This window comes from Streptomyces sp. NPDC056480 (assembly GCF_042795405.1).
In the GTDB taxonomy this organism is placed as follows: Bacteria; Actinomycetota; Actinomycetes; order Streptomycetales; family Streptomycetaceae; genus Streptomyces.
The window spans coordinates 113,541-169,508 of the sequence record NZ_JBHTSA010000004.1 but is presented as its reverse complement, the minus strand read 5'-3'; the positions used below and the strand labels follow the sequence as shown (position 1 = coordinate 169,508).

The window sequence follows — 55,968 nt, the reverse complement described above, 5'->3', positions numbered from 1 at the left end:
AAGACCCTGGTCAGGCGGGTCTTGGACAATGCGGCGCGCACGCGTTCGCCGGTGACGACCAGCGAGAGCGTTCCCCCTTCGAAGTGCACCCGCTTCAGGCCACCGACCAGCACGCCCAGGCCGCTGGCGTCGACGGCGTCCACCCCGCTGAGGTCGACGACCACGATCAGCCGCCCCTCGTCGGCCAACCGTGCCAGCAGCGGCCTCAGTTCACTTGCAGTGCCGGAGTCGAGCGCGCCTCCCCGGCCGTCGTCGGCGACCCGCACGACAGTGATGCCGTCGGGCTGGTCCTCGTACGACAACTCCAGCTGCACCAGGCCCCCTTCGTCTCCGGCGCTTCGGATCTTATCGGCCCTGCGGGCTACTCAGGCGTGAGCGCGGTGCGGGCCGCGTCCAGGAACGCCTCCTGTGCCACGGGGTGTCGGGTTCCGGAGGCAGCGGCGGCGAGGGAGTTCCGCAGCGTCTCCGCCGCCGTCGTCACGGAGTTCGGGCCTTCCAGGCGTATGACGTTGAGGGCCTCCCCCACCGCGTCCAGGGCAGCGTCGTACTCCTGCCGCCGTGGCGACTCGTCCGCCGTTCCGATGGCGCTCTGCCAGGCGGTCGAGGCCAGTCGGGCGCTGTCGGCGCGGCTCAGGTACGTCACGTACGCCGCCCGTCGCACCGCCCGCTGGTTCGCCAGCGTCTGTTCGGTGAGCGTCCGGTGGGCCACGTCGAGCTGGGCGGTGGCCTGGAGTCGGCCCGCGTCCCAGGCGGCGGCCGCCTGTTGCCGGCCGGCCTCCCAGGCGGCGGCCGCCTGCCGCTCCCCCGCCGCCCAGGCGGCCGCGGCCTGGCGCTTGGCGGCGGCGAGGGTGAACACCCCCGTCAGCGCGCCTCCGGCGATCGCGGCCCCCGCGGCGACGAGAGCCGTCATCACTGCCTCGTCCATGTCAGGCGCCCAGCGCCGCAAGGACGACGGACCTGGCCTCCTCCTGGACCTGGCGCAGATGGTCCTGTCCGAGGAAGGACTCCCCGTAGATCTTGTAGACGTCCTCGGTGCCCGAAGGCCGGGCAGCGAACCAGGCGTTGGCGGTGGCGACCTTGATGCCGCCGAGCGCTGCGCCGTTGCCGGGCGCCTCGGTGAGGACCGTGGTGACCGGGTCGCCGGCGAGGGTGTCCGCGGTGACCTGGCCCGGGGACAGCTTGGCGAGCAGCGCCTTCTCCTCGCGGGAGGCGGGGGCGTCGACGCGTGCGTAGGCCGGGGCGCCGAAGCGGTCGGTGAGCCGGGCGTAGTGCTGTGACGGGGTCTTGCCCGTGACCGCCGTGATCTCCGAGGCGAGCAGGGCCAGGACGATGCCGTCCTTGTCGGTCGTCCACACCGAGCCGTCACGGCGCAGGAAGGATGCCCCCGCCGACTCCTCTCCGCCGAAGCCGAGCGTGCCGTCGGACAGTCCGTCCACGAACCACTTGAATCCGACGGGGACTTCGACCAGTCGACGGCCGACGTCCGCCGCGACCCGGTCGATCATGCTCGACGACACCAGGGTCTTGCCGATCCCGGCGCCCGCGGGCCACTGCTCCCGGTGTGAGAACAGGTACGAGATCGCCACGGCCAGATAGTGGTTGGGGTTCATCAGGCCCGCGTCCGGCGTGACGATGCCGTGCCGGTCGGCGTCCGCGTCGTTGCCGGTGGCGATGTCGTAGCGGTCGCGCTGCCCGATGAGCGAGGCCATGGCGTACGGCGAGGAGCAGTCCATGCGGATCCTGCCGTCCCAGTCGAGCGTCATGAAGCGCCAGGTGGGATCGGTCAGCGGGTTGACCACCGTCAGGTCGAGCGCGTGCTGCTCGGCGATGCGGCCCCAGTAGGCGACCGAGGCGCCGCCCAGCGGATCGGCGCCGATGCGCACCCCGGCGGCCCGGATCGCCTCCAGGTCCAGCACGTTCGGCAGGTCAGCGACGTAGGTTCCGAGGAAGTCGTGGCGGCCGGTGCCGGGTGCGGTCAGCGCGCGGCTGTACGGGATGCGCCGTACGTCCTTCAGGCCGCCGGCGATGATCTCGTTGGCCCGGTCCTGGATCCAGGAGGTCGCCTGGGAACCGGCCGGCCCGCCGCTCGGCGGGTTGTACTTGAAGCCGCCGTCGGCGGGCGGGTTGTGCGAGGGGGTGACCACGACGCCGTCGGCGAGACCCGAGGTGCGGTTCCGGTTGTGGGTGAGGATGGCGAGCGACACCGCCGGGGTGGGCGTGTAGCCGTCGGCCGCGTCGATGAGGACGTTCACGTCGTTGGCCGCGAACACCTCCAGCGCTGTGATCCGGGCGGGCTCGGACAGGGCGTGGGTGTCGGCGCCGAGGAAGAGGGGACCGTCGGTGCCCCGCGTGTCGCGGTACTCGCAGATGGCTTGGCTGGTGGCGGCGATGTGGTCCTCGTTGAACGCCGCGGCGAGGGATGAGCCGCGATGTCCCGAGGTGCCGAACGCCACCCGCTGCCCCGGTTCGGCCGGGTCGGGGCGCAGTGCGTAGTACGCCGTGACCAGGCGGGCCACGTCGATCAGGTCTTCGGGCCCGGCGACCTGCCCTGCTCGCTCGTGCTGCATCTCCCGCTCCTCCACAAGGGTAGACCGTTGTGCGCGGCCCTCATTCTCCCCTGCCGGCCCGCCGTGTCACACGATTCCCACCGACAGCGGCCTGCCGCTCGGACGTGGACGGCGGAACTCCGTCCCGCGACGCCAGCGGCTCGATCGGCCTGCCCGTCGACCTGGCATTCGAGCCGTGACGGCGCGGACGGGGTACCGCTTCCCTCGCTCGGACTGCGGAACCATACTGGTCGGGTCCTGATCGCCCACCGAACGGTTCCATGGCCAAGAACAGCACCTCATCGACCACTGTCCCCGACACCGCCTGGCTCGGGCGTGGGCGTCACCTCGGGCCCGAGCCCGAGCGGGACGTCCGGCGCAACCTGCTCGCTCTCAAGGCGGCCCGGGTGATCGACGACTTCCTGGACCTCGACCCCGTCGAGGCGGCGCGTTCCACCGATCTGTACCCGCGGGACGCGTCCGCCGACCCCGGCCCGTCCGCCCGCCGCCTCTTCGAGGCCCGCTGGCGCGTGGCCGACGGCCTCACGGTGCGCGCCCAGCTGACCACCTACGAGCCCGAGTCCCGCCGTGCGAAGAGCGAGGGTGTCCCCTGGGTCCTCGCCGCCGAGGCCGAGCGGGCGTGGGAGGCGAGCTGGCCCTCGCCGGCCACCGTGTTCTGGCCCGACAGCGACCATGTCGCCTGGGACCACGAGACGGTGCCGGACGTGCGCCTGCGGTCGGCGAACCGCCTGCCGAAGGACGACGACGAGTTGCGCCGCCTGCTGCGGGCCTGCACCCGGCAGAGCTGGTGCATCCATGTCGTGGTGCACGAGGCGATGACGCCGGACGCCCTGGGGCGCCGGCCGATCACGGCGTTCCTGCCGCCGAGCCTGCGGCACCGGGTGGTCGAGCACCGGGCCACGCCGGATCAGGCGCTGATCGCCGACTTCGTGATGAAGCGTGAGCTGGGGGTGGGGATACCGCGCGGCGGCGCCGTGATCCTGCCCCCGACACCGCAGGCCGTCGCCTACGACGCGGAGCGCTTCACCGTACCCAATGTCTTTCTGGACGGCACGGAACCCACCAGACTCCTGGACAAGATCAAGGAGTTCGCCTCTCTGCCCCAGCCGATGCCGGCCGAAGCCGAGCAGGTCCTGACCCGGCTGCGCGAAGGCTGGCACCTGCTCACCGCCGACGAGGAACTGGCCCACGCACGGGCCATGGTCACCCGGTACGCCAAGGCACTCGAAGCCATGACGGCGTCCTGCGACCTGTACCGGGAGGCCGCCGAGTCGGCGCTCGACGCCCTCGCCGAGGCGAACAGCGGCGACGGCACTCCTCGGGCGGCATCACCGACGACGGCCAAGGACGACGCCTCCCCCTGGAAGGCCCTGACGAAGACACTCGGCCGCTTCCGGGGCCCGAACCCCCAAGAGCCGGAGACGGAGGTCCAGCAGCGACCGCACGGGCCGTGAGACGTAGGCGACCGCACAGGCCGTGAGACGTACGAGGGAGGAGCGCCGCGGATCGGGCGGGGACGGCAGGCTCGTCTCCGGCGCGGTCAGGTCCGCGGTACGACGGCGGTCAGGTCCGCGGTACGACGGCGGTCAGGTCCGCGGTGCGACGGCGGTCAGGTCCGCAGGACGGCGGCGGTCAGGTCCGCGGTACGGCCGCGTTCGGGAGCGCTCGGGCGGCCGCGCCCGCGAGGGCGGCGCGGCCGCCCGGCCCGGACCCGGACGGACCCGACCAGCCCGGACCCAAACGGACCCGACCAGTCCACCGGGCGGACAGCGCCGTTCCCACGCAGGGGCGGCGCGTCAGGGCACCGGCGGCGGGGGCGGGGATCCTTCCAGGAAGCGGGTGACCTCCTGCCCGAGGGCGTACGGGGCGGTTCTCGCGGTGGTGTCGATCCCCAGGCAGTCCGCCACCTCGCGGAGGTGGAGCCGGCAGGTGGCCTCAAGCGCCCGTGCCCAGGCGTCCGAAGCAGCGCGGGTACGGCGCCGTGCGGTGATCGCGAGGCCCGCCGCGAGCGGCAGGGCGGGCCACCACCACACGAGGAGCGGCAGGTACAGCAGGGCCCAGCCGCCGAGCGTCGTGGCCCGGGCGAGATCGCTGCGTACGGTGGTGAGCTGGGCGCGTTCGCCGTCGGGGACCAGCAGCCACAGGTAGGGCCAGCACACGGCGATGTCGAGCCCCAGGTCGCGTTCCAGGCGGACGGCCGACGCGTTCAGCCGGTCGCCGCTCCAGGTGGGTCGGTCCGGATACTCCTCGGCGACGCCTCGCATGGACCGGAGCGCCTTCAGTCGGGGTTCGGGGTCGTGCGGCTGGCCGGCCACGGCGGCCGCTGCCGCCGCCTGCCGGAGGCGGTGCCATTCCCGGGCCGCGGTCTTCCACTCCTCCCTGCGGCCGTCGACGCGTCCGGTGACCCAGCGGCGCGGCCATGCGGGCAGTCTTCGCCACTCCGCCGCCAGTGCGAGGCGTTCGAGCACGGTGCCCAGTCCCTGGGCGGCCATGCCGGCCACGGCAGCGCCCGCGAGCAGACCGAGGACGAGCACGGTCGCCCCGCCGACGCCGTCCGCCGCCTTCGACTTGGCCAGGGAGTCGAGCCAGGACACCAGCCGGTGCAGGTCCAGGGCGTGACCGTGGCCCAGCTCTCGGGCCGCAGCGGCCACGGCCAGGTAGAGCGCGCCGGGCAGCACCAGGAGGGAGAACCAGCGTTCGGCCAGCTTCTTCCCCAGTTCCGACGCGAAGGCCGTCAGCATCGCTACAGCTTCCTGCGCCGTAGCGGCGCCTCGGAGAGGGCGCACTGCGGCGCCGGGCCCGGGCCGTCGGGGAGCCAGTAGCGGGAGCAGCGCTCCGTGGGGCAGAGATAGAGCGACTCCCCCGGCACCGAGGACTCGATCCCGGTCGCCGTGGAGGGATCGCGGACCCCACGCAGGGCGCCGTAGAGGCCCTGGGGGTCTCCTGATGCCTGGAGCGCGGCGTCCAGTTCGTCGAGCGCGGCCACCGGGTCCGCTCCGGTGCGCAGGGCGTCGAGCGCGCGGTCGAGCGGGTCCGCGTTGCCGACCCGGGAGACCAGGAACGGCCGGTAGCGCTCGCCCCGCTCGCACACGGCAGTTGTCGCGGCCTTGGTCATCGCATGGCGGACAGTGGCGGATTGCGGCACTTTACCCCCTGTGTACGGCACCTGTGTACGGCATTCGTTTTATGGTGAGATTATGGGGCAAGTCCATTGCTGTGTCTGTACGTTGTATCCATCAGGGCGGGGTGGCATGCACGGGGAATCGAAGGACGGGCTGCGGGAGGAACTCCTTTCCGCGGTGATGGGCGAACTGCGCGTGATCGAAGAGACCGACGATCTGTCGGGGCTGCTCCGACCGGAGACCGAAGAGAACGTGGCCAGGCTGGAGTCCTGGCTCGACGAGAACGACTACGCCGATCTGACCGTGGGCCTCGTCCTCGGGTGGATGACCTGGTACAGGTCGCACCTCGACCCGGCCGGGGCCCGCGAGCCCCGGATCCGTCGCGCCCTCGAACTCCTCATCAACTGCTACGAGAACGGCGTCACCCCGCTGCCCGGGCCTCTGCTCCCCTACCTCGCCAACGGCGCCGAGCCCGTGGCCGTCGACCAGCTGCGACGCGCCCTGGCCCTCGACGAGCCCGGACTGCTCGACCACACGGTGACGCTGTGGCAGCGCATCCTCGACGACACCCCGGCCGATTCCCCCGCCCGCGCCTGGCGGCTGTCCAACCTGGCGGGCGCGCTGAACACCCGCGCCGTGCGCGCCGGCTCCGGCGCCGACGTCACGGACCTGGACTCCGCGATCGAACTGCTCACGGCCGCTGTCGCGGCCCGCGACGGCGCGACCCCCGGACCGAGCGACCTCGCCAACCTGGGTCAGGTCCTGCTGACCCGGTACCGCCTCCGCGAGACGCGTAGCGACCTGGACGAGGCCATCGTGAAGACCCGCCGAGCGGCGGCCCTGTCACCCGACTCGCCCACGTTCCTGGTCCTGCTGGCCGGCGCGCTACGGGAACGGTTCGCCGCGGCCGCCGACCCCTCGGACCTCACCGATGCCCTGGCCTGCCTGCGCACCGCCGACCGGATCGCACCGCCGGACCACCCCGAACGGGGCAAGATCCACGCGGGCCTGGGTGCGGCGCTCCGTGACCTGGCCGCGCGGACGCACCGCACCGCCGACCTGGGCGAGGCCGTGGCTCAGTACGACCTGGCCATCGGCCACACCCCAGAAGGCCACGCGGACCGGGAGGGGTACGCCGCCCTGCGGGCCGAGGCCCAGGCAGAGCTGGACCGCGCGGACGACGCACGGGACATCCTGCGGCGCATGACCGAGAAGATGCCGCCCGTGCCCGGGCCTGTACCGGGGCAGGAGTCCGACGATCCTGCGAGCACCCTCATGGGGCTGGGCGGACTGTGCCGGCTGCGCAGCCAGGCCGACGACGGTCCGGAGGCGGCCCATTGGCTGGAGATGGCCATCTCCTACTACCGGGCCGCGCTGGCCACGGCGGAACCCGACCACCCGAAACGGGCCGACATGCTCTCGCTCCTCGGCACCGCCCTCGCCGCACGGGGTCTCTCCGGCGCTCCTGTGCCTCCGGAGGGCAACACGGAGACGAACGGGGTGTCGTGAGGGACGACCGCTCCCGGCAGAGCACGCCCGCGGACGACGACGCGCCGGACGGGCCCGGCAGGCCCGGCAGGCCCGGAGGAGCGAGGGGAGCCGACGCGCCGGACGCGCCCGGCGGACCCGGCGGACCCGGCGGACCCGGCGGACCCGGCGGACCCGGCGGACCGGCCCTGCCCGGCGCAACCCGACGGCCGGACGACTTCGACGAGGCCGTGGCCCTCCTGGAAGAGTCCGTCCGCCTCTCCGCCCCCGACGACCCCGGACTCGCCGGCCGCCTCACGCTCCTGAGTTCCGCCCTGCGCCGCCGCTACCAGGCCCACCGCGACCTGAGCGATCTGAACGACGCCATCGCACGCTGTGAGGAGGCACTGCTCCGCCCGGTGAAGGACGAGTCCGAACGCACCGAGCTGAAGATCTCACTCGGCAGCCTGCTGGAGTCGCGCGCCTTCAGGAGCGGCGACGCGGAGGACGCCGCGGCCTCCGTGGCCGCCTACGAATCGGCCTCGGCGCACTGCCCCGTCGGCAGCCCGGAGCACGGGCGGCTGCTCTTCGGCCTCGGCACCGCCCTGCTGACGCGCTACGAGTGCACGGGCAGCGTCCAGGACATGGACAGCGCCATCGAACGGCTCGCGCAGGCCGTGGGCCACCAACCGGGCGGCGGCGCCGAGCACGCGGAGCGTCTGGCGCGGCTCTCCTGGGCGCTGCGGCTGCGCTACGGCCGTACGGAGGAGCGAGCGGACCTGGAGGCCGCCCTCGGGTACGCGTACACCGCCTTCACGGTGACCCCGCCCGACCATCCCGACCGTCCCGATCGCGCGAGCGATCTGGGCGGAGCCATGTGCGACTTCCACCAGCGCACCGGGCAGCCGGACTTCCTCGAGACCGGCATCGGCCTGCTGGAGCAGGCCGCGGCGGCCGGAGCGGACCGGACCGTCTCCCTCCACCGCCTCGGAGCCGCCCTGCACCGCCGCTACGACACCCAGGGCCTGCCGGCCGATCTGGACCGGGCGGTCGCCGCGCTGACCGCGGCCGTCCAGGCGGCGGACCCGGGCAGCATGAGCCTGCTCGCGTCGTTGTCCGGACTGGCAACCGCCCTCCACGCGCGGGCCCTACGCCCCGGGGCCGTGTCCGCGGCCGCCGACCTCGACCGGGCGGCCGGCTACCTGGAGACGGTCCTGGCCGCGATGCCCGCGGGCCGTCCCGCCACGGGCACCTCGGCGTCGAGCCTGGCCTCGGTCCTCAGCGACCGGCACGCCCGCGGCGGTGCGGCGGACGACAGGGCCAAGGCGATCCTCTGGGGCGTCAGGGCGTGGGAGGAGGAGGGAGCGGACGCGGACGTCCGGATCACCGCCGCGTTCGTCGTCGCCCGGATGCTGGCCGCCGAAGACCCCGACCGCGCGGCCGACCTGGCCGAGGCGGCCATCGGTCTGCTGCCGCAGCTCGCCTCCTTGTACGCGTACCGGGCGGACCGCCAGGCCATGGTGGCGCGCCTGGGCGGATCGACCGGCACGGCGGCGGCTCTCGTGCTCGGCGCCCGGCGCGGAACCGCCCGGCAGCGCGCGGAGCGCGCCTTCCTCGCACTGGAATCGGGACGGTCGGTGCTGCTCGGCCACGCCCTCGGCACCCGCGGCGACCTGGCGGAGCTCTCTCGGACCGAGTCGGACCTGGTCAGGCGTTTCAAGGAGGTGCGGGACCAGGTCGAGAACCCGGTGCCCGACGGGTTTCCTCCCGTGGGGGATTCGGAGATCGCGGCCGAGGCCGGCTGGAGGGCGCGCACCGCCGGGGAACAGCGACGCCGTGCCGCGGAGCTCGCCGATCTCACGCAGCAGGTCAAAGCCCGCCTGGGGGGCTTCGGGAAGCCGCCGACGCTCGACGAAGCGTGCGCCGAGGCCGCCGAGGGCGCCGTCGTGATGCTGAACGTGAGCGCGCTGCGCAGCGACGCGCTGCTGCTGACCCGGGAGGACATCACGTCCGTGCGACTCGCGGCCCTGACCCCGGAGTCCGTCACGGAACAGGTGTCCGCCTTCCGCGAGGCCGTGGACACGGTGGCCACGACCGAGGACTTCGAAGTGCTCGCGACGGCGCAGGACGTCATGGCCACGGTGCTGGAATGGCTGTGGGACGGTGTGGCCGAACCCGTGTTGACGGCGCTGGGGCACACGGAGCAGCCCGGTGACGACGAGCCGTGGCCGCGGCTGTGGTGGGCGCCGGGCGGAGTGCTGGGGATGCTGCCGCTGCACGCCGCCGGACACCGCACCGGTCCGGCGGGCCGTCGGGTGCTGGACCGTGTGATCAGCTCGTACACCCCCACGCTGCGCGCGCTGCGCCACGCCCGCGAGCAGGCCCGGCGGCAGGGGACCGGGCCCGTCGCGCACCATGCGCTGCTGGTGGCCATGCCCCTCACGCCCGGGCTGCCGGGGGACGGCCCGCTCTCCCAGGCTCTGGAGGAAGTCGCCCGGGTTCGGGACCATTTCAGCGAGGTCACCTTTCTGTGCACCCCGGAGGTCGGCACCGATCCGCCCGCGGACGGCGCGGCCGTCCGCTCCGAGGTGCTTTCCAGACTCCCCGGCATCACGGTCGCCCATTTCGCCTGCCACGGCACCACGGACACCACCGATCCCTCGCAGAGCAGGCTCCTCCTGCACGACCATCAGCACAGCCCCCTGACCGTCCAGGACCTGCTGCCCGCCGAGCTGAGCAGCGCCCGGCTGGCGTACCTGTCGGCGTGCGGCAGCGCTTCGGCGACGGTCGGCGGCGGTCTCAGGGACGAGGCCATCCACCTCGCGTCCGCCTTCCAGCTCGTCGGCTTTCCCCATGTGATCGGCTCGCTGTGGGACATCCACGACCCCACGGCCGCGACGGTCGCCGACGCCTTCTACGCGGCCCTGCGCAACGGCTCCGCTCCCCTCGACACGGACCGGGCCGCGTGGGCGCTGCACCGGGCGGTACGAGGCTTGCGGGACGGTACGGACCTCCCCGGCCCCTACGACCGCACCCGCAACCCGTACCTCTGGGCGTCGTACCTGCACACAGGTGCCTGAGGGGTCGTTCCTTGGGGGTCACCCCCAACGTGGCGGGGACGATCACGCCGGAGGAAGCATCGCCACGCGGACGATCACGCCGCAGGAAGCGTCGCCGCGCGGACGATCACGTCTCAGGACGCATCGCCTCACGGACGATCACGCCGCAGGAAGCGTCGCCTACGTTCGCGGTGTTCCCAGCAGCGGCGTGCGTACCGGTGCGGCCAGGCCGACGAAGACCACGAGCTCGTGTCCCCCGGGGTTGGTCTGCAGAGGAATCGTCTGCCAGTTGTTGGTGAGCCAGACGTTGCCCGAGGGGTCGATCTGCACGGCGGTGTTGCGGGCGAGCCCGTCGCTGGTGTAGCCGGTGGCGGCCGGGGAGATGGGGTCTCCGGTGCGGTGGCCGGACGGGCAGTTCTCCGGCCGGGCGCCGCACAGGTGGGCGACGCGCTGCCCGCCGAAGTTCGAGACCCAGACGTTGTCGTCGCCGTCGACGGCGATGCCCCACGGCAGGAACAGACCGCCGCGCTCGTACGGGCGGCGCGGCGTGGTGCCGTCGGGGCGAATCAGGGTCACAGAGGCTTCGGCGGCTCCGTCCCTCGGGTCGAGGGCGCCGCCTTCGGGGGGCAGGACTCCCGTGCCCCCGCAGGGGATGTCGACGAGTCCCGAGTTGGCCACCCACACGTTGCCCACGCTGTCCGAGGCCGTGCCCATGGGCGCGGAGATGCCGCCCCCGCTGACGTACCCGAGCGGGTCGCCCTGAGGTGAGAGCCGCAGCACGTTGTCGGAGCCGTTGCCGGTCACCGAGGCCCGGCCCCGGGTGTCGATCGCGACCGAGAAGGGCTTGACCAGACCACCGGACGGTGAGGCGATGTTGCGGGCGTGGTCGGGGCGTCCGTGCGGGACCCGGGTCACGCTGCGGTTGCCGCAGTTCGCGATCCAGATGGTGCCGCGCCGGTCCGACACCGTTCCCTGCGGCTGCATGATGTCTCCGTACCGCCACCCGGTGGGCGGCGACAGCGGCATTCCGTCGCGCCGGAACTGGGAGACGCTGCGGTACAGCGGGTCGGGGTCGAGCGGGCAGCCGGCGCCCTGGAAGCCGAAGTTGCCCACCCAGACGTTCCCCTTCGGGTCGAGGGTGATTCCGTAACCCGCCCCGTAGAGGCCGCCGCCCCGGTAGGGGGAGCCGGGTGCGTTCTCTCCGGTCGGCGTCAGCTTGACGACGTAGTCGCCGCCGCAGGTGGGCTCCGTGGGATCGGGGTCGTAGATGTAGTTGTTGGCGACCCAGGCGTTGCCGTGGGCGTCGAAGGCGATGTTGCCCGGACCGTCGAGGGTCCGGCCGTCGGCGTCGTACCGGAGGGCGAGCGTCCAAGCGTCGGGTGCGGCGGTCAGGGCGGGCGTGTACGGCCGTTCCCGAAGCGACAGACGGTACAGCCCGCCCACGTGGCGGCCGGGGTTGTGCGCGATGTCGAGCGCGGCCCGGAAGGTGTTGTCCGGCCGCTCCCCGCCGGCTGGGCGGGCCAGGTGGAAGAGTTCCTCGCACGTCTTGCCGGCCACGCATCCGGCGAGTGTGTTGGCCAGCGAGTTGAAGGCGCGCAGGGTCGAGGTCTCGCTGCCGTTGGGCGGCGAGGCGAGCACGGCAGCGACCTTGCCGGTCGTGACGTCGGCCAGATTCCGCGCGGTGGCGGCGGCGTTCTGCAGGCCGGGGTACGTGCCGGCGATGTCGCGGCCGTCGGTGAACTGCGCCATGGCGTACGCGGCCGCCACGGTGGTCCGCTCGTTGACCACGACCCGCTGCGGTGTCCGGCGGGTCCCGTCGAGGACGGCCGCCAACCGGACCGGCTTGTGGCGGCCGCCCGCGTCGGCCAGCAGATAGAGGACCGCCTTGCGCTCCCGGGGCTGCCGGTACGAGAGGGTGAACCGCCCCTCGGCGTCGCTCCTGGCCCGGCCGAGGACGGTGGCGGGCGCTCCCCGCTCCTGCCCTGCCTGGTAGAGGACGACCTCGGCCCGTGACACGGCCGAGTCGCCGCTGCGGACCGTGCCGTCCTGCCGCACGGTGCCGTCCTGCCGTACCTTGCCGTCCTGCCGTACCGCACCGGCCGGAGACGCCGTATCCGGCTCTGCGGCTCCGGCGGCGGGTACCGCGGCAAGCGCAGCGCTGATCAACAGCAGGACAGAGCGGTTCATGAGCATGCGCCGGATGCTGGCACACCGGGCGTGACGGGGCCGCGCAGGGCGAGGTCGAGATCACCGGAATGCTGCTGCGGCACCACTCGACCGGCCCCGTCCGTGACGGGCACGCATGGCCTGCCCGGCCTCACCGTCCCGAGCGGGCCGTGGTGTGCTGCCGGTCCGTCACGGCGCCGTCGTCGAGAACTGCGGGGATGCCTGCCGGTGGGCGGCTTCCAGGACGGCGAGGAGGACTTCCTTGCTTGACTCACGGAGGCGGACGTCGCACATCACCACCGGAACCGCAGGGTCCAGGTCGAGCGCGGAGCGCACCTCGTCCGTGGTCCAGGCCCGTTCTCCGTTGAAGCAGTTCACACCGATCGCGAAGGGGATGCCGCGTTCCTCGAAGAAGTCGATCGAGCCGAAGGAGGCTTCCAAGCGGCGGGTGTCGGCGAGGACGAGCGCGCCCAGGGTGCCGTGCGCGATCTCGTCCCACATGAACCAGAAGCGTTCCTGGCCCGGTGTGCCGAAGAGGTACAGCACCAGTTCCGGACTGATCGTGATCCGGCCGAAGTCCATGGCGACCGTGGTGGACGTCTTGCCTTCCACGCCGTCGAGACTGTCGATGTTCTGGCCCGCCTGAGTGAGTCGTTCCTCGGTCTCCAACGGCGCGATCTCACTCACCGAACCCACCATCGTTGTCTTGCCGACACCGAATCCACCCGCGACGAGGATCTTCACGGCCGTGGGGAGAAGGATCTGTTCAGAGCTGGCGGATGCCATCGATAACCCTTTCGATGAGTTCCACGCTCGGTCTGTCGGACTGTGAGGGTGGCGCCTGCACGATGATCTTCTCGTCTCCGAGGAGATCACCGCAGAGGACTTTGACGACGCTTACGGGGAGATCCAGATGGGCGGCGATCTCCGCGATCGCTATGGCCCGGTGGCCGCACAGCTCCAGGATCTGCGCAGCCTCCGGCGTCAAGTGGGGATGGTCGACGTCCGGCGATCGCGTGACCACCAGTGTGATCAGCGTGAAGTGATAGTGATTGTGTCGGGTACGACCACCAGTGATGGTGTAGGGCCGGAGATGGCGTCCGGCAATCGCCCCGTCGAGCTCGCGCGGCTCAGGCATCCTGGCTGTGTGCGACGGTGTGGTGGCCTGGAATGCGCGGCGCGGCACTCAGATACGCTCCGACCTGCTTGACCATGGTCCCCATCTCATAGGCCATCATGCCCGCGTCCACCTCCTGCGAGGCGAGGGCCGCCAGACGCGCCCCCTGACCGGCAGCGGTGATGAACAGGAACGCGTGCTCCATCTGAATGACGGTCTGCTGGACCGCGCCGCCGCGGAAGTACTGCGCCGTTCCCCGGGCGAGGCTGTGCATGCCGGACGCCAGGGCCGAAAGGCGCTCGGCGTCGTCCCGGCCCAGGTCGTGCGACTTCCCTATGAGGAGACCGTCTCCTGACAGCACGATGGCGCAGCGTATCTCCGGGATACGGCCCACGAGATCGTCGAGGACCCAGTCCAGCTGCCTGCTGGTGGCCACTTCAGTCATTGCATTCCTTCGCAGTTCGTTGGGTCCCATGGTCAGTTCGCCCGTCCACCGTCGTGACGTGGTGCGCTGTGGGTTCCGGTGGCCTGGTCCATCCCGCGCCGGATGGCGGCGATGATGCGGGCCGACGCCTCGGGCGACGGCGGGCCTCCGCCCTCGTTGTCGAGACGGGTGCCGGCCTCCGCCGCCTCACGGCGCAGCTGTACGGCAAGACTGGACCCGCGGGTGCGCTGGGGCAGCGTGGTGGGTTGCCCGAGGTTCTGCCGGTCGCCGCCCGGCGTTCCGTACGGGCTCTCGGCAGCGGTGGGCGTCGACCGGACCGGTGTGTCGGCCATGGGACGGCCGGTGGGCGTCGGCGGGACGGGTACGTCGGCCGTGGGGCGGCCGGTGGGCATCGGCGGGACGGGGGCGTCGACGACGGGGCGGACGGCGGGCGCCCGGCGGGCGACGGGGGCGGCTCGGGGAGGCTCGGGGCTCGCCGGGCGCTGGTGCGCGTCGACGGACTCGGTGCTGTCCGCCTGGTGCGGCGAGACGAGTCCGGCACCACCGTACGTGGGGAATCCGCTGTAGTCCGGGACGCGGCTGTGCGTCTCGCGCGGAGGCGCGGCGGGGGCTGCGCCGATGTCCCGGGCGTCGGCGACGAGGTCGTGCTCGTCGCGGCCGCCGGGCACGCCGACGAGGCCGGGCGGCCCGTCCAACGGCTGTATGTACGGCGTCGGCTCGGGAAGGGCGGAGGCCGCGGACCCGAAGGAGGGGGCGACCCCGGGCTGCGGGACCGTGCCGGCGTTGACCGCGTTGACGGAGACCTGGGCTGCGGCCCTCAGCTGGTCCATGACCGGGGAGCCGAGTTCCTCGAGCATGTGGACCGGCAGGAACACGATGGCGAGGGTGCCGCCGTAGACCGAGGGGCGCAGTTCGACCCGGATCTGGTGGCGCTGGGCCAGGCGGGCGACCACGAAGTGCCCGAGGCGGGGGTCGGCGCCGAGCGCGGCCATGTCGGGCTTCTGCGGATGGGCCAGGACGTGGTTGGCATGGGCGAGCTGCTCCGCCGGGATGCCGAGGCCGTGGTCCTCGACGTGCAGGGCCACGCCTTCGGCGACATGCAGCGCGCTGACGACGACCTGGGTGTAGGGCGGGGAGAAGTTGGTGGCGTTCTCGACGAGTTCGGCGAGCAGGTGGGTGACGTCGGCGACGGCCCGGCCGGCCAGCGCTATCCGCTTCGTCGCCGGAAGGTTCTCGACCTTGACGCGGGTGTAGTGCTCGGTCTCGGCGACGGCGCTGCGCATCACGTCGGTGATGGTCACCGGTTCGGTCATCCGGCGGCTGGGCGGCGTGTCGCCGAGGATCACCAGGTTCTCGGCGTGCCGCCGCACACGCGTGGCGAGGTGGTCCACCTTGAAGATGTCTTTGAGGAGATCGGAGTCGCCGTGCTTGCGCTCCAGGTCGTCCAGGAGCGCGATGAGGCGGTGGATCAGGGTCTGTGTGCGTCGCGTCAGCTGGCCGAGCACCTTCTCGGCGCCCGCGTGCCCTCGGGACTGGCTGAGGATGGTGTCGATGGCCGTGTGGCGGAGTGACTCGATCGCGGATCCGAGGAGCTGGAGTTCCCCGGCGGCCAGGAGCGGCGGCGTCTGCGGGAAGGGGGCGAGCGGTTCCCCGCGCTCGGACTTGGCCAGTGCCTGGGGCCACTGGCGGGCCATCTCCTCGGTACGGCGCTGGAGTTCGGCCACCGCGTCCAGGGTGGACCGACGGGCCCTGAGCCCCAGGACCGCGCCGGCCGTGAGGAGGGCCGCGGTGAGTGTCGTTCCGGCGATCAGGCCGATGAGCAGACCCGTGGCGCGGTCGGAGGCCGCGTCGGCCAGCTCGTCCAGCGAGGCGGCGGCGGCCTTCTGCAGGTCGGTGACGAGGGTCGCGGCGTCGTCGCTCCAGGCCTTCGTCGAGGAGGGCAGCTGGGTCGACGGCGCCGCGATGACGGCGTCCTCGATGGAGGCGATCGAGGAGGACTGCGGGGCGGCGGCGATCTGTGTGTATCGGGCGCGGGCGTCGGCGGGCAGGTCGTCCACCGCCAGCGAGGCCCGTATCTCCCGCTGGGCGCCCACGGAGTGGCTGAACCGCTGGTGTGCGGCGGTGGAGATGCCGCCCTGAGGGAGGCCGGCGGACAGCAGGGCGTCCTCGCGCGACAGCATCTCGACGAGCCGGACCAGGGTGGCGGTGGCGTTGCCTCCCTGGGAGAGCGGCCCGTCCTCGCTGCGTACCGCGGCGCCGATGAGGTCGGTACCGCTCTGGATGACACCGGTGAGGTGTCCGAAGGCGTCGGCCGAGGACATGGTGCGGGCGTCGATCGCCTCGCGTCGGCCCGCCAGCGTGTCCAGGGAGGTCGCAAGGCGTCGCGCCGGCTCGCCGAGCGAGCCGTCCACGGTGGACAGGGAGGACCGGAGCTCCACGACCGCGGCGTCGGTCTTCGCGCGGGCCTGGTCCAGGGCGCTGCGCGCCGCGGCCGAGCGGCTCGTCTGCCACAGGGCCGTGAGGCGCCGCTCCTGCTGCAGGCCGGACACCACGTTCAGAGTCCTGCCGCCGGTCGTGGCGGTGCGCTCCGCGTCGTCCTGGAGCTGGATCTGCTCGCCCGCAAGACCGGCGGCCGTGTAGCCCCAGAGGCCGGTGAGGGCGATGGCGGGTGCGACGATCGGCATGATCAGCTGCGTGCGGAGAGACCTGCGCGGGACAAGCCGGTGGCGCGCCTTCGGGTCGCTAGTGCCTGACATCTGAATGGAATCCTCGCAGCGAGCTGACGACAGTGAAGATGATGCTCAGCGGTCCTGATCGGCTGCGGCGTGGCGCCTTGACGCAGGAGCACCACGGCAGTGATCAAGGCGCACCGTATCAGGAGTCCGTACTACCGGTACGCCTCGCCCACCGGCATCGCACCCGGTCAACAGACACATGGGGCAAGCGAGTTGATGAGCGACGGCACCGATCGAATCCGGTCACAGCAGCGCGAGCAACTTCGGTGTGTAGAGGTCACCGATCGTGGCGGTGCCGGCGACCATGTCGAAGTAGACGGAGGTGAGTTCGGGATCCTGACGGATCGCGCGGAGCAACGCCAGTCGCTGAGGGTGCTGTTCGGCAAGACGGCCCACGGCCAGGGTCGCCTCGTAGCCGGGCAGCAGGGCGGTGTCCCTGTCCTTCTCGTACTGCGCGAGGGCCTCGTCGAGAATGGCCGGATCACCGTCGAGCCGTCCGGCGACGTGCTGGGCCAGCATCTCCGCCTGCCGGAAGGCGTCGCTGATGCCGCGCGCGGTGATGGAGTCCTTGTGGTGTCCCGCGTCGCCCACCAGGGCCCATCCCGGGCCCGCCGCCTGCCGGAAGTAGTTCTGCTGGTCGCCGGTGCCGCGCAGGCGCTCCACCTGGGTGGCTCCCTGCAGTCTTTCGTACAGGGCGGGAGCGGTCTCCCGTACCTGCTGCAGGTGGTGGTGCTCCGCGTCGGCGCGGATCTCCTCGAAGCGGGACTGGGGGAAGTAGGTCAGCACCAGGGTGGCCTGGTGGGTCGCGACGGCGGCGACCCAGCGGTCGGGGGCCTCGTAGAGCTCGAGGTCGGCCGGCATGTCCTGCCAGTACGAGTAGTACGCACACGTCAGCCGGGGGTGCTCGACGGTGGTCGGGGCACCGGCGAGGGCGGCGACGGTGGAGCGCATGCCGTCCGCACCGACGACCAGTCGCGCGTGCTCGCGGAAGGCCTTCCCGCCGTGTGTGCCTTCTACTCCGACGACCCGGCCCGTGGTGTCGTGCAGCAGCCCCGTCACACGGCAGCCCAGCCGAATCTCGGCGCCGGCCTCGGCCGCGGCCTCGGCCAGCAGCGGGTCCAGGATGTGGCGGCGGGGCGCGTAGGCGGCCCGTTGTCCGTCCACGCCTCGCCCGCAGCCCTCAAGGCGGATGCCGGCGACCTCGTAGCCCACGCGCTCCAGAGGGGGGCAGCCGGTGGCCTTCAACTCGTCCAGCAGGCCCCACCGGGCCAAAGCCGCCACCCCCGGTTGGTGGATGAGGTGCGTGGAGAGGGTGTCTGAGGGAAACGTGGCGCGGTCGAGGACCAGGACACGGTGGCCCGCCCGGGCGAGCTGGAGGGCGGTGGCGGAGCCGGCGACGCGCGCGCCGACCACGATGACGTCGAGCATGTGGGTGCTGCCTCATAGGGATGGTGGGTTGAACCGCGCCGTTGCCGGCCCCTCCCCCGGGAGGCCGGCCCGCGCGGTGTCGGTCAGCGGGTCAGGGACAGCTCTGCCAGCAGCGCTCGGTGGTCGGTCTTTCCGTTGGCGTTCAGCGGAAGGCTCTCGAGGACCGAGATGCGGCGGGGCCGCATGTAGGGCGGGAGCCTGTCGGTGAGCTCCGCGAACAGCTTCTGCGGATCGCACGCCCCGCCGGTCACCACCGCGTGGAGTTCGGGTGAACCCTGGGCGTCCGGCACCGCGAGGACGTACGCCTCGCGCACGCCGTCCAGATCACGCAGTACGGCCTCGATCTCGCCCGGTTCGATGCGGTGGCCGCGCAACTTGATCTGGTGGTCGGTGCGGCCGAGGTGCACGAGAGCGCCGTCCAGAACGGTGACCCGGTCTCCGGTGCGGTACCAGTGGTCGACGGTCACCTTGTCAGGGTCGGCCCCGGCGTCGCCGTCGGCCGGGTCGTCCACGGCGGCCAGGTTTTCCGCGTCGCCTCGGTGGTCCGCGTCGCCCCCTTCTCCCGGGGCGGGCGGGTGGAAGCGGCCCGCGTCGTGCGTCGGGTCCAGGTAGCCGGGGAACCGTTGCGCCCCACGGACCAACAGCTCGCCGGTCTCGGCGGGAAGCCCGTCCTCGTCCAGGACGCGGTGCTCCAGGCCCGGGTGGCAGTGCCCGATCGGTGCCGTGCCGTTGGGCGTGGTGGGCCACGCGGAGGGATCGTCCGGGAGCCGGTAGGCGGTGCAGGAGATGGTGAGCTCGGTCGGCCCGTAGAGCACCTCGATCGCGCTCCGCGGCGCCGCCGTCCGCCAGGCACGGGCAGCGGTGAGCGGGAGGGCCTCACCGCCGAAGACGCTCCACCGGAGGGTGGGCATGCTGTTCGGCTTGAGCGTGCCGAGGCGCTCGGCGAAGGAGATCAGCGAGGGCACCGAGAACCAGTGCGTCAGCCGCAGACTGTTGACCGTCGCCACGGGCGAAAGCAGTTGGGCCGCGCTCGGCACGACCAGAGTCGCACCGGCCGCCCAGGCGACGAAGAGGTCGTGGACGGAACCGTCGAAGGTCAGGTCGAAGGCCGCCGACATCCGGCTGTCCTCCCCGATCCCGTAGCGGCCGTCCATCGCGGTGAGATAAGCGCAGAGGTTCCGGTGGAGGACCGGAACGCCCTTGGGGCTGCCGGTCGATCCGGAGGTGAAGATGATGTACGCGATGTCGTCGGGTCCCGGTGCGGGAAGGTCCGAAGGAGAGGACGACGGCGGGCCCGGCGCGGTCGTGTGCTCGAGCAGCAGCTCGGTCACGCCCAACAGGACGGCGGCCCCAGGGGTGTCGGTGAGCACGAGGTCGAGGCCGGCCGCGTCGACGATGGCCTCGGTGCGGGACGTCGGGTGCTCGGGGTTGAGGGGAACGACGGTCGCGCCGGCCCGCAGTGCGGCGAGATAGCCGACGTAGGCGCCGACGGTGCGGCCGGCCAGCAACCCGACGCGCCGCGGGCCCGATCCCTTGCTCGCGAGGATCCGAGAGGCGTAACTCTCGGCCAGTGCGCCCAGTCGGCTGTACGTCAGGGACTGCCCGCCCACTTCGAGGGCGACGCGCCCGTCGCCGTACCGTTCGACGGATCGGGCGAACCAGCCGTACACGTGCTGCGGGTCGGTCATCGGGCACCGACTTCGAGCGAGTCGGTCCAGAGACGCAACTCCCCCACGGTGCAGAGCCGTCCCACTTCCTCCGGGTCGATCTCCAGTCCCGTCTGCTGGCTGAGTTCCACGATGAGCTGGAGTCTGGCCAGGGAGTCGATCCCTATGTCGGAGAGGCGCGAGGCGTCGTCGAAGTCGGTGCGGGCGTGCTCGCGCAGCAGCCAGTCCGCGGCGCTCTCCGCACCGGCGGCCCGGTCCTCGCCGGGCCAGTACCTGCGGGTCTGCCACGGGTACCGGGGCAGCGGCACGACCGTCCCGGGTTCGTCGAACAGGGCCTCCCAATGCACCTCTTCGCCGGCCAGGTACTTCTCGGTGGCGGCGGCCAGGGGGGCGGGGATCCCGGTGCGCCCGTGTCCCTGTGCTCCCACGGCGGCCAGGGCGAGCGCCAGTTCCTCGTGGCCGGCCCCGACAACCGCCAGCCGGTGCACGTGGTGGGTGCGGCGGACGGTCGCGCTGTAGCAGATGTCGCGCAGTGGGTACGCGGCGCCCCGACCGCCTGCCCCGAGGTAGGTGACGTAGGCGGCGGCGAGGTCGAGCAGGGCCTCGGGCGAACGGGCGGAGAGGGCCAGGACGTACGGAGTGTCCGGGGCGGGTTCCGGCGGGGGTGGGGCGAGGGGGCGGTCCGCCTGGCGCAGCACCACATGGGCGTTGAGGGCGGACACGCCCTGGCTCGACACGCCGGCGAGGGCCGGGCGGTCCGATGACGGGAGGGCCTGAAGGTCGACCGGGATCCGGACCGGCAGCCGCTTCCAGTCCACGTCGGGGGTCGGCTCGTCGACGTGGAGACTGGCCGGTATCTGCCCGTTCCGCAGGCACAGCACGGTCTTGATCAGGCCGGCCATGCCGCCGGCCGCCTCCGCGTGGCCGATGTTCGACTTCGCCGAGCCCACGAGAAGCGGTCTGTGGTCCGGGCGTCCCTCCCCCAACACCTCTCCGAGGGCCCGCAGTTCCAGCGGGTCGAGCAAGGGGCTGCCGGTGCCGTGGGCCTCCACGTAGTCGACCTCGCTCGGATCGACACCCGCGTCCTCGTACGCCCACCGCAGTACGTCAAGTTGCCCCGTGAGCGACGGGTTCAGGAGCTGGTCCGTGGTGCGGCCGTCCGTGCCCACCGCGCTTCCGGCGATGACCGCGTGCACCCGGTCCCCGTCGGCGATGGCGTCCGCGAGGCGCTTGAGGACCACCACTCCGACCCCGTCGCTCGGGGCGTGACCGTCCGCCCGGGCGTCGCCGAACCGGCTGCGCCCGTCCGGCGACAGCGTTCCGGCGTGACCCATCATGATGCCCTCGTCGGGACGAAGCACCAGGTTCACTCCGGCGGCGAGGGCGAGGGAGCTCTCCCGCACGCGCAGGCTCTGCACGGCACTGTGCACGGCGTACAGGGACGAGGCGCACGCCGTGTCTATGAGCATGCTCGGGCCGCGGAAGTCGAAGGCGTACGACACCTGGGCGGGAATGACCGAACGGAAGTTGAGGTACTGCACGGCCGTCATGGCCTGGGGGCCGTGGCGGAAGGCGCGCTCGACGAAGTCCGCTCGTGTGGCTCCCACGAACACACCTGTCCTGGTTCCCGCCAGGCGATCGGGCCTCAGCCCGGCCTCCTCCAGGGCGTCCCAGGCGGTCATCAGCAACAGACGCTGTTGGGGGTCGAGTTCAGCGGCGTCACTGCTGGACATCCCGAAGAACTCGGCGTCGAAGTCCGCCAGGCCGTCCACGTATCCGGCGCGGCGGCTGCCCGTGGCGCCGGGGTCGGCCTTCGGTGAGTTCAGGAAGTCGGCGTCGTAGCGATCGGGTGAGGAGTCCGCGGTGGCATCCGTCCGATTGCACAACAACTGCCAGAATTCGTCGATGTCTCTGGCTCCCGGAAGTCGGCAGGCCATTCCGACCACCGCAACTGAGCGCGCATCCGCGTTCGCTCCGTTCATTCAGAAAACTCCCTCAATGCCTCACCGCAGCACGTACAGTGCGGAGCAGCTTCAATTCAACGGACCGCGCCTGGGCAGTACAGTAGGCGTTGGCCTGTGGTTCTGGGAGTGGGCCAGTCCGGGGACCGACCCGCACTTCGCCAGAGCGACGTTCACGGGTGGCAGGTGAAGCCCGGGCAGGGCTCCGTCTCTTGCAGGCACCTCGAGGATGCCCCCACCAGGGTCGGCCGGCTGCCTCCACCAGGCCGGTTGCCCCCGGGTCACTGCGCCCACATGCCCGTCTCCTCGACTCACGCGCTCCCGCGTCCTAGATCAACCCCGCATGATTGTCATATGCCTTGCCGCCATTCCTCGCCTTCCGACGATCAGTTGGCGTGAATTGATCGCTACCCGTTGAAACATCGACTTCCTTCCGATATACTGCTAGTTTTCGTCCTTAAAGGCGTTAAATCGACCGACAGTGGCTGCCTCGACAGCGATTCACGGCCTCAGGACTCCCAACCAGGCTCAAAAACTGGGTAGGTGACGGGCCACCAGCTTCTGGGATCTGATTTCATGTGATCTCATGGATCCCCAGACAAGCGGCGAGGCCCGGCGGCAGCGCCTGCAGGCCCTTGGCCTCAACTCGGCAGACGCGGAAGCCACCTTCGACCGAGTGGCCAAGGTGGCGGCGACCGTGACCGGAGCACCTCTGGCCATGGTCAACTTCATCAACGATCAGACGCAGATGTTCCGGGGCATGTACGTACCCCGGGCTCCTGACGCCTCCCCCGATGAGCCGACGAGTGCCGACGCCGGCATCACGTTCGACCTGAGCAACTCCGTTGCCCGGGAGGCCCCTGGCGACTACGGCTTCTGCCCTCACGTCGTCGCGCAGGGAGCTCAGCTGGCTCTCGACGACGTGCTCGACTATCCGCGCTTCGCCGGCAACCCGTTGGTCAACGACATGGGTGTGCGTTCCTACCTCGGCACTCCGCTGCGCGACGCCAACGGCATGATTCTCGGCACCTTGTGCGTGGCCGACACGTCCCCCCGCACCTGGGACCCGCAGACCAAGGAGCTGATGCACGACCTCGCCCAGACGCTCGTGTCGGAGTTCAAGCTCCGGGACAGTCTCCTCGCGCAGCAGCAGGAGCTGTTCGCCGTCTTCGACGGGGCCCCCTTCCCCATCATGCTGACCGAAGGCCCCCGCCATCTGATGCGCTACGCCAACGGCCGCCAGGCGGTCGTCTTCGGCATGGGCCGTCAGTACCTGCCCGGTCCGTCGGAACTGCCCGGTCTGCGGAGTGCCGGCGTCTTCGACGCCATGGACACCGCGTTCCACAGCGGGCAGCCGGTCACGCACCGCGCTTCCCTTCCGACCGCCGACCGCGTCGGCTACCAGGAGTTCGACTTCCAGTGCACTCCTGTCAGAACGTCCCCCGGGGCGCCGATCAGCGGCATCCTGACGGTCGCGATGAACGCCTCGGCGGTCTCCGACCCGCACGCCTTCTCCGTCAACGTGCAACAGCAGTTCGAGCGCCTGGGCGCCGGCGGGGGCCCCGTGCCCTTCCCCGGCCAGCCCGGGTGAGCCACGACGCGCACACGGAGGCCGACCGGGGCAGCCGCACAGGAACGTTCCGCTAGCGGCTCCGGGTGCGGGGCTCCTCGCACCCGGAGCGGGCCTCTCACCGGCCGGCGCAGGCCGATGCTCCTCGACCCCGCAACCTGCCCGGGTGCGAGTTCGCCGGCCCCGGTACTGCGCGATCCGTCCCGGCGGGACCATCGAGAGGCCCCCGCTCGCGACGGCATCTACGGCCGGCGTGACCGTGGCGTTGCACCCGCTCCACCCGCTCCACCCATTCCACCCGCTCCACCCGCTCCACCCGCTCCACCCATTCCACGCCGTCGTCCGGCGCCCTCCCTGGACGACTAGCCACTTCTCAGCCGCCCCCGGGCCCGCTCGGCGTTCTCGACCGGCCGGAGGCACCCTGGAGGTATGGGCACCGCACCGATCGTCGTCCACCCGCCGTCCCCGACCGGAGGCCGGCGGGTCACCGTGCGGGGCGAGATCCTCGGTCTGGCCCACCGCGACGAGGACGTCGTCGAGTTCCTCCGCCGCGCCGGCCTCCCCGAAGCGGAGGACCTGCTCGACGACCCCGCCTGGGTCACGTGGCGGGGCAGCCGCCCCCACCGGTACGAGGCGGCTTGAACGGGTCGCCACTCGTCGCCACTCGTCGCAACCCGTCGCAACCCGTCGCAGCTGGTCGCCACCCGTCGACATCCGGGCCGCCGCCGTCCTTCGATGCCGTGGGGTCCGTCCGGGGCAGGGGCTGCCAGGCCTTGTCCTACCGGTGGACCCACCGTCGGATCGGCCCCGAGCCCCCGGTGAGCCGGGACAGGAGACCGTGGCGACGACGTCCCGCCCTCAGCCCGAGGGCGTACGCCCCGGTGAGGGCGGCCGCCGTACCCGCGGCGGCGCCGCCTGCGAGCGTCTTGCGGGTGCGTGGGTCGCTCCAGATCCAGCCGCCCCGGCCGACGGTGCCCTGCACGGCCCGTACGGCGGCCAGCGTCTTCTCGGCCATCGGTGCGGGGAGCGCGGTGAGAGTTCCGGATACCGTCGCCTCGGCGTCGGCCGCCTTCGGCCTGGAGGCATGCGAGCCACCGTGACGGGACTGGTCTTCCTTGCTCGATTCGCTGGCACTCATGGTGTCCGTCTGCCCGGCTCAGCCGGAGCAAACGCGGTTCGCGGCACGACTTCCGCCGATTCCCGCCGGTCGCGGAACCGTCCCTTCGCATCCGCCGTCGTGAACCGGGTCATGGGGTGCTCCTGATCATGACGGATCGCTTCGAGGGCCGGGCCGGTCGCGACCGGTTCACCACGAGTCACGTGCCGTGACGGCTCTCGCGGTCTCCTGACCCGCGCATCCCTCCCGGCGCACGGGGTACCCGCGTGTCCCAGCCTCGTACCCGACAACGGCACCGTACGGCACAGCCCCGGGCCCAGGGCCTGCCGCCGGACTGCTGCGCCCCGTCTTCGCGCGCTGCCGGAGTGCGCGGCCCTCCTCCTGCTCGCGGGTGACCTGACCCGGCACGCCATCGCCGACGAGGCCTCGACCGACGCGGTGGGAGCCGACCTCGCCGTACAGGGTCACGTGCGTCACGCGGCCGCAAGCCGTCCCCCGGTGCCCGTCAATCTGTTCAGCCCCGCGCCGTGGCGGCTGCCAAGTCGTCGACCACCGCGGTGAATTGCCCGCTGCGACGGAGCACGGCCCGTTGCCTGGCCGCTCCGCCGCCGTCCGTACGGATCCGATCCCACTGCGCATGGACCCAGTCCGTGTCACCGGTCAGGTCCAGGGCCGGACGGGCGAAGTCGATCAGTGCGTCCACCAGGGTCACCGCGGGCCGTTCCCGGCCGTCGACAGGATCCAGACCGAACCCTCTGAGGCCCTGGGCGGCGGCGAGCCGGTGCGCCTGCAACAGGTCCGGGCCGGGCATGCGCTGCGCGGGCGCACGGGCGGCGACGCGGGACAACAAGGTGCTGGCGAGCCCCCGGACCAGGACCGCGAGCAACACCACCGTGTCGAGGTCCGCGTTGGCGTCGGCGACCCGCACCTCCAGGGTCGGAACGTGCTCCGAAGGCCGTGCGTGCCAGTACACCATGCGGTTGTCGAGGAGCGTTCCGTCCTCGACGAGCCGCGCGACATGGGCGACGTACTGGGGCTCGTCGAGATCGGGGGTGGGACCGACGGTCGGCCAGCGCGCGTGTTCGACGGCGCGCCAGCTCTCGTAGCCCGTGTCACGGCGCTGTGTGAAGGGGGAGTTCCCGGCCAGGGCCTGGAGGACCGGCAGCCACGGCCTCATGTGCTGCGCGAGGGCGAGGGCCCGTTCGCGGTCGAACCTCCCGATGTGGACGTGGCATCCGCAGACGAGCCCTTCGTCGCGCGTCGTTCCGTCGTCGCGCGTGACCAGCGGCGCGTACCGCCGTGCCATCAGTCGATAGCGCTCGGTGTCCGTGACCGTCAGCTGCTCCTCCGGGGGGAGCACAGGGGTGCCGCTTGCGACCGGCAGACAGTGCTCGCTCCGGGCGGCCGCGGCAACGGCTCCGCGCATCCATGTGAGTTCGTCGCGCAGGGCCGCCCGGCGGGAGGTGGCCCGGGTGCGGGTCTCGATCTGCGCGTTGAACAACTCGCTCTGCAGCTGCTCGCCGAGGTCGCCGGAGGCCCGGTCGATCACCTGTGGCGCGCGGTTCACGGGCGCGCGCGTGACGCGGTCCACCAGCATGAACTCTTCCTCGACGCCCATGGTCAGGACATTCATCGCGACTCCTCACTCGGCACGCGCCTACCCGGCACCGGGCCCTCCATTCCCACCCGCCGGCGACTCACGGCCACCGTTTCGGGACGCGTCGTGCGGGCAACCGCGTCGTGCGGGCAACCGCGTCGTACGGGCAGCCGTGTCCTGGCGCGTTCGGGACTGTCAAGAGCCCTGATGCGTCGGGGACCGGCAGGAGGTGCACGGGACCTCGTCGGACCCGACCGGCGGCCCGTACACGCAGTCGGACAAGCCCGTACGCACGGTCGAGCAAGGAGGAGAACGTGAGCACCGACAGCAAGCTGGACCAGGACGTCGTCGCGGTGATTCTCGAGGACCACCGCGCCATGGAGGACCTCTTCCGCCGGATGCGGAGCGTCGAGGCCGACCGCGCGGAGGCGTTGAAGGAGTTCTCGGCCCTGCTCATCGCACACGGCGAGGCCGAGGAGGCCGAGGTCTACGGCGCGCTCAAGCGGTTCAGGGGCGTCGACAACCAGGAGGTGGAGCACGGGACGGAGGAGCACGCCGAGGGCAACAAGGCGCTCCTGGCCCTGCTCGAGGTCGAGGACGTGGGCTCCGAGAAGTGGGACGAGCGGCTGGAAGAGCTGGTGGAGGCCGTCTCCCACCACGTCGACGAGGAGGAGCGGACGATCCTCAACGGTGCCAGGGAGAACGTTCCCGCCGAACGCCGGGCCGAGTTGGCCGTCGCGTTCCAGGAGGAGCGCGCGAAGCAGCTGGCCTCCGATTGCGGGAGTCCCGAGAACGTACGCAAGATCGCCATCGCCGGCGGGTGAGTTGGTCGTACGCGCCTGGGGATCCCCCGTCCCCGGCGCGGTGGACGGCGTCTCGTCCCGTCACGCGGAACGGCGGACCAACTCCCGTACCCAAGCGGGATCCGGGTTCACGTGGGGCCGGCCCGCCACGACGACGGTCGGCACGGTCTCATTGCCGTCGTTGGCCTCCCTCACCACCGCCGCACCCGCCGGATCACGCCAGATGTCCACCCAGTACATCCGCCGGGCGCTGCGCCCCAGCCGCATGCGCAGGCGCAGGCAGAACACGCAGCCCGGCCTCCAGAAGACGATCGGCCGGCCGTCCTCCGCGCTGCGGCGCTGCGCCTCCAGAGCGCCGATCGACTTCGGAAAGATCAGAGGGGAGTTCATCACGGCGAGCAGCAGGAACAACCCGAGAAGGGCCACTGCCTCGCCGGGGCGCTCCTTGCGGATGAGTCCGGTCGCGACAGCCGAGCCGCAGACCACGAGCAGTATCGGCAGAGCCCACATACGCATCATGGAGTGCAGGCTATCGACCGGGCTGAAAGCACCTTCGGAACGCCTTCCGAGCACCTTCCGGACGCCTTCCACATGCTTCGCTTCCGGACGCCTTCCACATGCTTCGCCGGGTCGGCCCAGGGTCGGCAGAAGTACCCATCGCGTCGGAAAACTGTCCTCAGGGGCGCGTCAGCGCCGTGCGAGCTGGCGCTCGCCGTTGGCGCCCGGCTCGTAGGCCAGACCGTAGTGGTGGAACACCGCGGGCTCCTCCTCCGCGGGCAGGACATCGTCCGTGCCCATCGCGGGACTGTCCTTCACGAGCGCCTTCCCGTAGGCGACCCGGACGTATCCGGGTCCCACGACGGCGCCGTCGAGCGGGACGAAGACCAGGCGGTGTCGGGTCGGCAGCCCCACCTCCACGGTCGCCATGGCGGGCTCGTCCGTACTCGTGTCCACGTAGATCGCCTCGAGAGTGCCGATCTTGTGGCCGTCGGCATCGACCACGTCCCGGGTCCGCCACTCACGGATGTCGGCCGGCTGAATCATCGGGAGCGCCCTCCGTCGTCGGAACGCGTGGCGGGACTTCTGCTGCTGTGGATACCTCCCAGACTGCTCTCGGCAACCCGCGCCCACCACCTGGACGGTCGGCCGAGGGCGGTCGGGGAATCCGGTGTGTGCCCTCTGCTGACAGGCATGGAACACCTCCTCGCACGACGGAGCCATTACCCCTCGTACGGCATCCCATGCCTGCCACCGTCCGGCGCGGCGCGCGGTCTCGCGAGGTCAGCGCGCGGTCGGCACGGCCCTGCGGTCGGCACGGCCCCGTACCCGAGCTCGACCGCGTACACGAAGCGGCGCGGCGCGGCGCGGCGACGATCGCCACGGCGCGCACAGCGGGCACGGCGCGCATCGCGCGCATGCGCAGACCCACACACCCGCACACCCGCACACCCGCACACCCGCACACGGCAATCAGCGGTCGTGAAGGCCGCCCGGCGACCACCCCGCCGCCCCGCCTCCCCGCCTCCCCGGACCATCCACCCAGAACGACGTCATTTCGAGGCGGATGCGATCACGACGGGCGTCTGCCTAGCCTGAAGACACCCCAGGCAGGTCCCAGAGGCGTAGGGAGATCGCGTGGCGGCCTTCGAGGGTGTTCTTGCCGATCTGCTGGCCCGCTCCCATCTGCTGTCCGGCCGCGAGCTCGCGTCCGTGGTGCACGACGCGGGCAGGAGCCTGGGGCTGACGGGCAGCGCCATGTATGTGGCCGACCTGCAGCAGATCCGCCTCATCGCCCTGCCGCTGCCCGTGGCGGCGGATCAGCAGACGCTGGACATCGACTCGTCGCTGGCCGGTCTGGCGTACCGGACACAGGCGGTGCAGCGGTCGCGCGACGGCGCCACCGCCTGGGTTCCGATGATCGACGGAGCCGAGCGTCTCGGCGTACTGAAGGTCACCGCGCCTTCCCTGGACGCCGCCCTGCTCAGGCACTGCGAGGCCCTGGCGGGCATGGCCGCCCTTCTCCTGGTGTCGAAGTCGTCCCACAGTGATCTGCTGGTCGAATCCGAGCGGTGGCGGGCGATGACGGTGCAGGCCGAGCTCCTCTGGGCGTTCCTGCCGCCGCGGACGATCGGCACGGCGGAGGCGACCTCATCGGCGGTGCTGGAGCCCGCGTACGACATCGGCGGTGACACCTTCGACCACTCCCTGGACGACAACGGACTGCACCTGATCGTCATCGATTCCATGGGCCACGACCTCGCCTCCGGCGGGGCCAGCGCCGCCGGGCTCGCCGCCTGCCGCGCGACGCGCCGCTCCGGGGGCTCCCTGACCGACATCGTCACCTCCATCGACCGAATCCTGGCCACCTGGTTCACCGACCGGCTGATGACGGCCTTCGTCGCCCATCTGGACACCGCCGGCGGGGTGCTCACGTGGATCAATTGCGGGCACCCCGCGCCGCTGCTGATCCGCGCCGGCAGAGTCGTGCGCAACGCGCTGGAACGCGAACCGGATCTACCGCTCGGCTGGGGCTTCCTCGTCGAGGCGCCCCCCACCGAGCAGCGGCAGCGCCTCCAACCCGGCGACCGGATCCTCATGTACAGCGACGGCGTCACCGAAGCACGCTCCCGCGACGGTGACCTCTTCGGCGAACAGCGGCTGGCCGACACGGTCATCCGTGCCACCGCCGCCGGCGACCCGGCTCCCGAGGCCCTGCGACGCCTGGTGCAACGCCTGCGGCACCACCAGGACCACAAGCTGCGTGACGACGCCACGATCCTGTTGGCCGAGTGGCACCCCACGGCCCCGGGAGCGTCGGCACACCGCGGATGAGGGGCGGTGGAGGGCGTCTGCGGGGTGCGCCGGCCGGCCCCGGCCCGCGCTGCCGGCCTTCGTCACCTCGACACGACACGCTCACCCGTCACACCCGTCACCCGTCATGCGTCATGCGTCATGCGTCATGCGTCATCCCGTCCGTCTGCCCGGAGACGGGCGGGAACTCCGACAGGCAGGAAATGGACGTCGTAGCGTTCCTGGTGTTTCAGAAGGGAGTCGAAGGGCTCCTGGCCGTGCTGAATGCGCCCCAGAGTCCGGAAGTACTCGAAGCGGTCGACGCCGGGGGTCAGAACGGAAAGCAGTTCCGCGGGCGAGTCGGGGACCGCGCCGAAGGCGTGCGGCACCCCGGGCGGGATCGAGACGAGACCGCCTGCGGCGACCGTCGTCGTACGGCCGTCCACGTCGAACCACATGACTCCCTCCAGCACGTGGAACAGCTCGGTCGACCGCGCGTGGTAGTGGGGGCGGGCGCCGGTGGCGCCCCGGCCGAGGGTGAGGCGGTTCGCCCCCAGGGCGCCACCGGTGTCCCGCCCGTCCGCCAGCAGGACGAAGCCTCCGCCGTGGGGAAGGGGGATCCGCTCGGCCTGTTCCCCGTGCACGATCAGCACCTCTCGGTTCTCGCCCATGTGCGTCTCTCCTCGTCTCCCGGTCGTCCCTGTGGATCCCATTCGAGCCCGGGAAGCAGCCGTGTACCACCGGCAGTTGACGAAGAGAGAATTCACTGTTCGTGACGAATCATCGGGGAAGGGCGAGGGATGTGGAATGAGGGTGAGGGGTGAGGGGTGAGGGGTGAGGGGTGAGGGGTGAGGGGTGAGGGGTGAGGGGTGAGAGGTGAGGGGTGAGGGGTGAGGTGGGCATGGAACTGAGGCAGCTGCGCTACTTCGTGGCCGTCGCGGAGGAGGGCGGATTCGGCCGGGCCGCCGAGCGGCTCAGCATCGTGCCGTCGGCGGTGAGTCAGCAGATCGCCCGGCTGGAGCGGGCTTGGGGCGTGGTGCTCTTCGATCGCACGACCCGGCGCGTGCGGCTCTCCGCGGCGGGCGAACGGATGCTGCCGGAGGCGCGTGCCGTGCTTGCCGCCGCCGACCGTACGGCGCGCGTGGCCGCCGACATCGCGGCGGGCGACGACGGCATCCTGCGTCTGGGCATCGTCCACGGCCCTGAAGAGCGGCTCAACCGAGTCCTGGCCGGGCTTGCCTCCGACGCTCCCCTGCTCCAGGTGCGGCTGCGCAGCCTGCCCGTGGCCGACCGGCTGGCCGCGGTGCGCTCGGGGGAGCTGGACGCGGCGCTGGTACGGGCCGTGGGGTCGGCCCCCGGACTTGAACTGCTGTCCCTGTGGCGGGACCCGCTCCACGTGGCCGTACCCGCGGACCATCCCCTGGCGGCCGAACCCCTGCTCCGACTGGACCAGTTGACCTCGCTGCCGCTGCGGCTCGCCCCTCGCGAGGACAACGCCCCCTTCCACGACCTGATCACCGGTGCGTGTCGTGCGGCCGGGGCGGTACCGCCGCCCGGGCCGCCCTTCACCGGCCTTCAGGCGACGCTCACCGCGATCGGTACGGCACCGGCGGCGTCGTGGACCGTCTTCTACGAGGTCCGGGGGCTGCCACCGGTCCCCCGGGTGGCGCTGCGCCCGCTCGCCGGGCTCGACGTCACGACGTACCTGGCTGCGCGTCCGGGCCCGCCCGGCCCGGCCCTGCGTCATCTGTTGCGGGCACTCCATGAGGGGGAGTCGGACGGGAGTCGGGGCGAGGCGCAGGGCTGATGGGTCCCGTGGCGGCCTGCCAGTACGAGGAATTGGAGGAGTTGGGCGTGCTCGCACGAGGCGTGCAGGCGCCCCGGGTGCGGTGCGAGAGGCGGGCGGTGTCGTGCAGATCGTCGATGGCGTCGAGGAACACCGCGTGCCGCGGCGACCTCCAGTGTTCTCAGGATCCACCTCGCCGAACCGACCGAGGCACGGCCGCTCGTGCAGGACGACGACACCTACCGGCTCGCCCGGTGGGCAGGAGCCTCGCCAAGGCGCTCCGGGTCCGCGTCCCCGCCCCGACGTCAGCGAGTCGAGTCGCCCAGGCGCCGCTGCCACCAGCGGGGTCGGGTGCGCGGGCGGACGATGCGCCCCAGCCGCCGGCCGAGGAGCACGTAGCCGATGAGCGCTCCCGTCGTGTTGAGGAGGACGTCGTCGACATCGAAGGCGCGTCCCGTGACGAGTGCGCCCTGCACCAGTTCCACGAGCAGCATCGTGACCGCGGTGATGAGCGCGACCCGCAGGAATCCACGTGCCTTGAGGGACAGGAGCGGCAGCAGGATCCCGAAGGGGACACCGAGGGCAACGTTCCCTCCGAGCTGCTTGACGGTGTCCACGAAGCCCGGCTGGTTGAGGTAGTTCTCGATCGACCGGCCCGGTGTCAGGTTGCTGTGGGTGAGGGGTACGGAGGCCGGCGAGGCCTCCAGGGTGAGTCTGGCCAGGACCACGGCGAACGCCACCATGCCCGCGAGGGCCGTCAGGGTGACCAACACCCGCACGAACCGCCCCGGACCTCGCCGGACCGGGGCCGCTGCCTTCGCCTCTGTGTCTGCCGCCGCCGCTCCCTTCGCCTCTGCCTCTGCCTCTGCCTCACCCGCCGCTGCTGCCTCTGCCTTCGCCTTCGCCTTGGCCTTCGCCTTGGCCGCTCGGGTCCCCGGCCCCGAGCCCGTCCCCTTCGCCGATCCCGCCCCACCCGCCCTCGTACCGACGGTCGAGGCACCTCCCCCTCCTGTCGCGGCCGGCTCGGCACCGCCCCCGGTTCTCCCGCCCCGCCCGGCCCCGGCCGACTTCGTCCCGACGGATGCCGCCGCCCTGCCTCCCGTCGGCCCGACCCGTCTCCACGACGCTCGCCAATCGATCATGCCCCTCGCCCTCCTCCGAACCACCGCGTGCGAACAGACCCCGCGTACCCCCGACGCGGCGGCGGCATGCCATGCGGTTCAAGGGAGTCCGCCCGCCTGACACACCTTCCTCAGAGACGTCAACCCGTCGCATCATGAGCCGAGTTGGGCATGGGAGGCGTCGACGCGGGCACCCGGCGACTATGGGAGAAGACACCGAGAACAGACCCTCGCCGCCCCACCGGACCCGGAGGCGATCCGGAGGGAGGTGGCGTCTCGTCACCGGCGCTCTGCTCGTGCTCGCCGTCGCCCTCATGCTGATCGGCCAGTTCCTCAGGCTCCCCGGTCTGGACATCTTCGGGACGGAGGTGAAGGACCGCTCGGGACCCGCCGTCCTGCAGTCCGTCCAGGACCTGAGCCGGTACGAGGGCGCGGCAGGGACGTACCAGGTCGTGGTCGACCTGGAGCGCGACGCGAAGTTCCTGCCGGACGCGATCCGCGGAACCCGCACCCTCTACGTGGCGAACGGCAGCGTCGGCGCCTACGTCGAGCTGGGCCGCCTCGGGAACGACGCCGTGACCGTCGACGCGGACCGGACCGAGGCCACCCTGCGCCTGCCGCACGCCGAGCTGGCCGCTCCCGCGCTCGATCCCGAGCGCTCGTACGCCGTGTCCAAGCAGCGCGGTCTCCTGGACCGGCTGGGCGATCTCTTCTCGGACAACCCCGCGAGCGAGCAGGCGGTCAACGTCCTCGCAGCCCAGCGGATCGGCGACGCCGCCCGCGAGTCCGGCCTGACGTCCCGGGCGGAGCGGAACACGACCGAGATGCTTCAGAAACTCCTGCTCGGCCTCGGCTTCGAGCGGGTGACGGTCACCTACGTATGAGCAGGCCGTAAGCGGGTCACGCCCCGCCGCCGGCACCGGTCGGTGCAGGCGACGGGGCCTCGGCCGTACTCAAGGCGCGGGAAGCCGGCCTCGGCTCGTACGGGCGTGGGGTCAGGTTGCGCTCGTGTCATGCGTGCGGACCCACAGGGGCAGGGCGAACCAGCAGAGCAGGTACCAGACGAGGACGCCGGAGACCAGCCAGGGCACGTACGGATCGTGCGTAGCCACCCTCAGGACGAGGAACAGCGCGGCCGTCAGCGTGGCGAGAAGAAGCAGGATGCCGGTGAAGGTGAGCCGGGAGGCCCAGGCGACGGCCTCGGGCTTGACCCGCCGCCCGGACACGATCCGGTGGATCGAGACAGGACCGATCAACGCACCCGTCGCAAGCGAGCCGAGCACGACGGTGACGAGGTAGATCGTCTTGTCGGTCTGCTCCAGATCGTGGAAGAGCGGAGTGAAGACCACCGTCAGGAGGAAGCCGAGGAGAATCTGGACACCGGTCTGGGCGACGCGTATCTCCTGGAGGAGCTCCTGCCAGCGTCGGTCCGCGCGTTCCTCCGCGGTCTCGCCCCGCCCGTCCGCTCGGGAGGCAGGATCCCCGTTCTTCCCAACGCCCTGCACCACGCGCTGCTCACCGTGCTCGTCCTGCTCACCGTGATCGTCCTGCTTGCCGTGCTCCTCCTGCTCACCGCGCTTCTCCGGCGCACCGCGCCCCTCCTGCTCACCGCGCCACTCCTGCTCTCGGCGCCCCTCCTGTTCTCCGCGCCCTTCCTGCTCACCGTGCTCCTCCAACTCGCCCTTCGGCGTGGAAACGCCGCTTCGCTCATCCATGAAGATCCTCCTCAGGAGTCTGGAGCAGGGGCGGACCCACGCCCTGGTAGGCGCCTCTCCGGGGCACGAGCGCCCGGCGCGGAGAGCGGTCTCGCGCGTCGGGCACGCCGCGTGCCTCGGGGCATGTCAGGACACCCCGACCCCGGGTGCCGGGGCGGGACCGTGGATCATGCGGCGTGAGCGCGTCCCTTGGCTCCTTCGCTCAGCGTCCGTGTGCCCCGGTGCCAGGACCCCATGCACACCGCCGGCCCGTGGCCGGGAGCTCAGGGGAGGAAGGTCACTGCCGGGAAGGCGGAGGACGGCCCGTCGAGCAGGTGTCCCCGACGGTGGCGGAGGTGCTCGTCGAAGAAGGCGAGAGGGTACGCCTGCTGGATTCTCACCGCCTGGTCGGGATCAAGGGTGCCGATCACGTCCTGGAGTTGCTGCCCGCTCCATCCCAACACCTTCGCCACCTGCGGGAACAGTGCCTCGTTGTCACCGTACGAGATGTGGACGGCGCCCTGGGCCTGGACGTTCAGCCGCCGGCTCCGCAGAAGCGACCAGAAGGCGGCGGCCTCGGGAGTCGCGGCCCGGGTGAACTCGGCGGTCATCATCATGAACGGCCGGTCCAGGTCTCCGGCCAGGGGCGGGTTCATCTGCATCGGAGCGTCGAGGCTCAGCCCGGCCCGGATGCGCTGGTCCGCGATCGTGGCGCAGGCGGTGGCCGTCCCGCCCTTCGACCAGCCGAACGCACCGATACGCCGCGGGTCGAGGGAACCGAGGAGCCCGGCCGGCAGTCTCCTTCGGTCGATGTCGGGATTGCACCCGGCGGCGAGCTGCTCGACGCAGTCGAGGACGAAGCGCACGTCGGCGGCGAAGTCCCCGGGCAGTGTCGGGGCCCGCGTGTCGCGCAGCGGGACGGCGACGCGGCCGTCGGGGAACTCGGTGTACGTGTCGTACTGGTGAGCCACCGTCACAGCCGCGTACCCGTGGCTTGCGAGCTCCTGGACCATGACGGTGTGGTCGCCCTGGTGGCTGTGCGCGCCGTGCGAGAACACGACGACGGGCAGCCGTCGGCCCGACCGCCGGACCGGAGCGTCCACGTGGGCGGCGGTGAGCGGCCCCAGGTGGGCCAGCTCGCTCAACCCCGCGTCGGCGAGAAACGCCTCGAATGCGCCGTCCGGCATCCAGGGCGCCACCGGGTACCGCTCGACGTTCCGGGCGGGGTACCAGACGGTGGCCATCAGCTCGCGGAAGTGCCCGGGGCCCGCGATGGTGTCCGGACGTGACCGGTCGACGAGGTGCAGCCGGACCGCGCCCACCGGATGCGGTCCGGTCGGCACGGGCAGCGTGAGCCGTGTCGCGTCGGGGGCGGCCGTGGCCTGGCCGGCCCACGCGGGGCCGGCAGCGGCGGCGAACGGCACGGCGGCGCCGACGGCCAGCGCGGCTCCCAGCATGCTGCGGCGTGTGATGCCCTTCCGGCTGATGAACGGCGTGATGGTCATGGGCCCCTCCCGTGGTGACGGATCGTCAACCGTGCCGTTTCGGACAGTCCGTAGGCACAGGGAGACGCTGTCATGCACCTCGGCCGCGCGGCATCGGCCCACGGTTCAATGATGTCGCCAGAGCATTGAACCGTGGGTCTACCCCCTGAGAGTGACGCAGTCGCCGGTCCCGTCCCGGGTGACGAGGATGTCCCGATCCCGTCGGGCGCACGGCCCACGAGGATCAACCGCTCCGACGCACCACGCGCCGACGAGCGGGGGCGGGTCCGGGAACGACGCGGCTAGGCCGTGTTTTTTGGGTGGGTCTTCTGACTGTCGTCCTGCACCGGGATGATCGGCCTTGTGGGGCGTGGGGACCGGGCCGAAGCGGCCGGGCTGATCACCTGGGAGATCAACATCGACTCCACGGTCTGCCATGCCCACCAGCACGCAGCTGGTGCCCGCCGGAACGGCGCCGAGCAGAAGGAGCCGCCCGGCGGAGTCGGGCATCAGCCGGACGACCACGGACCGGGCAGGTCCCGGGCGGGTTCACCACGAAGATCCATCTGGCGTGCGAGCAGGGACAGAAACCGTTGTCGCTGCTGGTCACGGCAGGCCGGCGGGGCGCCGGTCCTCAGTTCGAGCCGGTCCTGAAAGCGATCCGGGTTCCCAGGCCGGGTGCTGGCCGGCCACGGACTCGCCCGCTGCGGGTGCGGGGAGACAGGGCGTAATCCTCTCGCGCGAACCGCGCTTACCTGTGCAGACGTGGGATCAGGTGCACGATTCCCGAGCCGGCCGGCCAGGCACGCAACCGCAAGGGTCGTGGCCGTACGGGTGGCCGCCCGCCTACCCGCCTACCCGCCTACCCGCCTTACCCGCCTACCGTCGAATGGCAGGACTGCAAGGCCCGGCACGCGGTCGAGTGCGGGATCGGCCGTCTGAAGCAGCATCGGGCGGTCGCCACTCGCCATGACAAGCTCTCGGTTCGGTTCGAGGCCACCGTTCACGTCGTGGCGATCCACCGGTGGCTTTGCTGAGGTTCCCGGCCTCTCCTCGTCCGACGCGCAGGATTGAGACGTTTCGGGTGACCCCGACGCAGGCGGAATTCTGGCCGGTTCGAGCTGCGCAGCCGTGTCGGCTGCTGCGCACGTCTGCGATGGTCGCCCATTCGTTCGACAGGAACGGCCGTGCGCCGACTCCCGTCGCCCCACCAGCAGGCGGCCTCGCAGTCCGGCTCGCAGCGCAGCCACACCTGCCCTCCCCGTTCGGGTCATGAACGTTCTCGATCTCGGCAGCCACTCCTCCTCGACACCCACGCTGAGCAGGCGAGACGACCCGGCGTGACGTGGCTGACCAAGATCGCCCGGTTGCGCTTCGCCACCGCTGGACCATCGCGTTCCGTTTGTGAATGAATACCTAACGTTACGTTCTTCTCTCATTCCTCTTCTCGTGGGCCCCGACGAAAGGGCACAGCCATGTCTTCTGCCATGCGTAAGACGACGACCACTCCCAGGGCGCGGCGGCTGGCCGCCGCCACGATCGCGCTCGGCAGCTGCCTCGCACTCGCCGTGCCGGCGGGAGGTGCCGCCGCGGCGCCCGCCGACCCCGTACCGACCGTCTTCTTCGGCGACTCCTACACCTCCAACTTCGGCATCGCTCCCGTGAACAGCCAGGACAGCGAGAGGGGCTGGTGTTTCCAGGCCACGGACAACCATCCCGCCGTCGCCACCCGGAGCCTGGCCGACAAGGGCATCACGCTCGACGTCCAGTCGGACGTCTCCTGCGGAGGCGCGCTCATCCGCGACTTCTGGGAGAAGCAGGAGCTGCCCTTCGGCGCCGGGACCCTCCCGGCGCAGCAGGACGCGCTCAAGCAGGACACCCAGCTGACCGTGGGAAGCCTGGGCGGCAACACACTGGGCTTCAACCGCATCCTGAAGCAGTGCTCCGACGAGCTCCGGAACCCCTCTCTGCTGCCGGGAGACCCGGTGGACAAAGATGAGCCGGCCGCCAAGTGCGGTGAGTTCTTCGAGACCGGGGACGGAAAGCAGTGGCTGGACGGCCAGTTCGAGCAGGTCGCCGGGGACCTGGAGGAGCTGCTCGACCGCATCGGCTACTTCGCCCCCGACGCCAAGCGCGTCCTGGTCGGCTACCCCCGGCTCGTGCCCGAGGACACCACCAAGTGCCTGACCGCGGCGCCCGGTCAGACGCAGCTGCCGTTCGCTGACATCCCCCAGGACGCCCTGCCGGTCCTGGACCAGATCCAGAAGCGGCTGAACGACGCCATGAAGAAGGCCGCCGCTGACGCTGACGGCGGCGCCGACTTCGTCGACCTCTACGCCGGCACCGGCTCCAACACGGCGTGCGACGGCGCCGACCGCGGCATCGGCGGCCTGTTGGAGGACTCCCAGCTCGAGCTGCTCGGGACCAAGATCCCCTCGTACGCGCACCCCAACGCGAAGGGCCGCGACATCCAGGCCAAGCAGGTGGCCGCCAAGATCGAAGAGGTCCTCAACCGCTGACCGGCCACGCAACCGCTCTCCCCGCATGAACGAAGCCCCAGGACCCGCCATCGGCCTGGGGCTTCGCAGCACGGCTGACTCCAGGGAACTTGCCCCAACTGGCCCTCACCACCGCACAGTGCGCCTGAAGGCACTCACCTCGAACGGCTCCGCTCAGCACCGTCCCAGCCGGCGGACCACCTGATAGCCGGCGGACCACCTGATAGAACGGGGCCTAGAGCCGTGGCAGGAGGTCCGACGTAGTGGGCGAGCGGCGCTCCTCGAGCCAGAAGAGATAGACACGGAGGTGCGTGGCCAGCTCGCCGTCGAGGTATGCGGCGTAGCTGTCGGCGGCCGAGGCCACACCTTGCCCCGCCTTCGCGTCGTCTGCCTCCCATTCGGCCCGCCGGCTCGCGAGATACTCCGCGATCCGCCCACGGTCGCGCCACCAGTCCCGGACCGCTGCCGGTGTCCAGTGGCTGTCGCCGTCCCAGCCGTAGCCGGAGAACGCCTCCGCTTCGGCTGCGTCCACCAATCGCTGAAGCTCCTCGCTCGTCCGGGGCTGCCGATACACGTACTCGGTGAAGTAGTCGGCCTCGTAGAGCACGAGTTCCGGGGCGTGGATGCGGCCAGTGCCGCAGTTGTCCGTGTCGGCCCCGTAGAAGGGTCCGGGCACGTTGAGCCACTTCCGCTCCGACCACTGCCCCAGGAACACACCACGTGCATGGCCCAGCAGGGGCACCGGATCGAAGTAGAGGTCCACGACAAAAGGTTAGGGGGCCGCAGCCGGTCGTGAACGCCCTCCCACGACCCGAAGTGATCGGGCAGGTCCTCCCGCTGTGCCCCGGTGCGGTACTTGGACGCGATCGCATCAAGCAGCAGATGGATCCAGCGGCTACGACCGGGGGAAGCTCGTCCGGGTCAGCGTGCGCCGCCACGGCATCTCACCGGGGAGACAGGTTGTGCCACGCGTGTCCGCACGTGCCCTTGCAGTAGGTCTGCCGGCGGCGGGTGTCGGCGACGGAGAACACCGAGACGAGGACACGAAACGCCTTGACGTGTTCGTCGGCCGGGAGAGCTGCGAACCCGTAACGAGGCGGGTCCATGCAGATCATCACCGAAGGATTGGCCGTGGACTTCACACCGGACCGGACAACCCCCTCACGTCCGTCTGCCGCCGTGATGTGCGCCTGCATCGCGTAGCCGGCGACTTCCTGCAGTACAACCTGCCGTCCTGCCGGGGAAAGGTCGGAGAACCAGGACGTTCCCTCGTCCAACGTGCGGAGCTCCTGGGCGATTTCGTTGACGACTCGCTCGGCCTCTCGCCGAAGCGCCCACTCACCCTCACGACCGGTCTCGAACATCTGCCGATCATTCCACAGCACTTCCGTCGAGAACGAGCACGAGATCCCTGTCGAGAACGAGCCTGAGAGACCAGCGGCGCGCTCTTCCACTGACGCACGACATGATCCACAGGAACGGCCTAGGGTGTGCCGGCAAGACGGACCGCGGGGGTCGAGGTTGAACAGTGCGGAGGACGGGGCGGCCTGGTGGGCAAACCCAGGTGCCAACGCGGTTGCACATGGGCGATGATCCACCGATGTTGAACGTCACCGGCGCGGACGATGCCGCAAGCATGGCTCTCTTGCTGACCACGATGCATCGGCTACACAGGCAGCTGGACGATTTCACCACTCAGCTCTACGTCGCCTACGACTTCGGGAACGAGTCTGGGCTGGTGCCTGCCATCGTGATCGAAAGTCACGCTGCGGGACCTGAACTGAGGACCCACCACCGCTTCGGCTTTTTCGCGCAGGGGGATTCGGATGTCAGTGAGCTGCGGTTCTCGGCAGGTGTGACCATCACCTCGGCTGGGTGCACCGTTGAGGCCATGGTGGATGTCGACCTTGAACGGCCGCTGGGAGAGTTCGGCACCGATGCCCACACCCTCTATCTTGAGCGGATCGATCAACTTTCCCTCACGGACGCTCTGAGCCGTTTGGAGGAACAGGTCACGGCGCTCTGCGCAATGGGCGATGTACCGAATCGTCTGGGTTTCGATACGCATTGATCGCGGTCATCTCCTCGGCGGCACCACAGGAGACGCGCATGAGGATCATGCCCACATGAGGAGTACAGCCAGAGTGACGGCTGCTTCGTAGGACTGGACGGTCCCCTCGTGCCGGGTGGCCATGCCGCGCCGCTGCTTCGGGCGGTTGAAGCACCGCTCCACGACGTTGCGACGCTTGTAGATCTCTCGGTCGAAGGCTGGCGGGCGGCCGCCCCGCCGACCACGCCGCCGGGCCCGGTTTCGCATCTGGTCGGACCGTCCGGAAATCGTGTGCGGGATGCTGCGACGACGGAGCCAGGTGCGGATGACCTTCGACTGTAGCCCTTGTCACCCAGCACGTGATCGGGCCGAACGTGAGGCCGCCCCGGTCCGACACGGGGCACCCGGATTGCTTCCATCAGCGTGGTGAACTGAGTGCAGTCCTTGGTGGTGCCGCCCGTCACGACGATGGCGAGCGGACGAGCCGCCCTCGCAGACCAGTTGGATCTTGCCTGTCAGGCCGCCTCGGGACCGTCCGAGTACCGGCTCACGGAGCCCCTTCTCGAGCCCCGGCCGCGTGCTGGTGAGCCCGGACCACCCTGGAGAGTCGACCGACACCAGCCGCTCGACGTCGCCGGCAGCGTCCGCCTTTGCCTGCGCAGACCGCAGCATCCGGTCGAACGTCCCGTCCGCCGCCCACCTGCGGAAACGCATATATCCCATCAGCATCCGACAGTTCATGACAACGTATCGCCGCACGGTGATCCACCAGCAGTGATCATTCGAAGACACTGCCTAGGCGCAGATGCGCTTGAAGGCAGTCGCACCCGGCCGGGCACGGAACTTCACCTCATGGCCGGCTTCGTCGGTGAAGACGGCCTCCGTCGCGGACTTCAGTGTCATCGTGCCGCGATGGGTGGGGTTGTCCCAGCCGTCGGGCGGGTTCCCCGAGCCGTCGGAGAGCGGGGTCTCCGCTTCGAAGTACGTCGAGCCGATGCGGGCCTCGTCGATTCCGCAATGCGTATACAGCTCGAAGGGAATCGTCCGGACGGTCGGTGTGGCCTTGACGACGTCCGCGCCCTCGTCGGCCTGGGCGCACCCAGTGAGCCCGCCGGCAGCCAGCGTGAGGGCGAGGGCGAGGATGATGTGTCCAGCTCTCTGCGTCATGGCCCTTCGACGTTCAGGCCAAGTCAGCGGTTCCGCCCTCGCGGCTGGGCGTCACGCGGGTGGTGTCGCGCAGCGACATCCATCGGGTCGGCGGTCCGGTGGGAGACGCCGCCGTCACGTCCGTTCGTCGAGAACCGGACCCCCTCACAGCCAGGTCGTGGCCAGCCAGACGGTCACGCCGGCAGTGGCGACGAGCCCGAGGTTGAGTGCGATCCGGCGGTCCTCACCGGTCAGGTGGACGGCGATCGCACCGCACTGCAGTACTACGAACCCGATGGCCGCAGCCAGTGCCAGCCCGGGCGCGATGCCGGTCAGGGGCGGCAGGATCAGCCCGATCGCGCCGAGTAGTTCCAGCGTCCCCAGCGCTCTGACGGCACGCATGGGTACGCGATCGACCCAGGCCATCATCGGGCGGAGTTGCTCTCGGCTACGAGACACCTTCATCGCGCCTGCGTAGAGGGAGAAGAGGGCGAGCAGTCCGGCGACGATCCAATAGGCGATGTTCATGATTCCCTTCCACGGCCACCGGTGGCAGGTGACCGTCGATTCCCAAGGCGGCCCTTGAAAGGCCGGAGCGCTGGTCTGAGTGATCCGGAAGTCGACAGGTGGACGCCCGACGGCTGCGCAGGTCAGAGAAGGGGCCGCCGGGCGGTCTCATCCCGACGGCTTCAGGCGGGGTCGGAGGCGAGGTCGGTGGCGGGCTCGGTCGCGTAACGGCTCATCGCGTGGACACTGTCCTGTGGCGTCAGCGGCCGGCCGCCGGCGATCAAGTCCTGGAGGTCTCGGAAGTACTGCACGTACCCGGCGGGGGTGAACGTGCTGAGCATGACGGCGGGTTCGTCGGCGACGTTGGCGAACGTGTGTGGGACGCCGGGCGGGACCATGACGAGCGTGCCCGTGGTGGCGTCGTAGTCCTTGTCCGCGACGGTGAACCGCACGGTGCCGGAGAGGATGTAGAAGCCCTCGTCGTGCTGGGCGTGGCGGTGCTGCGGCGGCCCGGGGGTGTGCGGTGCGAGGACGGACTCGGTGATTCCGAGGCGGTGCCCGGTACGGCTGCCGTCTTCGAGGACACGCATGTGCGTGGTGCCGAGGACGATCGTCTCGCCGTCGTCGGGACCGACCACCGACACGGCGGGATCGGCCTGTGGTGCGCTGGTCTTCGTTGCTTCGGTCATGCTGCGAGTCCACCGTCTGGCCCCTGCGACTGTCCAAGACCCCTTGGGCACTTCCGATACCGCTTGGGTATCGTCGCAGCGTGGAGCTACGTACCCTGCGCTACTTCGTGGCGGTCGCCGAGGAACTTCACTTCGGCCGGGCCGCCACTCGACTGCACATGAGCCAGCCGCCGCTGAGCCGCGCGATCAAACAGCTGGAGACCGAGGTCGGGGCCCTGCTGTTCACCCGCTCGCCGGCCGGCGTCACGCTCACCCCGGTGGGCGTGGTGCTGCTCGACGAGGCGCGGGCCCTGCTCGACCAGGCCGACCGTGTCCGCGTACGTGTCAGCGCGGCGGCCGGCGTAGCGGCCATCACCGTCGGCATCCTGGGCGACAGCACCGACCCGGGAGCGACCAGACTGGCCGCCGCCTTCCGTCGACGCCACCCCGGCATCGAGATCCACATCCGCGACACCGACCTGACCGACCCGACCTGCGGGCTCCGTGCCGGAGTGGTCGACGTCGCCCTGACCCGGGCGCCGTTCGACGAGACGGCGTTGGCAGTACGCGAGCTGCGTACCGATCCGGTGGGCGTGGTCCTGCGCGCCGACGATCCGCTGGCCGGCCACGACCGGCTGCGGCTGGCCGACCTGGGCGACCGCCGCTGGTTTCAGTTCCCGGAGGGAACCGACCCGATCTGGCAGTCGTACTGGAACGGCGGCGAGCGGCGCGAGGGCCCAGTGGTGCGCGTCGTCCATGAATGCCTTCAGGCCGTGCTGTGGAACGGCACGGTCGGCCTGGCCCCGCTCGGACATGACCTGCCCGCGGAGCTGACCGTGGTGCCGCTGATCGACATGCCGCCCAGCCGAGTGGTGGCGGTCTGGAACGCGGGTGACACCAATCCGTTGATCCGGTCCTTCATCGAGACGGCGACAGCCGCGTACCGCCACCGCCCCTGACCAGTCCCGTGACTGGAAGGTCCCCTGTTCGACTGGAAGGTTTCCCGTTCGACTGGGAGGTTCCCCTTTTGACTGGGAGGCTCCCCGTTGCCGATCCCGGATCGGGCCGTGTCAGTGGCTGGTGGCAGGATCGATGGGTGCTGATCGAGGGATACGACGTCGGCCCGGTGGTGCCGGGTGAGTCACTGCTGGTCCGACCGGGCTTCTGGTCGAACTACCTCTTGGCGATGTGCAGCGATGGAGGGTGCGCCGAGCGCCCGGCTCCGGAGTGGTTCGGCGACGACGGCGCCGATGCCGATGCCATGTCCGAGATCCTCTTCGATCCTGACTGCTGGCCGGGGTTCCGGGTGCCCGCAGAAGACGGAACCGGAGCCGTGGTGATCTACCGGAACCTGGAAGGCGACTACGGCACCGACTACCTCCTCACGCATCCAGGCAGAAGCCATGCGCAGCAGGTCGCCGTCTGGGACGGAGACTTCTCGGGCACTGGCCTGACATGGCGTGAACTGATCCGCATCGCTGACAACCCGTCTCACTCGGTCGAAGGCGTTCAAGGAACACCTGCCCGCCTTCTGCTGCTGCTTCCCCTCCTCACCGACCCGAACGTGCCGGGCTCGGGCTCGGGCTCGGGCTCGGGCTCGGCATCGGCATCGGCATCGGCATCGGCATCGGCATCGGCAAGGATCACCGCTGCCCTGGTAGCAGTCGGCGCGCCGCAAGACACTGCCGACAACACAGCGCAGCACCTGCTGGCTCACCTCGCGAGGAGGTCCCGACACGATCCCTCGTGGGCGTCTCCGCTGAGCGGTAGCGGTAGCTGAGAGGTGGAGCGAGTCGCCAGTCACCCCATGGAACGATCAAGACCCTCGTGACCGCCGACCGCGGCTGCCGTGCACCGGGCTCGCCAGGCCGCACCACCGCAAGCGTGGCCAAACCGAGCGCCCGGCCTGGCGAGAGAACCCAACAAAGCCGCGAAGCAGGTCCAGCCCCGCATCGAGCACACCTTCGTCCGCATGAAGATCAGGACGGTCCTCCACGACCGCCCCCTCAAAGGCGACGGCGTCCACCAGCCATGCTCCAGTACTCCAGCCGTAGACCGTGATCTCGGTGGTGAGGGGTGTCGAGGCGGCAGGGTGGCCGGCGTCGATCATCTCGCCCGAGATCGCCCACGCCGTGGCGGGCGTCGGCTCCTTCTCCGTCTACCCGAGTTCACCGAGACGGAGGGCATCCCTTATCTCGCTGAGCTTCGCGGTCGTGGCCGGGGTCCGCTCCCGCGCTTGTTCAGCGAGCCGGAGGGCGTCGTCAATCTCGCTGAGCTTCACGGAGGACAGGACGGCCGCCCGCTCTATCAGGTCGTCCCGGGACACGGTGGTCAGCCACGTGCACGGGGTGAAGTCTGGACGCGGGAACGCGAGCCGCAGCACGCCGTCGAACGGCAGTCCTTCAGCGGCGCCGACCGTCACTTCGATGCCCAGATCACTGATGTCGACGCCCGCCGGAGCGACGACCTGCATCACCCGGATCCCGGACGTGTCGTCTCCCGACAGCAGTACGACCAACCTCCGCTCGTCGAACTGGACCCACCAGACTTCGCCACGTTGCACAAGTCCTCCAGACACATGACGACAGACAGACGCTGCGCGACCCTGACGCGCTGTGGAGACGGGTGCGGTCACCGTTGAGCATCGGTGTGTGAAGACTCAAGATCATGCGGTGCCCGCAGGTCACAGCGTAGACCCTGCCCGTCGACAGGAGGCGTTCGAGGGCCTGATGACCCGGATCGCAGGCCGGTTCACCCAAGTCGAACCCCGACGTCGGGTCGGGCGGTTGGCGCTCGGGCTGCTGTCGGACCTGCCGCGCAAGAACTGCTGGACCATCGCAGAGTGGGCCGCAGAGAGCACCCCGGACGGCATGCAGCACCAGCTCGGGCGGGCCAAGTGGGACGCTGGCTGCCGCGGACACGCCGCGGTAGACCGGGAACTGTACGTCCCGCGTTCCTGGACCTCGGCCCCCGACCGCTGCCGCGGCCGGGCCGCCGGACTCGGTGACAAGACTGAATTCACGACCACACTGCGGCTGGGCGCCCGCATGGTCACCGGATCCCTGGACGCCGGCCACCGGGCCACCCGGATCTCGGGAGACGAGGCCCGGTGCCGACGGATCTACCGAAGCCAGCAGCGATCTGTGCGAGCGGGTCGTGCCAGCACAGGTGGACCAGGCCGCTGAGCGCCCGTCGGCTCTTCTCCCTGAGTCTGGGGATTGAGGTCGTTCAACTCGCCATGAACGCCGGGCGCGTTGTCGGCGTTGACGATGTGCTCTTCAACACCACCGGAGCGCTCGTCGGTGTGCTTGTAGCTGGGGCGTCAGCCCGCTGCGCCGGCAAGGGGCGAGCGCTGAGGTCCTCGGAGTGGCCCCTGATCAGGTGAGGGGCTGACATGCCGGGGACGGCGAGGGCGATCCCGCAACGCACACGGCTCCTGTCCTGATGGGTTGAGGCATAAACACCTCCTTCCACGGCGCGAGAGGCTCGTCCGTGGCGGGCCTCACTGCAACCTCAACCGGACAACCGTCATCGCCGCAGCCACCGTGGCCCTGGCGAGGGCCCCTCCGGTGGACGTCCACGAACCCGACCCGACCGTGTCGGGGGCCGACAAGGCGGACTCGTCTCGCTGGCTTATGTCGGTTCAGGAATCGTGTGCTTGATCCGGCCTCTGCTCAGGAGAAAGGGTCAACCGCCAACTCCGCGGTAGCCGTCTCTCACAGGCTTCGACAAGAGAGCGTACGTGTTTCACGGGACGGTCACCGGTACCTCAATTCGCCTGCGGCTCCCCCGGCGTGAGGCGCCCCGTTCAGAGGTCCGTCGCACCCTGATGGCGGCGACGGCGTTCGCTGCGTACACGCTCGTCGAGCATCTTGGCGTCCCACAAGGGGCCTTCCACTTCGGTCAGGACGACTCTCGCCCTGTCGCCATCTCAACACAACGAGGATCGACGATCTCGTCGAATTCGACACGCCACTTCAGGTCCCGGCCGAAGCCTTCCCAACAGTGGCAGTCGCTGTGACTGTGTGGTTGTGCTCAACTCGGCAGATGACACGCCGAATGTCGGCGTGAACGGGCTTGCGGACAATCCGCTCGCGTGGCGGCTTCCCTGACGCGTACGGTCTGCGCATGACCAGGACCACACCGGCGAGGCCCGTGTCCGTGGAAGTCCTCTTCCCCGACCTGGCCGCCCACCGGGGCCGGACCACGCGACTGCACCCCCGCCCGGGGCGGCCCGGCGTGCGCGACAGCCACGTCGGCGGGCCGATGCTGTGGCCGGACAGCGAGCCTTGGCCGGTTTGCCACGAGACCCATCAGCCCGAGACCGAGGGGTACGTGCCGGACGAGATCCGCAGCGCCCGGGCCGCGGGCGTCCGGCCGTCGACGCGGACATGGCCCGGCGCCGCAACGCCCGGGGCGAACGGACCGGTGCCGCTCGTGGGCCTCGCCCAGTTCTTCCGCCAGGACATCCCGGGCCTGGCCCCAGGCCCCGGCGACGCGGACCTGGTGCAGCTCTTCCGCTGCCCGATGACCCACGGCTCGTACCTGGAGCGCCGCTACCACCTGCGGTGGCGACGTGCCGGAGAGATCGGGCGCGCGGCGCGCACCTCGCCCGAGGCGCCCATGCTGCGATGGGAGGAGGAACTCCCCGAACCGTGCGTCCTGCATCCCGAAGAGGTCGATACCTACCCCTGGGCGGAGGACGACACGCTGCCCGCCCCGTTGATCGCCCGCATCGACGCGTGGGAGGACGCCCAAGTCGCGGCACACGGCGCCGACGCCCCCACCTACCAGGGGGACCTTTCGATCCCGCCTGGATGGCGGGTCGGAGGCTTTCCCAGCTGGGCGTCGACGGGCCCGATGGACATCGACTGCGGGTCCTGCAGGACGCCGATGCGTCTGCTCCTGACAGCGGGGGGCGATGAGATGGACACCGGCTCGCACAGCTGGATGCCGCTGGAAGACCGGAACCCGTCTCTGCGGGGGCTGGCCTCGATCCAGGGCGGCCGGTCGGTTGCCGAACCCACTCGGCTCCGCTTCGGCCGGGACCGTGACCTGCACGTCTTCACGTGTCCAGCGGACCCCGGACACCCGGCCCGGTGGGTGCTCTCCTAGCCGGGTTCAGAGTGGGAGACCGGCGACCGGCGTTGGCCGGCGTTGGTCGGCGATCCGACCGTCGCAGCGCTGTCGTCGTTGCGTTGCACGACACATGGAGAGCGCCTGACATGGAGAGCGCCTGCTTCTGATTCTCGCCCACTGCTTCCACCCCAGCGGCCGCCGTCCACGTCGTTGCCGGTGAATACGGATCAGATCTGTTCGGAATCCCTACCCGCCCGCGAGTAGCAGACCGCAGGCGGGGTGTGCGCTGTCTTCGCGTATTCGCCCCGCCGTTGTGAGAACGCGACGAGACTTCTTGCTCGGACGGGTTGTGATTCGGCGTCTCAGTATCTCCACGCCGCCGAAGGACGTACCCTGCACAGCAAGCCGCGCCTGGCCCTGTTTGGCCAGCCCACATCACGTAGGAGCCATTCGTGCCTTCATCAAGTACAGCCGTTCACCCCATCGATGCGACAACTGCCGCTCTCCAGAGAGAACTTCCTCAGCTGGAACAGCTCCAGCAGGATCTCGAGAAGGAGTTGGCCGCGGTTTCCGAGCGTGTGCTCTCGGTCCGCGCGGCGTTGACGGCTTTGCTGGCCCTGGCCGACACGCCGGCGCCGCGTGCCGTACAAGCAACGGACCCGGAACCGGAGCCTGAACTGGAACCGGAGCCGGAGCCGGAACCGGAACCCAAGCCGGAGCCGACTCGGGCGGAAAGCAAAGCCGCAATCGAGGCTTCCGAGACGGCGGCATCCGACGAATCCGGATCGGTCCCCGCACCTCGAAAGGCCACCGCGTCGCGCGCCACCCCCACCCGTCAGCGGAAGGCCGCGCCTCAGGCTCGCGGGCGCAAGGGACCCTCCTCGGCCAAGAAGCCCCGCGTCGCTGTCGCCGCACAGGAGGCGCCTTCTGTGACACAGGGGTCCAGTGGCCTCACCGAGCAGGTGGCCGCCGTCCTCACGCAATCGCCGGACAGCCCCATGCGTGCGCGTGACGTCGCGAAGGCACTCGGCCGTGATTCCTCCACGAGCGCCATCAACACCGTCCGCAGCACGCTCGACCGGCTCGTCGCCACCTCTCGGGCCGACCGCGCCGGCCGAGGCCTCTACCAGGCTCCCGTCAGCTGATTCCAGGGCTTCCTGGACACAGGATCCCGCCGCCGCTTCGCGTACTACGCACCGCGTACGGCGCACGCGTACGGCGCACTACGTACCGCGCACCGCCCACCGCGCACCGCCCACCGCGCACCGGCCGAAAGCCATCGATCGGCACGGGCCGAGCCGGAACGCCTCGCCCCCTGCAGGCCAGAGAATCCCAGACATCCCGCACAGGGCCGGGGTCGATGCCTTCGCAACCGGCGATGCGCACCACCTTCCTCCCGACCTAGGCTCCCTCTCATGGGACACCCTGTGCGCACCGACGACGGCCGGCTCCTGGTGGCAGAGGAATGGGGAAATCCTTCGGGGACCCCGGTGCTTCTTCTCCACGGAACACCCGGTACCCGGCTCGGCACCCTGTTGCCCGGACTCGCCGAGCAGCACCCCGGCTTCCGGTTCCTCGCCTACGACCGACCCGGTTACGGGGAGTCCCGGCGCGCTCCAGGTCGCCGGGTCGCCGACGCGGCCGGGGATGCGGCGGCCGTCGCCGATGCCTTCGGCGTCGAGCGGTTCGCGGTGGTCGGCCGGTCCGGCGGGGGTCCGCACGCGCTCGCGTGCGCGGCGCTGCTGCCGGAGCGGGTCCGGGCGGCCGCCGTACTGGTCGGGCTCGCTCCGCCGGACGCGGCCGGTCTGGACTGGTACGCGGGGATGACCCCGTTCAACGTGCGCGAGTACGGCCTGGCCCACGCGCATCTGGACGGGCGGGACCCCGGTGGGCTCGAACGGGACCTGGCCGCCCGGGCCGTCGCCATCCGGCGGGACCCGGTGCGCCTCCTCGACGACCTGCGTGCCGATCTCTCCCCCCACGACCTGCCGGTCGTCGAGGACCCGCGAGTACGGGAGGTACTGCTGCGCACCTACCAGGAGGCCCTGCGGGTCTCGCACCACGGATGGCTCGACGACTGCCTGGCCTTCGTCCGCCCGTGGGGCCTCGACGTCTCCTCCGTCACCACGCCCGTGCTGCTGTGGCACGGCCTCGACGACGCCTTCTCCCCCGTGGCCCACACCCGTTGGCTGGCCGGACAGATCCCCGGCGCCGAGCCCGTCCTCGTACCGGACGCCGGTCACTTCGCCGCCCAGCTGGCGCTGCCCGACGTACTGCGCTGGCTGGACGGTCAGGGCGCCGGACGCTGATACGAGGTCGAGCGGGCGCCCTTCAGCGCGTCGAGGATCCGCTCGTGGCTGTCCCCGACGACATCGCTGACGCGGACCCTGATGTGGAGCGCCTCGATCTCGTCGACGAAGCGCTGGGAGAAGGCACCGAGCATCGTCGTCTCGTAGGAGCCGGTGCCCACCAGGGGGAATCTCCCCATGGTGACGAGCTGGAAGTCCTCCCCGACGGTGAGCCCGGCCCCGGTGAGCACCTGTGCCACCCCCTCGACGTCGGTCCACGGGGCGGGGTGCTGCGGGTCCTCGCCGCGCAGAACGGCCCGGCACTCGTAGGCCTCGACCACCACGGTGTGCGAGCCTCCGTTGAGCAGTCCGACGCGCCATTCGGGCACCCCGCCCCGTAGGTGCCCGGTCGTCCAGTCGGCGCGCCAGCCAAGCGCCGGCCGTACGGTGCGGGCATACTGGGCCCTCGCGAGGACCGCGCCGGCCGCGACCGCGAGCAGGCTGCCGAGCGGTTCCATGTCGAGCAGCTGCAGCCGCCACGGCCATTCGGCCCGGGCCGCCTCCGTCATGTTGGCCCGGACGGCCTCCCAGCCGAGCACCGCCGTCAGCAGGACGAGCAGCGCGATCGGCACCGTGAAGAGCAACGGGCTGCGCCGCACCCGCCGTTGAGCGTCCATCCCGATTGTCGGCCCACCCCGCCTGAACCTGCCCACGACCACTCCCCCGACTCTCGAACAACGATCCCCCGGCCGCGTGTACGCCCCTGGGACCGCAACCGGCTCATGGTGCCTGAACCGGGGCACGGCCGACTAGGACTTGTCCGGACGATCAAGATCGTGGCCAGATGGTGAGGGCTGCCGTGGTGACGGTGCCGAGGTGACGGTGCCATGGAGTCCGTGCCGTGGAGACGGTGCCGGGGAGACGGTGTCGTGGAGACCGTGTCGTGGAGACGGAGCCGAGGGGACGGTGGCATGGAGACCGTGTCGTGGAGACGGAGCCGAGGTAGACGCCACCGCGCTCGTCATGGCGGGTGGCGACGGCCCGGTGCCGTTTCAGGCTGTTGATCGCTCGTTCAACCGTGTTGTGCTCTTTCCTCCGGGGCCTGCCCGACCCTGACCGTGGCATGCGGATCTTCCCCGGGACGGACTCAAACTGGGTCCAGTCGGCTTGCCGGCCAGCAGTGACGATCAGGCGCAGCGGGCGGCAGCGGCCTTCCGCGCTCAGGGGGAGCTTGCTGGTGGACCCGCCCCGTGACTGCTCCAGGACCTCACCTGCAGCACCAGCACCACATCCGCCAGACGGACGGGAGGGTCTGCCACGGTGCTCCGTTCTGGCGTTCCGTCTCTGCGGCCCCCTTCGGCACGTCGGCCGTCACGTGGCCGACACGACACCTTCGTGCCGACCACCCTGCGGCCTGGAGAGGAGAACCCGGCGGGTCGGCGGGTCGATTTCCGTGACGACGACGGCGATCTTCTCTCCGACCTCGAAGTCTTCAACCGGGCTCACCGCAGGGCGGCCGTGGACTCCTCTGAACGGGACCAACCCGGCAATCCCGTCCCCGAGACCGACGATGATGCCGAACGGAAGCACCTTCTCCACCGTCCCGCGGAGTTCTTGACCCACCAGTGTGCGGTCGGCGAAAGCCTGGAGGGGGTCGGGCTCCAATGCCTTCAAGGACAACCTGGCCTCCGCGTTGTAGGTGTCGAACTGCAGGAACTCACACAAAACACGCTGGCCTACCTGAACGACATCGGTGGGGGCGTCGATGTGCCGCCAGGACAGTTCGGGAATGACGATGAACCCGACACCGGGGAAGAGCGGGTGGACAGGTCCGTCGTCCAGGGCCACGAAGACCCCGAACCGCTCGATCGCCGCGACGGTGCCGGACAGGATGTCGCCGCGGTGCAGGGACTCCAGGAACGCCCAGAGTTCCGGGCTCTCAGACTGCCAATCCATGCCGCCACCCTGGCACACGACATCGTGGGCCGACCCAACCCGCCGGGAGGTCAGCGACGGAGGGACGACCAGGTGACCATGATCCGGTCGGTGAACACCGACTGATGGGTTCGGGCAGGGCCCGGCTGCCCGCAGGCGGCCACGGCCCCTGCGGTTGTGTGGTCAGCCCTCCTCAGAGGCCATCCACGCAGGAGCCAGCTCGCCGACCAGCGCACCGAGTCGACAGGGCTGAAGGCCGGTGAAGGCGGGGTGGGACATGGCCGTGCGACCAAGATATTGCGTCACATCAACATCCCACCCGCACAGCCCCCTCACGTCACGGCCCTCAGAAACTGTCGAGCGCGCCCACGGCCGCACGGATGTGGCCCGGCCCGCCCTCCGACCGCCTCCCGGAGCACCACCAGGAGAGCAGCCCCTCCACGTCGCGCGTATGCATGCCCAGGTTGTGTTCGGTACACAGGGGCCACGCCTGCCACAGACGCTCAGCGACGGTTTCCTGCGCGGCGTCGGCGACGGTCGCCAAGGCATCGGCAGAGTCCTCTGGCGTCTTCGGGTACAGATAACCGCCGTGCCACTCGCCGTTGGCCAGGGCAACGTAGACACACTCCGGCTCGCCCGCCTCATAGGAAGGCTGGGCCAGCAGTTGCAGAGGTCCCTGCTCAGGAAGAGTCGCGGCCAAGTCCTGGTTGAGGACCGCGAGAGCCTCGTCCCACATGGAGTACTCGCGTCGCGAGACCCGACGGACTCCGGGTGGATCGATAGGAGAATGCATAGGGCCATCCTCGGCTACGAACCCCGGACCCCTGCCCCTGCCCCTGCCCCTGCCCCTGCCCCTGCCCCATGACCTCAACCGGCACAACCTCGTTACTGGCGCACGAACCCGACGATGCGCCAACTCGCCCCAAGATGTCCGGGCCCGCGTCGAGCACTTCTTCGCCCGCATGAAGACCTGGAGGATCCTCCGCGCGACTCCCGTCTCAAGGGCGACGGAGTCCGACACGCCATGCTCGACACCGCCCGACTGCACAACCCCGCTCTCACGGGGTGGCTTCGGCCGCATACGAGACCTGAGAGGTCCCCGGGAGAAGGCTGAGAACGCTCCCTCCTCGCAGTCTCGGAGGAGAATCAGGCGAGGCAGAACTCGTTGCCCTCGATGTCCTGCATCGTGATGCACGACTCGTTGACGCCATCGGCGCGCTGCGTCAGCACGTGTGTCGCGCCGAGCGCCATCAGCCGTGCGCATTCAGCCTCGAGTGTGGCCAGGTGCTCGTCACCCACGAGCCCTGTGCCGACCCGCACATCGAGATGCACCCGGTTCTTGACGACCTTGCCTTCGGGAACTCGCTGGAAGAGCACGCGCGGGCCCACACCCGAGGGATCAGCGCACGCGAAGTAGACCTCGTCCTCAGGCGGCAGCGAGTGGTGGTACTCCTCCCACGTGGCAAAGCCCTCCGGGACTTCCGGTACGACGTACCCCAGCACCTCGCACCAGAAGGCGGCGAGGCGCGCAGGCTCCGCGCAGTCGAAGGTCACTTGGAACTGCTTGATCGTTGACATCGGCGCACGATAACAGGGGCCCTGCTCATCTCCCCCGGCGGGTGGATCCACACGTTGCCGGGAGGAGGGACCCTGCCCTCCGCTGCGATGTCGTACGGTCGCAGGGGTGAACGAGGTCGGCGCCTCTCCCGAACGGCCCATTCCGCGGCGGGCGGCCGGAGCCTGCGCACCCCGACCGGCGCTGCCGACGTAAACCGAAGGCGGCCTGGACGGGGTGGGTCTAGCCTGGCGGCTTTACACGTCGTGAGGGAGGGTTGCCGTGCTTGTCATGCCTGGGCGGCGGACGTCGACGATGGAGCTGTTGGCCGTTGAGGCGACGGGACGGGGGATGGCGGTCCTGGCCGCGGAGGAGGTCGCTGAGGCGGCAGGACCCGCGTACTGGTACGGGGGGCCGGTCGCGGCCGCGCAGTTGGTCGGACGGCTCGGGTTCGCTCTGCTCGAACCGACGGACGACTGGCTTGCCGAGCTGCCGGAGGAGTTCACCGGGCGAACGGTCCGTACGGCGACCGTCCTGGATGCATGGGCGATCGAGCGGCCGACGTTCGTCAAGCCGCCGCGCGACAAGTCCTTCCCGGCCGACGTCTACGCGGACGGCTCCCGGCTGCCCGCCGACCTGGACCCGGCGACTCCGGTGCTGCTCTCTGATGTGGTGACCTTCGCTGCCGAGTACCGGCTGTTCCTGCTCGACGGACAGATCGTCGCCGGCAGTCGGTACGCGGTCTTCGGCCGACTCGACCCGCAGCCGCTCGACCGGCACGGGCCCATCGCCGCGGAGATCGCCGAGTTCGTCGACCGCCTGGTCTCTGCGGCCTGGCCCGCCCTGCCGAGCGCCGTCGTCGTGGACGTCGGACAGTTGCTCGACCCCTACAGCCCGGGGCACCGGTGGGCCGTGGTGGAAGCCAACATGGCCTGGTTCTCGCACGCGTACGCCGCTGACCCGGCGCGGGTGCTGGACGTAGTCCTGCGGGCAGCTGGGCCGCGCGAGCACGTGAAACCGGCGGATCTGCCCTTCGTGCGGCACTGAATCTCCCCGACCCTCGCCGTGCGGGCCGACGACCAGCCGCATCGGATCGGATCGGATCGGATCGGATCGGCTAGGTCGTTCCCTTCGGATCATCTGATCGTTGGTTGATGTGTGTCGTTGGCTGATGCCCAGTGGGCGAGGATCGAGCCATAGCTGCCGGACCGGACACCTCGGCGGGGTGGGCGGTGGCGTGATCGCTGGCAGGTGATCGACGCGATCGCGTTCAAGTACCGCACCGGGCCGCCCTGGATGGACCTGCCCGAGCACTTCGGGGCATGGAAGGGCGCCCACAACCGCCAGCGGAAGTGGGCGGCCGACGGCACCTGGGAGCAGGTCTTCACCACCCTGCTCGCCCAGGTTGACGCCGAGGGCGACCTCGACTGGGTCGTCGCGGTCGACTCCACCATCGTCCGCGCTCATCAGCACGCCGCCGGGGCCCGTCAAAAGGGGCTCCGGCGGCGAGCCGCAAGATCATGTCACCGGACGGTCCCGCGGTGACCTGACCACCAAGATCCACCTCGCCGCGGACAGCCGCTGCCGCCCGCCCGCGTTCGTCCTCACCTCTGGTCAGGCCGGTGACGCGCCCGCGTTCCCCGAGGTCATGGCCCAGTTGCGGGTGCCGCGGCCGATCGGTCGGCCCCGGACCACCCCGGATGTTGTCCTGGCCGACAAGGCCTACTCGTCCCGCGCGATCCGCATCCATCTGCGGCGGCGCGGGATCCGGGCGGTGATCCCGCAGCCCGCCGACCAGACTGCGAACCGTAAGCGACTCGGCCGGCTCGGTGGCCGTCCGCCGACCTTCGACCCCGAGGCATACAAGCAGCGCAACACCGTCGAGCGGTGCATCAACAGGATCAAGCAGTGGCGCGGCCTGACCACCCGCTATGGCAAGACCCCCACCATCTACCTCGCCGGACTCCACATCGCCGCCATCTTCATCTGGTCAGCCAGGTGACTTCAGCCGGGTGCCTAGACCCATCCCTCGTCGAGGTACACCGTCCAGGTGTCTCCCACTGCCCTGTGCAGTTCAACCAGGGCCGCAACGTCTGCGATGGCTGCCGGGGCGTCGGACAGCCGCAACGGGGAGTCCGGGACGCTGTTGCGGGTGTAGACCGGCAGCTCGCCATTGCAGCTGAAGGCGTGAAGCGATGGGGGAGCCTCGTTGAACCATGCCGGACGGTTCTCCTCGGCCCACGCAGCCGCAGCATCGACACGATCCACTTGCACCAGCAGATGCTCAGGAGCAGGCCCGCCACTGAACTGCACGAGGAAGCCGTGAGCGTCCACTGCCCACCAATCCCAAAGGAATCCGGGTCGGGGGTGCCGCAGGATTGTCGTCATGCCGTCACCGTATCCAGGCCAGACACGGCCGTTGAAGGTGAGCCGAAGGAAACGACCTAGAGCGTGTCTCTTTGATGGGTTGATCAGTTGATCGGATGTGACTGTCCGGTTAGTGATCTCTGATGCGATGTGGGACCGGATCGAGCCGCTGATGCCAG

General features: G+C 70.6%; 50 protein-coding genes and 5 pseudogenes (2 of these 55 running past the window's edge). 22 read left to right on the top strand and 33 right to left on the bottom strand.

Annotation, left to right across the window (positions count from 1 at the left end; translation table 11 throughout):
• From ACFQ79_RS04000 to pgm, 3 genes and pseudogenes are all read right to left on the bottom strand, one after another.
• Nucleotides 1-308, bottom strand: a pseudogene (locus ACFQ79_RS04000) (STAS domain-containing protein) (its annotated part extends 31 nt beyond the left edge of the window); the annotation flags it as partial.
• 53 nt (nt 309-361) lie between these two features.
• Nucleotides 362-925, bottom strand: coding sequence for a hypothetical protein (locus ACFQ79_RS03995; protein ID WP_383579233.1), 564 nt, complete (start codon nt 923-925; stop codon nt 362-364).
• A gap of 1 nt (nt 926) precedes the next feature.
• The gene (gene pgm / locus ACFQ79_RS03990) at nt 927-2,567 is read right to left on the bottom strand and encodes a phosphoglucomutase (alpha-D-glucose-1,6-bisphosphate-dependent) (RefSeq protein WP_383579232.1); all 1,641 of its coding nucleotides are present in this window, start codon (nt 2,565-2,567) and stop codon (nt 927-929) included.
• Between the two features lie 260 nt (nt 2,568-2,827).
• Here pgm and ACFQ79_RS03985 point away from each other — a divergent pair, with 260 nt between their 5' ends.
• Nucleotides 2,828-4,021, top strand: a complete 1,194-nt coding sequence (locus ACFQ79_RS03985; RefSeq protein ID WP_383579231.1) for a hypothetical protein — start codon at nt 2,828-2,830, stop codon at nt 4,019-4,021.
• A gap of 342 nt (nt 4,022-4,363) precedes the next feature.
• Here ACFQ79_RS03985 and ACFQ79_RS03980 read toward each other — a convergent pair whose 3' ends face one another.
• Nucleotides 4,364-5,308 (bottom strand): hypothetical protein, encoded by a 945-nt coding sequence (locus ACFQ79_RS03980; protein ID WP_383579230.1) that lies wholly within the window; start codon nt 5,306-5,308, stop codon nt 4,364-4,366.
• A gap of 2 nt (nt 5,309-5,310) precedes the next feature.
• The gene (locus tag ACFQ79_RS03975; RefSeq protein ID WP_383579229.1) at nt 5,311-5,682 is read right to left on the bottom strand and encodes a hypothetical protein; all 372 of its coding nucleotides are present in this window, start codon (nt 5,680-5,682) and stop codon (nt 5,311-5,313) included.
• Nucleotides 5,683-5,818: 136 nt separating this feature from the next.
• On the opposite strand from ACFQ79_RS03975, the gene ACFQ79_RS03970 reads away from it, so the two are divergent.
• Together ACFQ79_RS03970 and ACFQ79_RS03965 are read left to right on the top strand one after the other, a co-directional pair.
• Nucleotides 5,819-7,198, top strand: coding sequence for a hypothetical protein (locus tag ACFQ79_RS03970; protein ID WP_383579228.1), 1,380 nt, complete (start codon nt 5,819-5,821; stop codon nt 7,196-7,198).
• Nucleotides 7,195-10,236 (top strand): CHAT domain-containing protein, encoded by a 3,042-nt coding sequence (locus tag ACFQ79_RS03965; RefSeq protein WP_383579227.1) that lies wholly within the window; start codon nt 7,195-7,197, stop codon nt 10,234-10,236. Before ACFQ79_RS03970 ends, ACFQ79_RS03965 begins: the two co-directional genes overlap by 4 nt.
• 159 nt (nt 10,237-10,395) lie before the next feature.
• Here the strand turns inward: ACFQ79_RS03965 and ACFQ79_RS03960 are convergent, their stop codons facing one another.
• From ACFQ79_RS03960 to ACFQ79_RS03925, 8 genes are all read right to left on the bottom strand, one after another.
• Nucleotides 10,396-12,408, bottom strand: a complete 2,013-nt coding sequence (locus ACFQ79_RS03960; protein ID WP_383579226.1) for a hypothetical protein — start codon at nt 12,406-12,408, stop codon at nt 10,396-10,398.
• Nucleotides 12,409-12,570: 162 nt separating this feature from the next.
• On the bottom strand, nt 12,571-13,167 hold the full coding sequence (locus ACFQ79_RS03955; protein WP_383579225.1) for an ATP/GTP-binding protein: 597 nt from the start codon (nt 13,165-13,167) through the stop codon (nt 12,571-12,573).
• Nucleotides 13,148-13,519: a DUF742 domain-containing protein gene (locus ACFQ79_RS03950; RefSeq protein ID WP_383579224.1), complete on the bottom strand. Its 372-nt coding sequence runs from the start codon at nt 13,517-13,519 to the stop codon at nt 13,148-13,150. The genes ACFQ79_RS03955 and ACFQ79_RS03950 overlap by 20 nt, the downstream gene beginning before the upstream one ends.
• Nucleotides 13,512-13,943 carry a roadblock/LC7 domain-containing protein gene (locus ACFQ79_RS03945; protein ID WP_187620541.1) on the bottom strand — a complete coding sequence of 144 codons (432 nt, stop codon included), beginning with the start codon at nt 13,941-13,943 and terminating at the stop codon, nt 13,512-13,514. Before ACFQ79_RS03945 ends, ACFQ79_RS03950 begins: the two co-directional genes overlap by 8 nt.
• 32 nt (nt 13,944-13,975) lie before the next feature.
• Nucleotides 13,976-16,699 (bottom strand): nitrate- and nitrite sensing domain-containing protein, encoded by a 2,724-nt coding sequence (locus ACFQ79_RS03940; RefSeq protein WP_383579223.1) that lies wholly within the window; start codon nt 16,697-16,699, stop codon nt 13,976-13,978.
• Nucleotides 16,700-16,921: 222 nt separating this feature from the next.
• The gene (locus ACFQ79_RS03935; protein WP_383579222.1) at nt 16,922-18,106 is read right to left on the bottom strand and encodes an FAD-dependent oxidoreductase; all 1,185 of its coding nucleotides are present in this window, start codon (nt 18,104-18,106) and stop codon (nt 16,922-16,924) included.
• An 83-nt stretch (nt 18,107-18,189) separates the two neighbouring features.
• Nucleotides 18,190-19,794, bottom strand: a complete 1,605-nt coding sequence (locus ACFQ79_RS03930) for an amino acid adenylation domain-containing protein (protein ID WP_383579221.1) — start codon at nt 19,792-19,794, stop codon at nt 18,190-18,192.
• Entirely contained in the window at nt 19,791-21,755 is a 1,965-nt protein-coding gene (locus ACFQ79_RS03925) for a beta-ketoacyl synthase N-terminal-like domain-containing protein (protein WP_383579220.1), read from the bottom strand. Before ACFQ79_RS03925 ends, ACFQ79_RS03930 begins: the two co-directional genes overlap by 4 nt.
• 565 nt (nt 21,756-22,320) lie before the next feature.
• Here ACFQ79_RS03925 and ACFQ79_RS03920 point away from each other — a divergent pair.
• Nucleotides 22,321-23,325: a GAF domain-containing protein gene (locus ACFQ79_RS03920; RefSeq protein ID WP_383579219.1), complete on the top strand. Its 1,005-nt coding sequence runs from the start codon at nt 22,321-22,323 to the stop codon at nt 23,323-23,325.
• A 408-nt stretch (nt 23,326-23,733) separates the two neighbouring features.
• Nucleotides 23,734-23,946 (top strand): hypothetical protein, encoded by a 213-nt coding sequence (locus tag ACFQ79_RS03915; RefSeq protein ID WP_055598567.1) that lies wholly within the window; start codon nt 23,734-23,736, stop codon nt 23,944-23,946.
• Nucleotides 23,947-24,082: 136 nt separating this feature from the next.
• Here the strand turns inward: ACFQ79_RS03915 and ACFQ79_RS03910 are convergent, their stop codons facing one another.
• The gene (locus ACFQ79_RS03910) at nt 24,083-24,442 is read right to left on the bottom strand and encodes a hypothetical protein (RefSeq protein WP_383579218.1); all 360 of its coding nucleotides are present in this window, start codon (nt 24,440-24,442) and stop codon (nt 24,083-24,085) included.
• 493 nt (nt 24,443-24,935) lie between these two features.
• Entirely contained in the window at nt 24,936-26,054 is a 1,119-nt protein-coding gene (locus ACFQ79_RS03905; RefSeq protein ID WP_383579217.1) for a YbdK family carboxylate-amine ligase, read from the bottom strand.
• 278 nt (nt 26,055-26,332) lie between these two features.
• Between ACFQ79_RS03905 and ACFQ79_RS03900 the strand changes: the two genes are divergently transcribed.
• Nucleotides 26,333-26,842: a hemerythrin domain-containing protein gene (locus ACFQ79_RS03900; protein ID WP_383579216.1), complete on the top strand. Its 510-nt coding sequence runs from the start codon at nt 26,333-26,335 to the stop codon at nt 26,840-26,842.
• A gap of 60 nt (nt 26,843-26,902) precedes the next feature.
• On the opposite strand, the gene ACFQ79_RS03895 is transcribed toward ACFQ79_RS03900, so the two are convergent.
• Complete coding sequence (locus ACFQ79_RS03895; protein WP_383579215.1) at nt 26,903-27,340, bottom strand: glutaredoxin domain-containing protein; 438 nt, start codon at nt 27,338-27,340, stop codon at nt 26,903-26,905.
• A gap of 168 nt (nt 27,341-27,508) precedes the next feature.
• Nucleotides 27,509-27,865: a PRC-barrel domain-containing protein gene (locus ACFQ79_RS03890; RefSeq protein ID WP_383579214.1), complete on the bottom strand. Its 357-nt coding sequence runs from the start codon at nt 27,863-27,865 to the stop codon at nt 27,509-27,511.
• A 591-nt stretch (nt 27,866-28,456) separates the two neighbouring features.
• Between ACFQ79_RS03890 and ACFQ79_RS03885 the strand changes: the two genes are divergently transcribed.
• A complete protein-coding gene (locus ACFQ79_RS03885) occupies nt 28,457-29,653 on the top strand; it encodes a PP2C family protein-serine/threonine phosphatase (protein ID WP_383579213.1) in 1,197 nt (398 codons plus the stop codon).
• Between the two features lie 125 nt (nt 29,654-29,778).
• Here ACFQ79_RS03885 and ACFQ79_RS03880 read toward each other — a convergent pair whose 3' ends face one another.
• Complete coding sequence (locus ACFQ79_RS03880) at nt 29,779-30,282, bottom strand: cupin domain-containing protein (protein ID WP_383579212.1); 504 nt, start codon at nt 30,280-30,282, stop codon at nt 29,779-29,781.
• A gap of 230 nt (nt 30,283-30,512) precedes the next feature.
• Here ACFQ79_RS03880 and ACFQ79_RS03875 point away from each other — a divergent pair, with 230 nt between their 5' ends.
• The gene (locus tag ACFQ79_RS03875) at nt 30,513-31,418 is read left to right on the top strand and encodes a LysR family transcriptional regulator (RefSeq protein ID WP_383579211.1); all 906 of its coding nucleotides are present in this window, start codon (nt 30,513-30,515) and stop codon (nt 31,416-31,418) included.
• Between the two features lie 284 nt (nt 31,419-31,702).
• On the opposite strand, the gene ACFQ79_RS03870 is transcribed toward ACFQ79_RS03875, so the two are convergent.
• Nucleotides 31,703-32,176 (bottom strand): VanZ family protein, encoded by a 474-nt coding sequence (locus ACFQ79_RS03870; protein ID WP_383579210.1) that lies wholly within the window; start codon nt 32,174-32,176, stop codon nt 31,703-31,705.
• 656 nt (nt 32,177-32,832) lie between these two features.
• On the opposite strand from ACFQ79_RS03870, the gene ACFQ79_RS03865 reads away from it, so the two are divergent.
• The gene (locus ACFQ79_RS03865; protein WP_383579262.1) at nt 32,833-33,402 is read left to right on the top strand and encodes a DUF4230 domain-containing protein; all 570 of its coding nucleotides are present in this window, start codon (nt 32,833-32,835) and stop codon (nt 33,400-33,402) included.
• Between the two features lie 111 nt (nt 33,403-33,513).
• Here ACFQ79_RS03865 and ACFQ79_RS03860 read toward each other — a convergent pair whose 3' ends face one another.
• Both ACFQ79_RS03860 and ACFQ79_RS03855 read right to left on the bottom strand, forming a co-directional pair.
• Nucleotides 33,514-34,026 (bottom strand): DUF6328 family protein, encoded by a 513-nt coding sequence (locus ACFQ79_RS03860; protein WP_383579261.1) that lies wholly within the window; start codon nt 34,024-34,026, stop codon nt 33,514-33,516.
• Between the two features lie 470 nt (nt 34,027-34,496).
• The gene (locus ACFQ79_RS03855; RefSeq protein WP_383579209.1) at nt 34,497-35,717 is read right to left on the bottom strand and encodes an alpha/beta hydrolase family protein; all 1,221 of its coding nucleotides are present in this window, start codon (nt 35,715-35,717) and stop codon (nt 34,497-34,499) included.
• Between the two features lie 1,466 nt (nt 35,718-37,183).
• On the opposite strand from ACFQ79_RS03855, the gene ACFQ79_RS03850 reads away from it, so the two are divergent.
• Entirely contained in the window at nt 37,184-38,215 is a 1,032-nt protein-coding gene (locus tag ACFQ79_RS03850) for an SGNH/GDSL hydrolase family protein (protein ID WP_383579208.1), read from the top strand.
• Between the two features lie 214 nt (nt 38,216-38,429).
• Here ACFQ79_RS03850 and ACFQ79_RS03845 read toward each other — a convergent pair whose 3' ends face one another.
• Nucleotides 38,430-38,957, bottom strand: coding sequence for a ferredoxin (locus ACFQ79_RS03845; protein ID WP_383579207.1), 528 nt, complete (start codon nt 38,955-38,957; stop codon nt 38,430-38,432).
• 181 nt (nt 38,958-39,138) lie between these two features.
• Nucleotides 39,139-39,648: a DUF5958 family protein gene (locus ACFQ79_RS03840; protein WP_383579206.1), complete on the bottom strand. Its 510-nt coding sequence runs from the start codon at nt 39,646-39,648 to the stop codon at nt 39,139-39,141.
• A gap of 146 nt (nt 39,649-39,794) precedes the next feature.
• Between ACFQ79_RS03840 and ACFQ79_RS03835 the strand changes: the two genes are divergently transcribed.
• Nucleotides 39,795-40,265, top strand: a complete 471-nt coding sequence (locus ACFQ79_RS03835; RefSeq protein ID WP_383579205.1) for a hypothetical protein — start codon at nt 39,795-39,797, stop codon at nt 40,263-40,265.
• Between the two features lie 45 nt (nt 40,266-40,310).
• Here ACFQ79_RS03835 and ACFQ79_RS03830 read toward each other — a convergent pair whose 3' ends face one another.
• From ACFQ79_RS03830 to ACFQ79_RS03815, 4 genes are all read right to left on the bottom strand, one after another.
• Complete coding sequence (locus tag ACFQ79_RS03830; protein WP_383579260.1) at nt 40,311-40,571, bottom strand: transposase; 261 nt, start codon at nt 40,569-40,571, stop codon at nt 40,311-40,313.
• A gap of 468 nt (nt 40,572-41,039) precedes the next feature.
• Nucleotides 41,040-41,411 (bottom strand): hypothetical protein, encoded by a 372-nt coding sequence (locus tag ACFQ79_RS03825; RefSeq protein WP_383579204.1) that lies wholly within the window; start codon nt 41,409-41,411, stop codon nt 41,040-41,042.
• Between the two features lie 144 nt (nt 41,412-41,555).
• Nucleotides 41,556-41,918 carry a DoxX family protein gene (locus ACFQ79_RS03820; RefSeq protein ID WP_383579203.1) on the bottom strand — a complete coding sequence of 121 codons (363 nt, stop codon included), beginning with the start codon at nt 41,916-41,918 and terminating at the stop codon, nt 41,556-41,558.
• Nucleotides 41,919-42,079: 161 nt separating this feature from the next.
• Nucleotides 42,080-42,586 (bottom strand): cupin domain-containing protein, encoded by a 507-nt coding sequence (locus ACFQ79_RS03815; RefSeq protein WP_383579202.1) that lies wholly within the window; start codon nt 42,584-42,586, stop codon nt 42,080-42,082.
• 80 nt (nt 42,587-42,666) lie between these two features.
• On the opposite strand from ACFQ79_RS03815, the gene ACFQ79_RS03810 reads away from it, so the two are divergent.
• Together ACFQ79_RS03810 and ACFQ79_RS03805 are read left to right on the top strand one after the other, a co-directional pair.
• On the top strand, nt 42,667-43,524 hold the full coding sequence (locus tag ACFQ79_RS03810; protein ID WP_383579201.1) for a LysR family transcriptional regulator: 858 nt from the start codon (nt 42,667-42,669) through the stop codon (nt 43,522-43,524).
• 137 nt (nt 43,525-43,661) lie between these two features.
• Nucleotides 43,662-44,345 carry a hypothetical protein gene (locus ACFQ79_RS03805; RefSeq protein ID WP_383579200.1) on the top strand — a complete coding sequence of 228 codons (684 nt, stop codon included), beginning with the start codon at nt 43,662-43,664 and terminating at the stop codon, nt 44,343-44,345.
• A 378-nt stretch (nt 44,346-44,723) separates the two neighbouring features.
• On the opposite strand, the gene ACFQ79_RS03800 is transcribed toward ACFQ79_RS03805, so the two are convergent.
• Complete coding sequence (locus tag ACFQ79_RS03800) at nt 44,724-45,128, bottom strand: type II toxin-antitoxin system PemK/MazF family toxin (RefSeq protein WP_383579199.1); 405 nt, start codon at nt 45,126-45,128, stop codon at nt 44,724-44,726.
• Between the two features lie 166 nt (nt 45,129-45,294).
• Here ACFQ79_RS03800 and ACFQ79_RS03795 point away from each other — a divergent pair.
• From ACFQ79_RS03795 to ACFQ79_RS03775, 5 genes and pseudogenes are all read left to right on the top strand, one after another.
• Nucleotides 45,295-45,669: pseudogene (locus tag ACFQ79_RS03795) on the top strand (IS701 family transposase); the annotation flags it as partial.
• 5 nt (nt 45,670-45,674) lie between these two features.
• Entirely contained in the window at nt 45,675-45,950 is a 276-nt protein-coding gene (locus ACFQ79_RS03790) for a VanZ family protein (RefSeq protein WP_383579198.1), read from the top strand.
• 743 nt (nt 45,951-46,693) lie between these two features.
• Nucleotides 46,694-47,680 carry a hypothetical protein gene (locus ACFQ79_RS03785; protein WP_383579197.1) on the top strand — a complete coding sequence of 329 codons (987 nt, stop codon included), beginning with the start codon at nt 46,694-46,696 and terminating at the stop codon, nt 47,678-47,680.
• A gap of 416 nt (nt 47,681-48,096) precedes the next feature.
• Nucleotides 48,097-48,789: a hypothetical protein gene (locus ACFQ79_RS03780; RefSeq protein WP_383579196.1), complete on the top strand. Its 693-nt coding sequence runs from the start codon at nt 48,097-48,099 to the stop codon at nt 48,787-48,789.
• A 270-nt stretch (nt 48,790-49,059) separates the two neighbouring features.
• Nucleotides 49,060-49,953, top strand: coding sequence for an alpha/beta fold hydrolase (locus ACFQ79_RS03775; RefSeq protein ID WP_383579195.1), 894 nt, complete (start codon nt 49,060-49,062; stop codon nt 49,951-49,953).
• Here ACFQ79_RS03775 and ACFQ79_RS03770 read toward each other — a convergent pair.
• The 3 genes from ACFQ79_RS03770 to ACFQ79_RS03760 all read right to left on the bottom strand — a co-directional run bounded on the left by ACFQ79_RS03770 (nt 49,935) and on the right by ACFQ79_RS03760 (nt 52,603).
• Nucleotides 49,935-50,609, bottom strand: coding sequence for a hypothetical protein (locus ACFQ79_RS03770; protein ID WP_383579194.1), 675 nt, complete (start codon nt 50,607-50,609; stop codon nt 49,935-49,937). The two genes, ACFQ79_RS03775 and ACFQ79_RS03770, sit on opposite strands and share 19 nt — an antisense overlap.
• A 694-nt stretch (nt 50,610-51,303) precedes the next feature.
• A complete protein-coding gene (locus ACFQ79_RS03765) occupies nt 51,304-51,888 on the bottom strand; it encodes a S1 RNA-binding domain-containing protein (RefSeq protein WP_383579193.1) in 585 nt (194 codons plus the stop codon).
• Nucleotides 51,889-52,213: 325 nt separating this feature from the next.
• Complete coding sequence (locus ACFQ79_RS03760) at nt 52,214-52,603, bottom strand: hypothetical protein (RefSeq protein WP_383579192.1); 390 nt, start codon at nt 52,601-52,603, stop codon at nt 52,214-52,216.
• Nucleotides 52,604-52,790: 187 nt separating this feature from the next.
• Here ACFQ79_RS03760 and ACFQ79_RS03755 point away from each other — a divergent pair.
• Nucleotides 52,791-52,981: pseudogene (locus ACFQ79_RS03755) on the top strand (hypothetical protein); the annotation flags it as partial.
• Nucleotides 52,982-53,013: 32 nt separating this feature from the next.
• Here the strand turns inward: ACFQ79_RS03755 and ACFQ79_RS03750 are convergent.
• Nucleotides 53,014-53,445 (bottom strand): VOC family protein, encoded by a 432-nt coding sequence (locus ACFQ79_RS03750; RefSeq protein ID WP_383579191.1) that lies wholly within the window; start codon nt 53,443-53,445, stop codon nt 53,014-53,016.
• Between the two features lie 292 nt (nt 53,446-53,737).
• Here ACFQ79_RS03750 and ACFQ79_RS03745 point away from each other — a divergent pair, with 292 nt between their 5' ends.
• Both ACFQ79_RS03745 and ACFQ79_RS03740 read left to right on the top strand, forming a co-directional pair.
• A complete protein-coding gene (locus ACFQ79_RS03745; RefSeq protein ID WP_383579259.1) occupies nt 53,738-54,469 on the top strand; it encodes an ATP-grasp domain-containing protein in 732 nt (243 codons plus the stop codon).
• Between the two features lie 153 nt (nt 54,470-54,622).
• Nucleotides 54,623-55,424 (top strand): annotated as a pseudogene (locus ACFQ79_RS03740) (IS5 family transposase).
• 14 nt (nt 55,425-55,438) lie between these two features.
• Here ACFQ79_RS03740 and ACFQ79_RS03735 read toward each other — a convergent pair.
• On the bottom strand, nt 55,439-55,810 hold the full coding sequence (locus ACFQ79_RS03735) for a hypothetical protein (protein ID WP_383579190.1): 372 nt from the start codon (nt 55,808-55,810) through the stop codon (nt 55,439-55,441).
• A gap of 127 nt (nt 55,811-55,937) precedes the next feature.
• Here ACFQ79_RS03735 and ACFQ79_RS03730 point away from each other — a divergent pair.
• Nucleotides 55,938-55,968, top strand: a pseudogene (locus tag ACFQ79_RS03730) (IS5 family transposase); its annotated part runs 713 nt beyond the window's last position; the annotation flags it as partial.

Coding starts and splice junctions, on each gene's coding strand:
- ACFQ79_RS03945 (WP_187620541.1), bottom strand. CDS start 13,943: ATGACTGAAGTGGCCACCAGCAGGCAGCTGGACTGGGTCCTCGACGAT.
- ACFQ79_RS03785 (WP_383579197.1), top strand. CDS start 46,694: ATGACCAGGACCACACCGGCGAGGCCCGTGTCCGTGGAAGTCCTCTTC.
- ACFQ79_RS03970 (WP_383579228.1), top strand. CDS start 5,819: ATGCACGGGGAATCGAAGGACGGGCTGCGGGAGGAACTCCTTTCCGCG.
- ACFQ79_RS03745 (WP_383579259.1), top strand. CDS start 53,738: ATGGAGCTGTTGGCCGTTGAGGCGACGGGACGGGGGATGGCGGTCCTG.
- ACFQ79_RS03765 (WP_383579193.1), bottom strand. CDS start 51,888: ATGGATTGGCAGTCTGAGAGCCCGGAACTCTGGGCGTTCCTGGAGTCC.
- ACFQ79_RS03835 (WP_383579205.1), top strand. CDS start 39,795: ATGTTGAACGTCACCGGCGCGGACGATGCCGCAAGCATGGCTCTCTTG.
- ACFQ79_RS03940 (WP_383579223.1), bottom strand. CDS start 16,699: ATGTCAGGCACTAGCGACCCGAAGGCGCGCCACCGGCTTGTCCCGCGC.
- ACFQ79_RS03925 (WP_383579220.1), bottom strand. CDS start 21,755: ATGAACGGAGCGAACGCGGATGCGCGCTCAGTTGCGGTGGTCGGAATG.
- ACFQ79_RS03950 (WP_383579224.1), bottom strand. CDS start 13,519: ATGCCTGAGCCGCGCGAGCTCGACGGGGCGATTGCCGGACGCCATCTC.
- ACFQ79_RS03825 (WP_383579204.1), bottom strand. CDS start 41,411: ATGACGCAGAGAGCTGGACACATCATCCTCGCCCTCGCCCTCACGCTG.
- ACFQ79_RS03850 (WP_383579208.1), top strand. CDS start 37,184: ATGCGTAAGACGACGACCACTCCCAGGGCGCGGCGGCTGGCCGCCGCC.
- ACFQ79_RS03760 (WP_383579192.1), bottom strand. CDS start 52,603: ATGTGGGACGAGGCTCTCGCGGTCCTCAACCAGGACTTGGCCGCGACT.
- ACFQ79_RS03815 (WP_383579202.1), bottom strand. CDS start 42,586: ATGACCGAAGCAACGAAGACCAGCGCACCACAGGCCGATCCCGCCGTG.
- ACFQ79_RS03985 (WP_383579231.1), top strand. CDS start 2,828: ATGGCCAAGAACAGCACCTCATCGACCACTGTCCCCGACACCGCCTGG.
- ACFQ79_RS03920 (WP_383579219.1), top strand. CDS start 22,321: ATGGATCCCCAGACAAGCGGCGAGGCCCGGCGGCAGCGCCTGCAGGCC.
- ACFQ79_RS03995 (WP_383579233.1), bottom strand. CDS start 925: ATGGACGAGGCAGTGATGACGGCTCTCGTCGCCGCGGGGGCCGCGATC.
- ACFQ79_RS03980 (WP_383579230.1), bottom strand. CDS start 5,308: ATGCTGACGGCCTTCGCGTCGGAACTGGGGAAGAAGCTGGCCGAACGC.
- ACFQ79_RS03930 (WP_383579221.1), bottom strand. CDS start 19,794: ATGACCGACCCGCAGCACGTGTACGGCTGGTTCGCCCGATCCGTCGAA.
- pgm (WP_383579232.1), bottom strand. CDS start 2,567: ATGCAGCACGAGCGAGCAGGGCAGGTCGCCGGGCCCGAAGACCTGATC.
- ACFQ79_RS03775 (WP_383579195.1), top strand. CDS start 49,060: ATGGGACACCCTGTGCGCACCGACGACGGCCGGCTCCTGGTGGCAGAG.
- ACFQ79_RS03905 (WP_383579217.1), bottom strand. CDS start 26,054: ATGAATGTCCTGACCATGGGCGTCGAGGAAGAGTTCATGCTGGTGGAC.
- ACFQ79_RS03880 (WP_383579212.1), bottom strand. CDS start 30,282: ATGGGCGAGAACCGAGAGGTGCTGATCGTGCACGGGGAACAGGCCGAG.
- ACFQ79_RS03910 (WP_383579218.1), bottom strand. CDS start 24,442: ATGAGTGCCAGCGAATCGAGCAAGGAAGACCAGTCCCGTCACGGTGGC.
- ACFQ79_RS03750 (WP_383579191.1), bottom strand. CDS start 53,445: ATGTCAACGATCAAGCAGTTCCAAGTGACCTTCGACTGCGCGGAGCCT.
- ACFQ79_RS03895 (WP_383579215.1), bottom strand. CDS start 27,340: ATGATGCGTATGTGGGCTCTGCCGATACTGCTCGTGGTCTGCGGCTCG.
- ACFQ79_RS03890 (WP_383579214.1), bottom strand. CDS start 27,865: ATGATTCAGCCGGCCGACATCCGTGAGTGGCGGACCCGGGACGTGGTC.
- ACFQ79_RS03770 (WP_383579194.1), bottom strand. CDS start 50,609: ATGGACGCTCAACGGCGGGTGCGGCGCAGCCCGTTGCTCTTCACGGTG.
- ACFQ79_RS03865 (WP_383579262.1), top strand. CDS start 32,833: ATGCTGATCGGCCAGTTCCTCAGGCTCCCCGGTCTGGACATCTTCGGG.
- ACFQ79_RS03975 (WP_383579229.1), bottom strand. CDS start 5,682: ATGACCAAGGCCGCGACAACTGCCGTGTGCGAGCGGGGCGAGCGCTAC.
- ACFQ79_RS03820 (WP_383579203.1), bottom strand. CDS start 41,918: ATGAACATCGCCTATTGGATCGTCGCCGGACTGCTCGCCCTCTTCTCC.
- ACFQ79_RS03935 (WP_383579222.1), bottom strand. CDS start 18,106: ATGCTCGACGTCATCGTGGTCGGCGCGCGCGTCGCCGGCTCCGCCACC.
- ACFQ79_RS03875 (WP_383579211.1), top strand. CDS start 30,513: ATGGAACTGAGGCAGCTGCGCTACTTCGTGGCCGTCGCGGAGGAGGGC.
- ACFQ79_RS03955 (WP_383579225.1), bottom strand. CDS start 13,167: ATGGCATCCGCCAGCTCTGAACAGATCCTTCTCCCCACGGCCGTGAAG.
- ACFQ79_RS03855 (WP_383579209.1), bottom strand. CDS start 35,717: ATGACCATCACGCCGTTCATCAGCCGGAAGGGCATCACACGCCGCAGC.
- ACFQ79_RS03735 (WP_383579190.1), bottom strand. CDS start 55,810: ATGACGACAATCCTGCGGCACCCCCGACCCGGATTCCTTTGGGATTGG.
- ACFQ79_RS03960 (WP_383579226.1), bottom strand. CDS start 12,408: ATGCTCATGAACCGCTCTGTCCTGCTGTTGATCAGCGCTGCGCTTGCC.
- ACFQ79_RS03915 (WP_055598567.1), top strand. CDS start 23,734: ATGGGCACCGCACCGATCGTCGTCCACCCGCCGTCCCCGACCGGAGGC.